The organism is Paenibacillus taichungensis (assembly GCF_003287275.1).
GTDB classification, from domain to species: domain Bacteria; phylum Bacillota; class Bacilli; order Paenibacillales; family Paenibacillaceae; genus Paenibacillus; species Paenibacillus taichungensis_A.
This window is the reverse complement of sequence record NZ_QEVW01000019.1, coordinates 115,344-173,014: the sequence shown is the minus strand read 5'-3', so window position 1 is coordinate 173,014 and position 57,671 is coordinate 115,344. Positions and strand designations below refer to the sequence as shown.

At 45.8% G+C, this 57,671-nt stretch carries 55 protein-coding genes (1 of these 55 only partly in view); 16 read left to right on the top strand and 39 right to left on the bottom strand.

All coding sequences use genetic code 11. The annotated features are described in order from the left end of the window. The 4 genes from DC345_RS25995 to DC345_RS25980 all read left to right on the top strand — a co-directional run. Nucleotides 1-313 carry the 3' portion of a glycosyltransferase gene (locus DC345_RS25995; protein WP_113055678.1) on the top strand. It extends 1,967 nt beyond the left edge of the window, so 313 of the gene's 2,280 nt are visible here — the last part of the coding sequence; its start codon lies off the left edge, out of view; the stop codon is at nt 311-313. Between the two features lie 17 nt (nt 314-330). Further along, the gene (locus DC345_RS25990; protein WP_113055677.1) at nt 331-1,482 is read left to right on the top strand and encodes a hypothetical protein; all 1,152 of its coding nucleotides are present in this window, start codon (nt 331-333) and stop codon (nt 1,480-1,482) included. 117 nt (nt 1,483-1,599) lie between these two features. Next, nucleotides 1,600-3,021, top strand: a complete 1,422-nt coding sequence (locus DC345_RS25985) for an MBOAT family O-acyltransferase (protein ID WP_113055676.1) — start codon at nt 1,600-1,602, stop codon at nt 3,019-3,021. 14 nt (nt 3,022-3,035) lie between these two features. Continuing rightward, nucleotides 3,036-4,247: an alginate O-acetyltransferase AlgX-related protein gene (locus DC345_RS25980; RefSeq protein WP_113055675.1), complete on the top strand. Its 1,212-nt coding sequence runs from the start codon at nt 3,036-3,038 to the stop codon at nt 4,245-4,247. Nucleotides 4,248-4,575: 328 nt separating this feature from the next. On the opposite strand, the gene DC345_RS25975 is transcribed toward DC345_RS25980, so the two are convergent. The 3 genes from DC345_RS25975 to DC345_RS25965 form a co-directional block, all read right to left on the bottom strand. Further along, entirely contained in the window at nt 4,576-5,022 is a 447-nt protein-coding gene (locus DC345_RS25975) for a hypothetical protein (RefSeq protein WP_113055674.1), read from the bottom strand. Then, on the bottom strand, nt 5,019-5,468 hold the full coding sequence (locus DC345_RS25970) for an SMI1/KNR4 family protein (RefSeq protein ID WP_113055673.1): 450 nt from the start codon (nt 5,466-5,468) through the stop codon (nt 5,019-5,021). Before DC345_RS25970 ends, DC345_RS25975 begins: the two co-directional genes overlap by 4 nt. Nucleotides 5,469-5,604: 136 nt before the next feature. Next, nucleotides 5,605-6,084, bottom strand: a complete 480-nt coding sequence (locus DC345_RS25965; protein ID WP_113055672.1) for a GyrI-like domain-containing protein — start codon at nt 6,082-6,084, stop codon at nt 5,605-5,607. 293 nt (nt 6,085-6,377) lie between these two features. Between DC345_RS25965 and DC345_RS25960 the strand changes: the two genes are divergently transcribed. Both DC345_RS25960 and DC345_RS25955 read left to right on the top strand, forming a co-directional pair. Beyond that, nucleotides 6,378-6,947, top strand: a complete 570-nt coding sequence (locus DC345_RS25960; protein WP_146752164.1) for a hypothetical protein — start codon at nt 6,378-6,380, stop codon at nt 6,945-6,947. A gap of 122 nt (nt 6,948-7,069) precedes the next feature. Then, the gene (locus DC345_RS25955) at nt 7,070-7,282 is read left to right on the top strand and encodes a DUF6366 family protein (protein ID WP_113055670.1); all 213 of its coding nucleotides are present in this window, start codon (nt 7,070-7,072) and stop codon (nt 7,280-7,282) included. Nucleotides 7,283-7,386: 104 nt separating this feature from the next. On the opposite strand, the gene DC345_RS25950 is transcribed toward DC345_RS25955, so the two are convergent. The 14 genes from DC345_RS25950 to DC345_RS25885 all read right to left on the bottom strand — a co-directional run bounded on the left by DC345_RS25950 (nt 7,387) and on the right by DC345_RS25885 (nt 25,461). Further along, entirely contained in the window at nt 7,387-7,890 is a 504-nt protein-coding gene (locus tag DC345_RS25950; RefSeq protein WP_113055669.1) for an MgtC/SapB family protein, read from the bottom strand. A gap of 33 nt (nt 7,891-7,923) precedes the next feature. Next, on the bottom strand, nt 7,924-8,955 hold the full coding sequence (locus tag DC345_RS25945) for a LacI family DNA-binding transcriptional regulator (protein WP_113055668.1): 1,032 nt from the start codon (nt 8,953-8,955) through the stop codon (nt 7,924-7,926). Between the two features lie 87 nt (nt 8,956-9,042). After that, entirely contained in the window at nt 9,043-10,089 is a 1,047-nt protein-coding gene (locus tag DC345_RS25940) for an ABC transporter ATP-binding protein (protein WP_113055667.1), read from the bottom strand. Further along, a complete protein-coding gene (locus DC345_RS25935; protein ID WP_113055666.1) occupies nt 10,089-11,129 on the bottom strand; it encodes an ABC transporter ATP-binding protein in 1,041 nt (346 codons plus the stop codon). The genes DC345_RS25940 and DC345_RS25935 overlap by 1 nt, the downstream gene beginning before the upstream one ends. 32 nt (nt 11,130-11,161) lie before the next feature. After that, nucleotides 11,162-12,310: an ABC transporter permease gene (locus DC345_RS25930; protein ID WP_240343068.1), complete on the bottom strand. Its 1,149-nt coding sequence runs from the start codon at nt 12,308-12,310 to the stop codon at nt 11,162-11,164. Beyond that, on the bottom strand, nt 12,310-13,308 hold the full coding sequence (locus DC345_RS25925) for an ABC transporter permease (RefSeq protein WP_113055665.1): 999 nt from the start codon (nt 13,306-13,308) through the stop codon (nt 12,310-12,312). The genes DC345_RS25930 and DC345_RS25925 overlap by 1 nt, the downstream gene beginning before the upstream one ends. A gap of 95 nt (nt 13,309-13,403) precedes the next feature. Then, nucleotides 13,404-15,350 carry an ABC transporter substrate-binding protein gene (locus tag DC345_RS25920; RefSeq protein WP_258530809.1) on the bottom strand — a complete coding sequence of 649 codons (1,947 nt, stop codon included), beginning with the start codon at nt 15,348-15,350 and terminating at the stop codon, nt 13,404-13,406. A gap of 416 nt (nt 15,351-15,766) precedes the next feature. Continuing rightward, a complete protein-coding gene (locus DC345_RS25915; protein ID WP_113055663.1) occupies nt 15,767-17,881 on the bottom strand; it encodes a DUF5054 domain-containing protein in 2,115 nt (704 codons plus the stop codon). A gap of 107 nt (nt 17,882-17,988) precedes the next feature. Further along, nucleotides 17,989-19,476, bottom strand: a complete 1,488-nt coding sequence (locus DC345_RS25910) for a Vps62-related protein (protein ID WP_113055662.1) — start codon at nt 19,474-19,476, stop codon at nt 17,989-17,991. 398 nt (nt 19,477-19,874) lie between these two features. Continuing rightward, complete coding sequence (locus DC345_RS25905) at nt 19,875-21,014, bottom strand: GntR family transcriptional regulator (protein ID WP_113055694.1); 1,140 nt, start codon at nt 21,012-21,014, stop codon at nt 19,875-19,877. A 136-nt stretch (nt 21,015-21,150) separates the two neighbouring features. Beyond that, the gene (locus DC345_RS25900) at nt 21,151-21,681 is read right to left on the bottom strand and encodes an HAD family hydrolase (RefSeq protein ID WP_113055661.1); all 531 of its coding nucleotides are present in this window, start codon (nt 21,679-21,681) and stop codon (nt 21,151-21,153) included. Between the two features lie 212 nt (nt 21,682-21,893). Continuing rightward, entirely contained in the window at nt 21,894-22,898 is a 1,005-nt protein-coding gene (locus tag DC345_RS25895) for a phosphotransferase enzyme family protein (protein WP_113055660.1), read from the bottom strand. 386 nt (nt 22,899-23,284) lie between these two features. Then, nucleotides 23,285-23,872 carry a hypothetical protein gene (locus DC345_RS25890; RefSeq protein WP_113055659.1) on the bottom strand — a complete coding sequence of 196 codons (588 nt, stop codon included), beginning with the start codon at nt 23,870-23,872 and terminating at the stop codon, nt 23,285-23,287. 5 nt (nt 23,873-23,877) lie between these two features. Next, nucleotides 23,878-25,461 (bottom strand): ArnT family glycosyltransferase, encoded by a 1,584-nt coding sequence (locus DC345_RS25885; protein ID WP_113055658.1) that lies wholly within the window; start codon nt 25,459-25,461, stop codon nt 23,878-23,880. Nucleotides 25,462-25,644: 183 nt separating this feature from the next. Between DC345_RS25885 and DC345_RS25880 the strand changes: the two genes are divergently transcribed. Both DC345_RS25880 and DC345_RS32490 read left to right on the top strand, forming a co-directional pair. Next, a complete protein-coding gene (locus DC345_RS25880) occupies nt 25,645-26,220 on the top strand; it encodes a dihydrofolate reductase family protein (protein WP_113055657.1) in 576 nt (191 codons plus the stop codon). A gap of 263 nt (nt 26,221-26,483) precedes the next feature. After that, on the top strand, nt 26,484-26,750 hold the full coding sequence (locus DC345_RS32490; RefSeq protein ID WP_220095256.1) for a putative holin-like toxin: 267 nt from the start codon (nt 26,484-26,486) through the stop codon (nt 26,748-26,750). Nucleotides 26,751-26,797: 47 nt separating this feature from the next. On the opposite strand, the gene DC345_RS25875 is transcribed toward DC345_RS32490, so the two are convergent. Then, nucleotides 26,798-27,184, bottom strand: a complete 387-nt coding sequence (locus DC345_RS25875) for an iron chaperone (protein ID WP_113055656.1) — start codon at nt 27,182-27,184, stop codon at nt 26,798-26,800. A 42-nt stretch (nt 27,185-27,226) separates the two neighbouring features. Continuing rightward, a complete protein-coding gene (locus tag DC345_RS25870; protein ID WP_113055655.1) occupies nt 27,227-27,889 on the bottom strand; it encodes a M48 family metallopeptidase in 663 nt (220 codons plus the stop codon). A gap of 172 nt (nt 27,890-28,061) precedes the next feature. On the opposite strand from DC345_RS25870, the gene DC345_RS25865 reads away from it, so the two are divergent. After that, nucleotides 28,062-28,820: a GNAT family N-acetyltransferase gene (locus tag DC345_RS25865; protein ID WP_113055654.1), complete on the top strand. Its 759-nt coding sequence runs from the start codon at nt 28,062-28,064 to the stop codon at nt 28,818-28,820. Between the two features lie 39 nt (nt 28,821-28,859). Here DC345_RS25865 and DC345_RS25860 read toward each other — a convergent pair whose 3' ends face one another. Both DC345_RS25860 and DC345_RS25855 read right to left on the bottom strand, forming a co-directional pair. Continuing rightward, nucleotides 28,860-29,300: a hypothetical protein gene (locus tag DC345_RS25860; RefSeq protein ID WP_113055653.1), complete on the bottom strand. Its 441-nt coding sequence runs from the start codon at nt 29,298-29,300 to the stop codon at nt 28,860-28,862. 69 nt (nt 29,301-29,369) lie between these two features. Beyond that, nucleotides 29,370-29,789, bottom strand: coding sequence for an ester cyclase (locus tag DC345_RS25855; RefSeq protein ID WP_063567144.1), 420 nt, complete (start codon nt 29,787-29,789; stop codon nt 29,370-29,372). 318 nt (nt 29,790-30,107) lie between these two features. Here DC345_RS25855 and DC345_RS25850 point away from each other — a divergent pair, with 318 nt between their 5' ends. Next, entirely contained in the window at nt 30,108-32,627 is a 2,520-nt protein-coding gene (locus tag DC345_RS25850; protein WP_113055652.1) for a transglutaminase domain-containing protein, read from the top strand. A 124-nt stretch (nt 32,628-32,751) separates the two neighbouring features. On the opposite strand, the gene DC345_RS25845 is transcribed toward DC345_RS25850, so the two are convergent. Beyond that, complete coding sequence (locus DC345_RS25845; protein ID WP_113055651.1) at nt 32,752-33,654, bottom strand: SDR family oxidoreductase; 903 nt, start codon at nt 33,652-33,654, stop codon at nt 32,752-32,754. 177 nt (nt 33,655-33,831) lie between these two features. Between DC345_RS25845 and DC345_RS25840 the strand changes: the two genes are divergently transcribed. Further along, nucleotides 33,832-34,815, top strand: a complete 984-nt coding sequence (locus DC345_RS25840) for a MerR family transcriptional regulator (protein ID WP_146752163.1) — start codon at nt 33,832-33,834, stop codon at nt 34,813-34,815. A 26-nt stretch (nt 34,816-34,841) separates the two neighbouring features. Here the strand turns inward: DC345_RS25840 and DC345_RS25835 are convergent, their stop codons facing one another. From DC345_RS25835 to DC345_RS32275, 14 genes are all read right to left on the bottom strand, one after another. Then, on the bottom strand, nt 34,842-36,302 hold the full coding sequence (locus DC345_RS25835) for an alpha/beta hydrolase family protein (RefSeq protein WP_113055649.1): 1,461 nt from the start codon (nt 36,300-36,302) through the stop codon (nt 34,842-34,844). A gap of 226 nt (nt 36,303-36,528) precedes the next feature. Next, nucleotides 36,529-37,908 (bottom strand): amino acid permease, encoded by a 1,380-nt coding sequence (locus tag DC345_RS25830; protein ID WP_113055648.1) that lies wholly within the window; start codon nt 37,906-37,908, stop codon nt 36,529-36,531. A gap of 228 nt (nt 37,909-38,136) precedes the next feature. After that, the gene (locus DC345_RS25825; protein ID WP_181586737.1) at nt 38,137-38,631 is read right to left on the bottom strand and encodes a GNAT family N-acetyltransferase; all 495 of its coding nucleotides are present in this window, start codon (nt 38,629-38,631) and stop codon (nt 38,137-38,139) included. A 23-nt stretch (nt 38,632-38,654) separates the two neighbouring features. Further along, complete coding sequence (locus DC345_RS25820; protein WP_113055646.1) at nt 38,655-39,863, bottom strand: Gfo/Idh/MocA family oxidoreductase; 1,209 nt, start codon at nt 39,861-39,863, stop codon at nt 38,655-38,657. After that, complete coding sequence (locus DC345_RS25815) at nt 39,860-40,714, bottom strand: metallophosphoesterase family protein (protein ID WP_181586736.1); 855 nt, start codon at nt 40,712-40,714, stop codon at nt 39,860-39,862. The genes DC345_RS25820 and DC345_RS25815 overlap by 4 nt, the downstream gene beginning before the upstream one ends. Before the next feature lie 14 nt (nt 40,715-40,728). Further along, on the bottom strand, nt 40,729-41,637 hold the full coding sequence (locus DC345_RS25810; RefSeq protein ID WP_113055644.1) for a carbohydrate ABC transporter permease: 909 nt from the start codon (nt 41,635-41,637) through the stop codon (nt 40,729-40,731). A 22-nt stretch (nt 41,638-41,659) separates the two neighbouring features. Beyond that, a complete protein-coding gene (locus DC345_RS25805; RefSeq protein ID WP_113055643.1) occupies nt 41,660-42,550 on the bottom strand; it encodes a carbohydrate ABC transporter permease in 891 nt (296 codons plus the stop codon). Nucleotides 42,551-42,679: 129 nt separating this feature from the next. Then, nucleotides 42,680-44,047: an ABC transporter substrate-binding protein gene (locus tag DC345_RS25800; protein ID WP_181586735.1), complete on the bottom strand. Its 1,368-nt coding sequence runs from the start codon at nt 44,045-44,047 to the stop codon at nt 42,680-42,682. Between the two features lie 41 nt (nt 44,048-44,088). Further along, the gene (locus DC345_RS25795; RefSeq protein WP_113055642.1) at nt 44,089-44,955 is read right to left on the bottom strand and encodes a DUF6923 family protein; all 867 of its coding nucleotides are present in this window, start codon (nt 44,953-44,955) and stop codon (nt 44,089-44,091) included. A 173-nt stretch (nt 44,956-45,128) separates the two neighbouring features. Next, nucleotides 45,129-45,980 carry a helix-turn-helix domain-containing protein gene (locus DC345_RS25790; RefSeq protein ID WP_113055641.1) on the bottom strand — a complete coding sequence of 284 codons (852 nt, stop codon included), beginning with the start codon at nt 45,978-45,980 and terminating at the stop codon, nt 45,129-45,131. A 173-nt stretch (nt 45,981-46,153) separates the two neighbouring features. Then, nucleotides 46,154-47,506 carry a sensor histidine kinase gene (locus DC345_RS25785; protein ID WP_113055640.1) on the bottom strand — a complete coding sequence of 451 codons (1,353 nt, stop codon included), beginning with the start codon at nt 47,504-47,506 and terminating at the stop codon, nt 46,154-46,156. Further along, entirely contained in the window at nt 47,503-48,177 is a 675-nt protein-coding gene (locus DC345_RS25780) for a response regulator transcription factor (protein WP_113055639.1), read from the bottom strand. Before DC345_RS25780 ends, DC345_RS25785 begins: the two co-directional genes overlap by 4 nt. Nucleotides 48,178-48,231: 54 nt before the next feature. Further along, on the bottom strand, nt 48,232-49,023 hold the full coding sequence (locus DC345_RS32280) for a hypothetical protein (protein ID WP_258530808.1): 792 nt from the start codon (nt 49,021-49,023) through the stop codon (nt 48,232-48,234). Continuing rightward, nucleotides 48,981-50,168, bottom strand: coding sequence for a serine hydrolase domain-containing protein (locus tag DC345_RS32275; RefSeq protein WP_258530807.1), 1,188 nt, complete (start codon nt 50,166-50,168; stop codon nt 48,981-48,983). Before DC345_RS32275 ends, DC345_RS32280 begins: the two co-directional genes overlap by 43 nt. 200 nt (nt 50,169-50,368) lie before the next feature. Here DC345_RS32275 and DC345_RS32370 point away from each other — a divergent pair, with 200 nt between their 5' ends. The 3 genes from DC345_RS32370 to DC345_RS25760 all read left to right on the top strand — a co-directional run bounded on the left by DC345_RS32370 (nt 50,369) and on the right by DC345_RS25760 (nt 52,575). Continuing rightward, nucleotides 50,369-50,740 (top strand): DUF6713 family protein, encoded by a 372-nt coding sequence (locus DC345_RS32370; RefSeq protein WP_309304352.1) that lies wholly within the window; start codon nt 50,369-50,371, stop codon nt 50,738-50,740. Between the two features lie 238 nt (nt 50,741-50,978). Continuing rightward, nucleotides 50,979-51,374 carry a hypothetical protein gene (locus DC345_RS25765; RefSeq protein WP_072735676.1) on the top strand — a complete coding sequence of 132 codons (396 nt, stop codon included), beginning with the start codon at nt 50,979-50,981 and terminating at the stop codon, nt 51,372-51,374. A 211-nt stretch (nt 51,375-51,585) separates the two neighbouring features. Beyond that, nucleotides 51,586-52,575, top strand: a complete 990-nt coding sequence (locus DC345_RS25760; protein ID WP_113055638.1) for a DUF4003 family protein — start codon at nt 51,586-51,588, stop codon at nt 52,573-52,575. A 99-nt stretch (nt 52,576-52,674) separates the two neighbouring features. On the opposite strand, the gene DC345_RS25755 is transcribed toward DC345_RS25760, so the two are convergent. Continuing rightward, nucleotides 52,675-53,667 carry a phosphotransferase gene (locus DC345_RS25755; RefSeq protein WP_113055637.1) on the bottom strand — a complete coding sequence of 331 codons (993 nt, stop codon included), beginning with the start codon at nt 53,665-53,667 and terminating at the stop codon, nt 52,675-52,677. 313 nt (nt 53,668-53,980) lie between these two features. Between DC345_RS25755 and DC345_RS25750 the strand changes: the two genes are divergently transcribed. Next, complete coding sequence (locus DC345_RS25750) at nt 53,981-54,304, top strand: hypothetical protein (RefSeq protein ID WP_113055636.1); 324 nt, start codon at nt 53,981-53,983, stop codon at nt 54,302-54,304. Nucleotides 54,305-54,436: 132 nt separating this feature from the next. Here the strand turns inward: DC345_RS25750 and DC345_RS25745 are convergent, their stop codons facing one another. Further along, nucleotides 54,437-54,652, bottom strand: coding sequence for a hypothetical protein (locus tag DC345_RS25745; protein WP_063567124.1), 216 nt, complete (start codon nt 54,650-54,652; stop codon nt 54,437-54,439). A 390-nt stretch (nt 54,653-55,042) separates the two neighbouring features. On the opposite strand from DC345_RS25745, the gene DC345_RS25740 reads away from it, so the two are divergent. After that, nucleotides 55,043-56,383 carry a lytic polysaccharide monooxygenase gene (locus DC345_RS25740; protein ID WP_113055635.1) on the top strand — a complete coding sequence of 447 codons (1,341 nt, stop codon included), beginning with the start codon at nt 55,043-55,045 and terminating at the stop codon, nt 56,381-56,383. A gap of 295 nt (nt 56,384-56,678) precedes the next feature. On the opposite strand, the gene DC345_RS25735 is transcribed toward DC345_RS25740, so the two are convergent. After that, nucleotides 56,679-57,353, bottom strand: coding sequence for a hypothetical protein (locus DC345_RS25735; RefSeq protein ID WP_113055634.1), 675 nt, complete (start codon nt 57,351-57,353; stop codon nt 56,679-56,681). Nucleotides 57,354-57,671: the final 318 nt, after the last annotated feature.

Here is a 57,671-nt window from a genome sequence, read left to right as displayed (position 1 = left end):
ATTGCTGGATTTCAACTATGAATTCGTCTTGGTGGAGGTGGAGCCTCATGATTTGGCCAATGAGATCCAACTTCCGCTTGGCGAAGACATCTCACTGGAATGCATGTGGGTGCAGTCCCTGCGTAACAAACGAGGCAATCTGTACCGTGTGACCAATATTCGTGATGTTGCTCGCAACCATCAGATGCCAACCTTGGAAGCTCTGCTAAAACAGTGGAATAAGGAACATGTCCAGTTGGGTAAAACAGGCCCTGTATCCCAGGGCAAGAACAACATCTCTTCAGACGAACTGAACGAGATGGCTTATCTATAGAGGGGAGGCAAAAAATCATGATCAAGAAGTGGAAACAACTTACACTTGTCGCCAGTCTTGTTGTGTTGTGGAACGTGTATCCCATTCAGGCTGTTCAGGCAGAGCAGCTTAAGGTGAATGGGAGTACACTCCATGAATGGAACAATGGAGCCAAAGTAGACGCCAGCGTTGATAACCAAGGCAGTATCCAAATTAAGACCTCCACTCAGGGGCTCAAAAAAGGATACTATTCGGCCTACGTCTATGAGCTGCAGAATCGAGACTGGTCAGGCTATGGGGCTTTGACCTTCTCCATCCGCAATGAATCGGACCGAAAGTTGCCTCTTAATATCGTACTGACCCGAGCGGATAAAACCTCCCTTACTGTGTCTGATGACCGAAACGTCATCGTAGTCGAGAAATCAACCGGACAGGCTGAACTGGTCCGCCCGATATCCGGCCTGATTGCATTGGAACCGGGATTTGTCGGACAGATCCGCATCCCCTTTTCCAGCCTGATGGTCCAGGACAAGGCCAGCACGGCAGGTCAGGTGAACTTGGGTAAAGTCATTGGCTGGGGCATTACAACCACAACTCCCGAAAACACCAAACTGAGCTTCCGCATCGGCAACATCAAGCCGTTGTCCAAAAAGCAAGCTGTGGTGGAGAACGGGCTCACCACCATACAAATGACTGGTGACGAACGTGTGGTAAAACCTGTAGCCGGAGAATCCATTGCCCAATACAGTGTTGAATTCTCCTCAGAAGAAAAACCCGAAGTAACATTCCAGCTCGACACCCCCGTGCAGGGAGTATCCATTACACCGTATGGACTGCTGACACTTCATACCGATGTCGCTGCTGAGCAGACCACCATACATGCACTTGTGAATAATAAATGGAATCTGACAAAGACCATCATGCTGGATCGCTCTTCGGCCATGAATGTTCAGGAGAACGACGGGACGCCACGTTCTATTCCTGACCCATCCGAAGTTACCAAGGTGCTCAACCCTGCGGACCCACTGATAAAAACATCGGTGGGATGGTTTATTCGACTCTTGTTAACAGCTGCCGGAATCCATGGACTCGTCCTCTACTGGATGTGGAGAAGACAACGGAATACTCAGGGTACCAGAAAGCGACGGTCCCGGAATGATCGACAAGCACGGCGTCCTTTTCGCATGTGAACGACCCTTGCAGACCAACTCGCATCTTGAGATGCGGGTGTCTGTCTGTTTTACTTGAGCCTGTTGCATCAATAGATACAACGTGCTCTCTTATATGATCCTCAAGGAGGAAAGGCAGTGCTCTTTTCCAGTGTAATCTTTCTATTTTATTTTCTGCCGCTTGTGCTGGGGCTGTATTACATACTGAGATTCTCGGTTACGGCCAAAAACATGCTGCTGCTGGTTGCCAGTCTATTCTTCTATGCATGGGGTGAACCGTGGTTTGTCCTCATCATGCTGGCCTCCATCTGTTTCAACTATATCTTCGCCCTGCTTGTGAACAAGTTCAGAGAACGACGGAATGCCGCTTACACCATCATTACGTTGATGCTTATCGTCAATCTGGGTATGCTGTTTGTCTTCAAATACATGGCTTTTGCACTTCGTATTGTGAATGAGAATACAAGCTTTGGATTAAATATTCCGAATATCGCGTTACCGCTAGGAATCTCGTTCTTCACCTTCCACGGAATTTCCTATGTCATCGATGTGTATCGCGGACATGGTGCCGTGCAGAAAAACCTCTTCTATGTGGCGTTGTATATCTCCTTCTTCCCTCAACTCATTGCCGGACCGATTCTGCGCTATAACACAATTGCAGACCAGATGGTCAACCGTAAGGAAAGTTGGGACAAGTTCGCACTCGGCTGCTGCCGCTTCATTGTGGGTCTGGGTAAAAAGGTGCTGTTATCCAACAGCATGGCGATTGTCGCAGATCACATCTTTAGCATGGGTGGCACCTCGGATATTCCGGCAAGTCTGGCATGGCTTGGAGCCATCGCCTATACGTTGCAGATTTATTTTGATTTCTCAGGATACTCCGATATGGCCATTGGTCTAGCCCTCATGTTCGGGTTCAAGTTCGAAGAGAACTTCAGATATCCGTATATCTCTCGCTCCATCACTGAATTTTGGCGTCGCTGGCATATCTCGCTCGGCACCTGGTTCAAAGAATATGTCTATTTCCCACTCGGGGGATCACGTGTCACCAACAAGGATAAAATGATTCGCAATCTGCTCATCGTCTGGGGACTGACTGGCGTGTGGCATGGCGCGGAGTGGACATTTGTCGTCTGGGGATTAATTAACTTCGCATTCATTGCATTGGAGAAAATCTCTAACTTTGATAAAGGTACCCGCTTCAACCCGCTGCGGCATCTCTATGCGATGTTTATTGTGGTCATCGGGTGGGTGATCTTCCGTTCACCGGATCTGCTTCAAGCTGGCAACTATCTGGGCAATATGTTCGGACTGTACGGCAATGGATTCTGGAGTGATACAACCTGGATGTTCCTGAGAGAGTACGCACTCTTCTTCATCCTCGGTATTGTGTTCTGCATGCCAATTGCCACACGAATGAACAAACTGATGGTGGACGGCGCACGTTTCAGCAAACCATTGGAACTGGTGTACCCGGTCACAATCATCGTTTTATTTCTGGTCTGTGTATCGTATCTGGTCAAAGGTACATACAATCCGTTTATTTATTTCAATTTCTGAGAGAAGGCACAAGCATGCACAACTTTTTTGCCAAAAAGAGAATCACGGCTTTCCTCTTCATTCTCGTGCTCGTGACATTCTCTGTTCTGAACATTATTCAATCCTTCGGGCCGATCCAAAAGACGCTGGCCTCAGCGGACTATCATTATTCTGAAGCCAAAGAACTGATTCACGAACTGGATGACGACATTAATGAACATGTCTTCGATAAGTTCGGCTTCGTGGAAGCGTACGGATATATGCAGTCACTCATGTGGAAGAACGAGGAGAACAACTTCGAGGTCGTAAAAGACATGGAGGGAAAACTGCACTATACCTACTTCGCGACAGGGCCGACAGATACGAAAGATCTGTCCGATCGGGTTGCTGCACTGGGAGCTCATTTGGCCCCAAAAACGAAGCTAACCTATGTAATGACACCCGACAAATACGTACGTGGTTATACTCAGTTCCCGGAAGGCATTCCTTACAATTATAACAACGAAACAGCCGATGGCTTTCTCGCCAATCTCAAGCAGGATGGTATCGATACGGTGGATCTGCGCGAAGGTCTGTTGAAAAGTGGTATTCCGGCAAAGGATCTCTTTTTCACCACGGATCACCACTGGAAAATCAAGACCGCGTTCTGGGCCTTTGGCCAGCTCGTGAATCATCTGGACGGCATGTACGATAAGCCGCTGGACCCGGATCATTATTTCACCGACTTAAATAACTATAATGTGGTTCCGTATCAGGATATTTTCATTGGATCACAGGGGCGAAAAGCCGGGAAATACTTTGCGGGTGACGATGACTTTGACCTGATTTATCCGAAGTTCAAAACGGACTATTCCTTCTACTTCAAGACCGGCGAGACGGAAGCTACATTGAACGGTCGCTTTGAGGACGCTCTGCTCACGACCTATCCCCTGAATGTGCAAGGAGCTACCTATGATCTAACCGCTGACAAGTACTTTACGTACCTCTACGGAAATCAGGGAATCGTTCATGTGGTGAACAAAGACAAGCCCAACGGACTCAAGGTGCTGTTCATCAAGGACTCTCTCGCCGTGCCGATGATCTCCTTCCTGTCGACCGTTGTGTCTGAGATTTACCTGATTGATCCACGGTATTATACAGAAGACATCGTGGATTTCGCGAGCAAAACCGACCTGGATCACGTCTTTGTATCGATATCACCGCAGGATCTCGTGGATGAATTTTTCCCTTATGGATCGAAAGATTAACCATATAAGGAACTAAAGATTATTTACACAAGCACTCCGATGACAGAACAACCTTTCAATCGCTGTTATCCCCAGATTTTTTTTATCCCTTTTCTCAAAGGGAAAATCCGGTGATAGCGTATGCTTCCGATGTTGCTTTCTTTCAGAAAGCTTTTAGGCGAACGCTTCGCTTTTTCAGGTTTCTTCTGTCCTCTCCGTTTCTGTGTAAATGTTTAGTTCAACCAATATAGATGAAGGATCATGCATCTATGTAAAGTCATCAGAAAGGGTACCCCACAGCCAATGATCTGGCAGACAGGGTACCCTTTCTTTTTGTAATCCAATAGAATCAGTTTCGTTCACGCTTCGCCTTCTGTTCCTTATAATATTGCAAAACGTCACGCGGGCTTCCTTGAAACGCTCTCTCCTTGCCATATACATACGCCAGGTCCAAATTTGCAAAAGCTTCATCATGCTGCTCTAGCCTCATGCAGACTATACCCAGCTCAATCCACGGCCCGGTATTAATATCCGAGCTTCGCGTTTGCAGTGCGATTTCAGCCCATGGCTTCGCCAGCGCGTATTGCTCCATGTCCATATGTGCATTCACGTGACAGGAAGCGATCCAGCTTGCCATTTCCCAGTCCGTCTTTGGCTCAGGCAGCATCCCCCAAGCCTGATCATAATAGATCAGGGCTTGCTCATGCTGCTGCGTTTCATCCAGAACATTGCCTGCTTCTACCGTTTCAATAATTCGTCTCTCCAGTTCGGGATGCTCCGGCGTCAAATCTTTCACTCCGCAACCTCCTCCTCCAGTTCGAAATACCATTCCAAAAAGGTATTGAAGTTCGCCCACTGCGGTGTACTTTCACCACTCAGGAAACGTTCAATCGATTCACCAAGCTCGACCAGAGCCACATCTCCCGTTTGGCGGTTATAAAAGAATCCACCCTCGCCCTCAAAGCTGTCCAGCGGGATGTAGGCTTCTGGCAATCCTAACGTGAGTTGAGCCACCGTCATGTCCTCCAAATATACGGTGTTTTCCATCACCCAGCAGATCTGATAGATCTCCTGATGTCTGCTGTAAAAGGTCGGACCATCATCAGCATGCAAATAAAAATGTGCAAAATCAGATTCAAGATCAATACCCAGTTTACGTAAGGCTTTTTCGTACTCTGCCGGCACATCTTCATGCCACCAGCCCTGATTTTGACAATAATCAATTACTTTATTGGATAACATATTAAGCCTCCTAATGAATAGAACATGATGCAGCCATGGTGAGTAAACCCTCTAGTACTATATAATTGAACTAAAGGTTATTTACACTTGCCACTCCAATGACAGAACTACCTTCCGATCGATGTTATCCGTTAAATCACGATAACGGTTTAACAGGGATCCATACTTGAGGAGGAAGACCCTGACCAGGGTATACCTCAAGTTCCGGAATTCCTGCGTGCTTGTAAGGGGTGGCTCCGAACCATTCGCTCATAATATACTTCCACAACTGCTGTATCGCTTCTGGCGCCAACTCATCGGCTTCAAACACCATCCAGTGGGACGCGGGAATCTCTATTGAGAACAAACCCTCAGGTACTTCCCCGGAGTGTGAGGTTGCGATCCAGTATTCCATTTGATCGCTGTGTAATTCCCTTTGATCTATACAAATGCCGACCAAACCGGAGACGGCCCCGTTATTAAACTCGTTTAAACGATCTTCTATTCCGTCCGCCAAAGCTTCCTGCCACATCTTTGGAATCTCTCTCAAATTCTCGCCATCCACACAAGAGAATGTTCTTTTAATGCCTACGAAAGTTAGGGACTGCTGTTCAATCAAGTTATCTTTCACATTCATGGAATGGGCTCCTTTCAAAATAAACGAATTATTATTATCTGATCGAAACGTGCCTCCGCGCACGCATTGTGCATCAGTTCTTGAAGTGATTGTTCGATATACAATATATCCTCACGGGTTTTACTATGAATACTGTATCAAAAGAGCAAGGCGATTGGAAATAGGTTCATTCATACCCAGCCTCAATTTCCTTATTCTGGAGCAACTTTACCTTCATTCTTTCGTCTAATGATTAACTAACAACGAAGGGGATGACTATGCGAATAAGTTGCAGTCCCGGTTTCCCCGGGAGCATGATTGGGTCAATTGACCTTCAGCCTACCAAGTTTAATACGGGTATTTCCAGCAACAGCGAGATTACTCATCACATTAACGCTGAACTCATTGCCATTCCCTATGTAGAAGATCCCGAATTCGGATCATATTTTAATGCGATGAAGATGATGAAGGGAACGTACAAGGAAGAGTTTCATGTAAGCTATGACGTAGAATTTACGATTGATGTGGATAAAAAGGGGTATATCACTCAGTTCGAGCATACCTTTTCACTGGAGCGTTACCTCAATCTTGTGCGGACGCAGTCCTATAAAGTGATTAAGACGAATTGGAAAGCACGTTCCTTCCATGTCATGACCTACAGTTATATGGAGGAAGTATGTAATCCGAACAACGTAATCTTCAAATGTAACCACGCAGAGGACGTTTTCGTCGTAGCTGAACTTGTCCCCTATTCTATCGGTGATGTTGTGGTGCAACCCCATAATCGTTACCTGCACCTTCGTGCATTAATATCGGCGAGAGATGATCTCTACCCGATCGACTATATGTGTGAGCCCAATTTCGATCTTAGAATCGAACCATAACCCCTACAACATTTGAATACAACAAGAGCACAAAGCGTTCCTGACTTACTTCGGATCACCTGTGCTCTATTTGATTATAGGTTCTGTTTACTAAAAAAAATCAAATCTCAGGGAGTGGTTACATGGATTTTCGAGAAGAAACACCTGAAGAAAAAAGAGAACGTTTGAGACAAGAAGAATTAAAGGGAAACGCCATGGGTACGTTTGGTGATGGGATAAATCGTGCTCAATTTGGAAGCTTCGCAGATTTAGTTGGCGGTTTGGGATGGAAAGGAACTGGAATCCTCATTACATTATTGGTAATAGGGTATGTAATTTATAAATTAGTGTTTTAAATAAGGATAGGGATAACTATGCATTCTTCACTACTTGAATAAATAAGCGTATTCAAAGCTTTCCATCGAATACGCTTATTCGTTTGCAGAAAATACTCAAACATTCAAGCACTCAAGTCCTTCTTTTCTTCCTTTGCCACCAGCTTCTTGTGCTCCCACTTCTCAATCCAACCCCCAACCCGGATGAAAAAGAAAGCCACCGCCATCGAAAAGGTCACAATTCCGTAGAAACCAGCGCCCGTACCAATACCGACTCCACCTGCAAATAGGATCATTGCTGCCGATGTCAAACCTTTCACTTCAAATCCGGCCTTCATAATGAGTCCTGCTCCGAGAAAACCAAGGCCCGAAACAATCTGAGCCGCCAGACGCATCGGGTCCATCATCGTTCGGTTGTGCAGTTGTCCGTACACTTCAACACTCTCAATGGATACGATTGTAATGAGTGCAGAAGCGACCGTGACAAATGTATACGTCTTTACGCCTGCCGGTTTGTTCTTATGGGTCCGATCAAATCCGATTAACAGCCCGAGCACAGCACTGATTAGAATTCGAACATAATACTCAAAAGGTACAGAGTTGCCCACCCAGGATGTAAACGTTATCATATTTAACCTCACGACATCCGAAACTCATTCTTGCTAATTCTTGATCGAGGCACAAGAGTTTCTTTCTATTATTTTGCTAAGCACGATCCTGTTATTCTCGTACGATCCCTCCAGAATACCGAGCTTATGCATAAGCAGCCTTACCGACTGAACACCCAGCTCAGATGGTTGCAGATCCATTCCCGTCAAAGAAGGCCTTACCTGATGCATCATGGACTGATCACCACAGATTACAAATAATGAGATATCTTCCGGCACACGAAGACCTGCGTCGTTAATGGCATTAAGGGCGCTAAATGCAGTACGGTCGTCGTCTGCAATAATAGCCGTAACCCTTCCCATGGGATTCTTCACATTGTGAAGTGTCTCGTCATAGCCATATTTAATATACTTGTCTGAATGAATACCCGGTTTATAATGAATCATTCCAGGCTGGATCATCACACCATGCTCCTGCAGCACACGGACGAACTCTTCCGACCGTTCAATGGAAACAGTCATCTGCTCCCCGGCGTTCAGGAACATGATGTTCCGATGACCCAGTCCAAGCAAATAATCGCAAATATCGCGCATGACCTGTTTATTATCATTGTTGACGGTAGATACACCCTGAAGTCCCTTGTTAATGATTTTACCAATCGTGACAAACGGAATGTCATGCTGATACAACAGATTGATCCGGTCATCCTCTTCTGTAGGTCCCAGCACAATGGCACCGTCAATAGGATAGCTCGCAAGTGAAGGTGTCTTCACCTCTTCGGCAGCAATCATGTCCAGAAGCACCCGATATCCGTAGTTGGAAGCTTCCAGAATAACACCATTGATAAACTGATTATGGAACACGCTGAAAAAGAATTTTCCGTGCGGAATCGTAAGCCCGATCGCCATTGTTTTCTTGGTGACCAAGCTTCTAGCAATATGATTCGGCACGTAATTCAATTCCTTCGAAATTTGCAGCACTTTCTCGGTTACCTTTTTGCTCGTCGGCCTTTTCTGGCTGAATACGTTAGATACCGTTCCCTTGGATACACCCGCCAGACGGGCTACATCATCAATCTTTGCCATTAGGAACAACCTCTCCTCAACACTAGTTCGATTTCGTCCTCGCGAGTTCAAAGATGACTGATGGTATCGTCAGGTTCATGTCGCTGGTTAGGATGTCCTGGACTGCACTTCATCCTCAGTCTCGATCGGAACGCCGCGAAGCTGAAGCTGCTCTGCATAATGACAGGCAGCAAAATGATTATATCCTACTTCACGGAGTTCAGGAACGTGCTGGATGCATTTATCCGTCTTATACGAGCATCTGGGATGAAAATGACAGCCACTTGGCGGATTGGCCGGATTCGGTACTTCCCCCTCCAGTATAATTCGTTGTTTTTTAAAATCCGGATTCGGTTGGGGCACAGCTGACATTAGCGCCTCCGTATAGGGATGCTGAGGATTCGAGAACAATGATTCCGTTGTCGCCAGTTCCACAATTCTGCCCAGATGCATAACCGCCACTCGGTCGGAAATGTTCTGTACGATGGAAAGATCATGCGAGATGAAGATATATGTGATCTTGAATTGCTCCTGCAAATCTTTGAGCAGATTGATAATCTGAGCCTGAATCGATACATCCAGCGCGGAGACCGCTTCATCACAGACAATCAGTCTGGGTTGTGTAATCAGCGCACGCGCAATGGCTATCCGCTGCCGCTGTCCTCCCGAAAATGCATGTGGGTAACGTTTCAGATAACTCACATTCAGACCTGTTTTCTCGGCAATTTCCATCACCTTCGTCTCCACTTCAGTCCTGCTCAGCTTAAAGTTCGCAATCAGCGGTTCGGCGATAATATCGAATACGCTCATCCGGGGGCTGAGTGAGGAATACGGGTCCTGAAAAATCATCTGGATATCCTTGCGATATGCTTTGATCTCTTTGCCCTTCAAGTTTAGGTAATTCACTTCTTTTCCATCTTCCGCATGATAGACTACACTGCCTGAAGAAGCATCCACACCTCTAACGATACAGCGTCCGAGCGTCGTTTTTCCACAGCCGGATTCCCCGACAATACTGAGCGTCTCCCCTTCAAGGAGTTCAAATGAAATTTCGTTTAGAATATGAATGGGTTTTGGCTTTTTGAACAGGGCTTTTTTGGATTTGACTTGAAAGCTTTTGTTTAGTTTGAGGACTTCAAGAATGGGTTTGGTCATTATGCTTCTCCTTCTCTCTGGTCCGCGTACAAGAAACATCTGACCATATGCTGGTCGGAAATCGCGGTTTTCGGTACAGCTTGTTGATTACATACACCTTTAATCCTGTCCTTGCAGCGATCATAGAATCCGCACATCGGAGGCATGTTGACCGGCATCGGAACAGAACCTTCGATGGAATCCAGCCGTTTACTTTTATTCCCTCCCAGCCTGGGCATCGATTTAAGTAACCCTTTCGTGTAGGGATGTTTCGGATTGTTGAAGATTTCCCTCATCGGTGCCTGCTCAACAATTCTTCCAAGGTACATCACCGCAACCTCATCACACATCTCGGCAATAATACCCAGATCATGGGTCACCAGCAGAATGGCCATGCCAAACTCCGCCTGCAGGCTTTTCATAAGTTCCAATACCTGAGCCTGAATGGTCACATCGAGCGCTGTCGTAGGCTCATCCGCAATCAGAATTTCGGGGTTACAGGACAATGCCATGGAGATCATCGCCCGCTGACGCATACCTCCCGAGAATTCATGCGGATATTGATCGAAACGCTTGGCCTGATCGGAAATCCCGACTTTGCTTAGCATCTCTAACGCGATTTTTTTGGCCTCTTTCTTATTCCTCGTCTGATGAATTCGGATCGCTTCCATGATTTGATTCCCGATGGTATACATCGGTGAGAAGGCCGTCATCGGCTCCTGAAAGATCATCGAGATTTTGCGGCCACGGATAGAGCGGATCTGCTTGCCTGTCGGCTTAAGAGACAAAAGATTCAGACCGTGGAGATTCGATTCCGAGTCGGAATTGTAAGTGATTGTTCCACTCGTTTCACATTCCTTGGGATTGATGCTGATAATCGACCGACTTGTCAGGCTTTTGCCGCAGCCCGATTCCCCCACAAGCCCAAGGGTTTTGCCTTTGTATATATTGAAGTCGACTCCATCCACGGCATTCATGACGCCATTTTCCATCTGAATCCGAATCTTCAGGTCTTGAACGGACAGTAAAGGTTGCTCCTTATCAACAGCTTGAATTGCCATGCTATCCCCCCGCTTGCCTAGTATTTGGACAATTATTTTTTGTACGGATCAGCCGCGTCGCGCAAGCCATCGCCGATGAAGTTATAGGTCAATACAGTCAGAATGACAAAAGCGAGCGGAATGAGCTTCCATGGATAAAGGGCCACATTTTCAATTTTTTGCGCCTCCTGAAGCAGCACACCCCAACTGGTTGCCGGCGAACGTACGCCAAGACCGAGAAAGCTCATAGCCGTCTCACCCAGAATCATGCTTGGAATCGCCAGGGTTGTCGCTACGACCAAATAACTCATGAAGCCTGGCAGTAGATGTTTGACAATAATCTTTGCGTCCCCTACACCAGCGATCTTTGCAGCGATTACATAATCTTCATTCTTCAACGAAATGAACTTGCCTCTGACCACACGTGCCAGATCGGTCCAGCCAATAAAAGCGAAGATGATCACGATGTATAAATACATGGTCACGACCGGAATACGTGGCGGAATTGCAGCAGACAGTGCCATCCACAATGGCAGCGTCGGAAAGGAACGGATGATTTCGATGATGCGCTGTATCATGGAATCAATCCAGCCGCCAAAATAACCGGAGATGCCTCCAATAATCAAACCCAGAATAAAGCTAATGCCTACGCCGACCAGCGGGATGCTTAGTGAGATTTGACTGCCCAGCACGATCCGGGAGAACAGGTCACGCCCCATACCGTCCGTACCCAGCAGGAATATCCGCCCTGGCTCATCTACAGCGAACAAATGCGTCGACATGGGGATCAGACCAAGAAACTTATATTCTTCTCCCTTCACAAAGAACTTGAAGAAATGCTTTTTTTCGGTATCCGGGACAAACATTTTACGCAATGTTTCGGGGTCACGCTCGCTCTTCAATTCATATACAAACGGCTTGATGTGAAACTTGCCGTCCGCATCGACAAATCGCAGTCCCATTGGCGGAGCATTCACGTATTTGCTGTCATAGCTTTGCAGCCCATACGGAGCGATAAACTGTGCGAACAGTGCGATGATGTAAAATGCGCCCAGAATGTACATGCTGATCCGGGCCAACTTATGTTTCTTGAATTTCTGATATATCAGCCGCCACTGCGAGCTGTATACAGTATCTTTGGGTGCTGCTGTAACAGGGACTGCCGGCCTTTGACCTTTAAATAACGGTAGTGGTCTCATCATTAGGATCCTCTGAACTCTGTACGTATTTTGGGATCAAGCCAAGCCAGCAAAATATCGGAAATCAGTGTTCCGAGAACCGTCAGCAAAGCCATGATCAATAAAAAGGTTCCAGCAAGATACATGTCTTGACCGAGCAATGCATTATGCATAACTGGCCCTTGAATCGGCAGGTTCAATACGATTGCTGTAATGGTAGCGCCGGTAAAGATGGAGGACAGTGACCAGCCAAAGGTACTCACAATAGGATTCAAGGCTGCACGTGTCGGATACTTGAACAGGATTTGCATCTCTGATAAGCCTTTGGCACGGGCTGTAATGACATTCGGTTTGTTCAACTCGTCGAGCATTTGTCCGCGCATGATCCGAATCAGATCTGCAGTTCCCGAAAGCCCGATAACAATAACCGGAATCACCATATGCTGCATTAAGTCTTTTACCTTGTCCATGGACCACGGCGCATTCACGTATTCGTTGGAGAATAAGCCGAGCAATGGATTACCGAACCACTTATAGGAAAAGAACATGAGAATAATGGCTAACAAAAAGTTGGGCGTTGCCATTCCGATAAAGCTCAGGCCGGAAAAGAAATAATCGCCCGCAGAATACTGCTTTACCGCCGTGTAGATCCCAACCGGAATCGCGATTATATAATGGAAGGCCATTGTCACCAGCGAGACGACCAGAGTCAGTCCCATATACTGCTGGATCACCGCCATCACCGGTTTGTTGTAGTTGAACGAGAAACCAAAGTCGCCATGCAAAATGATTTTCTTTACCCAAACGAAATATTGTTCATAGATTGGCCGATCAAGCCCCAGATTCGCCCGCATATCATCCATCTCAGCCTGGGTCATGATATCGCCGGAAGCGGACATCTTGGCCGAGTAGGAGGATACGTAATCGCCAGGTGGCAATTGAATAATGTAGAAGACGATAAAGGAGATCACAACAACAACAGGAATGGCCAACAGGATTCGTTTTAAAATGTATTCAAGCATCTATTCCTCTCCTCTGCACCGCGTGAATGATACAAAAGGAAACAATAGCAAGGATAAGCCCCTCCTCACTATTGTTTACCTGAATGCTTCACCAGCTATTGCTTGATGAAAAATTGTGCCGGATGGCCTTGACCCAGCGAGCGATACTCATCGGACCAGATAAGATCCGTAGGGATGTTATGAATTTTATTCGAGGCTGTAATCAGAACCGGAGTTGGTCCCGCATATCCGATTACCCACTGATTCTTCTGGTGCAGTTTCACGATCTCATTGCTATACTGATTGATTTCATCCAGTGTCTTGCTTGCTTTCACTTTTTCCCAATACTCAAGGATTTTAGCGACATCCCCTTCAGGCTTGACACCTTCCTTGCCGCCAGATTGGCTGTATAGGCCGTAATGGCCGAACCATGGTGTTATAACACGGAGCGGAACCATTGTATCCGGTCGGAAAGCTACGTTGACGACAGAAATATTCTCGGTAGTCATCGGAATTTTGTTGGCATATTTCATATCAAAATGTGTGCCTCCGTCAACCACTTTCAGGTTCGTTCGCAGCCCCATATCCTCGTAGTATTTCTTAAGCAATTCAAGGAATGGTGCTGTATCGGTCGTGCTCTCAATCACCGTGAGCGTCAACTCGGAACCATCAGGGTTCAGACGGAAGTTGTCTTTATCCCGCTTGTTCAAGCCTAACTCGTCAAGAATTTGGTTTGCGCGTTCAGGATCGTATTCCGCCCACTGCTGGGCCCACCCTTCCTGAAAGCCCATTACGCCTTCGGGTACGGAAGCTTGAATCGGTTCTCCCAGTCCACTGGTGACAATCTCAGACACCTGGTTACGATCTACCCCAATGGAAAGTGCTTCCCTGAACTTAATGTCCTGGAAAAGTTTGCGGAGATTCGGATCTTCCGTAGTCTGGTTTAACTGTACTCCCGCGCTGGACCAAGCTGGTTGTGTCCAAGGGATAATCCGGTAGTCACCTTTTTTCTCATTCTCTTTCAGTACCGTGAAGTCTTTGGAATCAAAGATCACCAGGTTGTAATCACCGGCAAGCGTTCCAAGTACCTTTTGGCTCGGATCTTGAATCTTTGTCGCTACAATCCGGTCAATATACGGGAGCTGTTTGCCTTCTTTATCTGTTTTCCAGTAGTACGGGTTGCGCTCCATGACAAACTGATCGCCATTAGGATCATTGGTTGGCACCCATGCTCGGAGTGTAGGAATCTGGTAATGCAGCCAATCCGTATACCCGGTTTCCATCAAGAATACTTTGGGATCTTCATAGCCCCACTGCTTCGTAATCTCCAATGTTTTGGCATCCCCTACGAACTCAGGAAGGATGGTTTTGTGAAAGTGTGCAGGAGCGAAGAACCACTTGTTATCAATGGCCACACGTTCCAGGAAGAGCACACTTGGATACTTGTGAGTTACGGTAAACGTGTAGTCATCCACCTTCTTCACTTCAGCCAACGCTCTATCCCCGGTAACAGGGTCAACGGAGTAATAAGCATCATAGATCTTTTTGCCAAAGGTCTCTTTGGTCAACATATGCTCCCAATAAAAGAGAACATCATCCGCTGTGAAAGGAACACCGTCGGACCATTTCATGCCTTCTCGCAAATGGATGGTGAACACGGTGGAATCATCATTCACTTCATAGCTCTTGGCTACGTTTGGTTCAACTTTGTTTCCTTCCTTGTTGAAACGAAACAGCGCTTCCTCTGTCGGTTGGCCTATTCCCCACTTATCAGGAACACCAGTCCAAGGCATGTTCCAATCTCCACCATATTGCCCGATTTCCTCGACGACCTCTTCAACCATAATGTCTTTGGAAGCTGGCAGCCGCTCAGCCAGGGCAGGCAATTTACCTTCATCGACAAGCTTTGTCAGCATCGGGGCTTCTTTGGCACTGTTGTCCGTAACAGCAGGTTCTTTCACTGTCGATTCCTCATTTTCGTTGTTAGACGAAGATGCAGAGCATCCCCCCAGTATTGTCGTGATTAGGACAAGAACAATTAACAAGTTGCTTTTCCTTTTCAAGCTAAACCCCTCCACGTTTGGATTTGCCATTAACTTGCCTGAATATGCTCTGGTTGGCGCTCACCTCCCTAACGAAATAAACCCTTTATGTACATATGTAGATACAATTAAACCGGTTTAATTTTTATGCAACAGAGGTGTTCAATCGGGAAAACATCTCGTAGAATTAAACCGGTTTAATTGACATATAAGAAAATGTAAACGCTTTATTTGTATATAATACATGGATGACTACGTTCAAGCAATAGGGATTTTACAAAAAAATTCTGTTTTTTCAAATTCATTTCAGGAACAATTCCGAACAATTCAAGTCTGCTCAAACAGCACCCTCACTCACAAATCCAAGTATAGGTTCCAATTGTACTAGGATTATTATCCGATCATCAATTTTTGGTAAAATTCTACATCAACTTCTCTTATTTGCGGTTTGCAGCTGTATTTAGTCGAAAGCGGAATTTGGCATCCTCCCCGTACCACATTGGGAAATTGGTACCCCAGATATTGTTATGCAGATTAAACTGCCATCCGGATTCAAGCGAGACAAACGAGTTGTCGAATTGCAGCAGTCTTCTCTGTCCAGGTGCGACCAAAGTGGAATCCAATGCTTCAATAGAGGCCTGGCCATCTGTGCCATCATAGAATACTCCCTTGTCTACAGCATGCAGATTGCGGTTGCCGTCTTTTACAACATTCAACGGAGAGATTCGTCCTCCAAGCTTGTCCATCATCCACAGATTGGGGTTATCCACCTTAAGTCCGCATCCAAACCAACTGGCCTCTGGAAGACGATTCGCTTCTTTGCCAAACCATTGCAAGGTAACCTCTATCACTCCTGCCTGTGAAAACGTATATACCAGTTCCAGTTCCTTGGGTGCTCCGTACAATTCATAACTTTCTGCTGGCATGGACAACCGGAACCAATACGTATCGCCACTAGCATTGCCTGACTTGTGCATATCGGTCACGATTGGCAAGTACACCTGATGGCTTGGTAGCGGACGCACAAATTCAAAGCCTGGTTTGCTAAAATCGGCATCAGCCCAAGGATGGGTCACAGGCAGGTTCTGCATATAAGTACGGAAATACCTGTCGTAATCCTCCGTCCCGAAGGTTTCGTAGGCATAGACTCCGAACGGTTGCTTCGCGTCAACCCAATTCTTTTCATTCTCATCTGTCAGCTGAATCAGTGCACCATTGTTATTGAAGGCCAACTGGTATCCGCCACTGCTATAAACTTGATGACTTGCCGCAGATACAGTACCGGAAGATACACTTTTAACTGGATTTAGTTGTTCAAAAGCTTGACGCGCTTCCTTCTGCTTGTCTTCACTCAGGCACGACACAGCCGTGTCCAAATATCTCCGCTGTTCCGCCCAAGAGCTCTCTATCATCGAATAAGTACGACGGCTCGTCTCCGAAGAGAATAGTCCGCTGGAGTGACTGTCGAACTCATCCATGGCGAAGGCACCGATATATTGAAATTTGGCAGGAATATCCTCGACGTCCACGTCATTCATTTCCCGCGCCCGGTTGAAGTCAGGCTTGGCATAATTCCGGAAATCCGGAAGCCATTTCTTCACATCAAGTCCCCACGTATGCTCCACAACCAGCAGCATGGCATCACTCATACCTTTATATTCAGCGCTTGCCGGATCGATTCGGCCTTCCGTCAACCACTTGTCTCTTAACCGCTGCAACTGGCGGAATCGGGCTATTTTAAGCGGGTCGGTACCACCTCCGTGAATCCAGGTATCCCCGAGCTCTTCACGTACAACAGGTAATTGGTCCCGAACCTGATCTAGGTGCACCGCAAATGCATCAAGAGACGAAGCCATAATCTCTGCATCGGGGTATCGTTCCTGGATATGCTGGAATTGTTCACGAATCTCTTCTGCGCTTGGCGGTCCGCAATTGTCGCCCGTATGGGCAAACAACAAGATATCATCGATACCTTCAATTTCGACTGCCTCACCGTAGGTGTCCGCATAATTGACAATGATCTCACTGCCATCCGCTGCCTGCCATCTGAACAGTTTAGGCACATCCGGGCGCATGGAAGCTGGATTAACCCCAAGATGCATATACCGGATACCCGCTTCATTCATCAGAGGCACCATAGAAAGGGTATGCCCGGGTACATCCGTCATTTTTGCTGCTATGGTCGTTTTGCCAAATTGTTTATCAAGCTCCAGTCCGATGGACAATCCGTAGCGAAATAATGAGGGGTCCATCATCTCGGTGTGCGTCGTGAACGGTAATCCATGCCATACGATATGACCTTTGCGGATCGCCTGTTCCATAGCCTGTTTGCCCTCTTCGGTCGCATGATTCAGATAATGACGGATCAGCCAGGAACCCGTGGTCCATATGAATTGCTCTCGTCCTCCCTCTGCTTCCAACTGTGCGGACAGTGCGATAGCTTTGGGCACATACTCTTCCATGTACTGCTTTACGACGTTTTCCGCCAAGTGTGTAAATCCGATATCCAGGTGAGTTTTAAAAACAACATGTACTTTTTTACGGTTAGTCATGGTTGTCTGAGCCTCCGTTGTTAGATTCACAGTTAATACTGTTTATTTGAACAATAAGCATGGAGACCCGCTTCATTGTGAAAGCGAGTCCCCTCGTTAATCATCGTCTAATCTAAAATAACATCATTCGTTAATGCGCCTTTTTCCTGCGGTCCTGTTGGTCCTCCCGCAAGCAGAGGCTGACCAAAGAAGGAGCCTTGGGACGGATTTCCGAATCTATAGACAGACAAGCTGTTCGGATTGCTGTAATCCCTGTCCAGCCATGAAGGCCAAGCATTTCCCAGACCATTGCCTGTTCGGGTATTCGGATAATACTGAAAGGCCTGGATATTGTTCCAGGTATCCCATGCCGTTCCCTGATTGGTCACATCAATCAACTGGGTCACGACGAGTTCCTGATAGACATGATTGCCAGGATCTTTCCACATCCCATGGGAACCAAACGCGGAATAAGCGACAGGATGTGTATTGTTTACTTTGTCCACTTCACCCCAGGAGTAGGTTGTACCGAAAGAATGCGCGCCATAGTAAACTTGAACCGGCTTCACATAGTTACTGTTCTGATCGATGAACTTGGCCAATCTGACCGTAACCCGCTCCCAGTCTCCGACATGATCTCCCACTTCCGTGCCAAACACCGTTTTCCCAAGATCATAGGGACTGAACTGGAAATATACCAGATCGACATTGTTATACTCCTTCTCCACCCAAAACGCGTAGATCGGCGCATTAGCCAGATCGCCCGTAAAATACGGCAGTTTCAGAGTATATGGATTTAATTCCGTTTTGGTCTTGAATTCATATAAACCTGAACCTGGATTCACATACCGATCCACATGCGGCAGGGTATGTTCTACCGAGGACGGAAAATAAACTTCGCCTTGGGCAAACCAGATCTTGGGTGCAAAGGTTTGCAATATTTCACGCTTGGCTGTGTCACTGTAATCGTTACCCGGAACGGCAAGCGATGTGGCATCGAGCGGCGAGATGGCTTCAACCTTCAGGCTCGATACCGAATCATTGATATCTCCGCCAACATAGATCGCATCTGCGGTCAGAACCTTGGAGTATCCAGCGAAATTGTAGTCTTTGTACAATGTGACCTTATACCCTGGGGCTACCCGAAGTGCAGAAATGGCATCATTGCCTACGCCAGCCTTCAGTTCATCCACATTATAGCTGCCAATATCAAACTGCTGCTCAAAACCTCCATAAGGTGAATTGGAGTATGCGATAACTGGTTTATTGGGGCCTCCGATCTTCTCTACTTTCAGACTGGAGGTCGCGTCATTAAAATCATCAAGCCATCCCGCATCGCTGGTCAGTATTTTGGTATCACCGGAAAAATCCTTGTCACGATACAGGGTCAATCGATATCCCGGAGCTACCTTTACCGAAGATATTTTGTCGTTGCCAACCACGTTAAGCTGATTCACATTGAACAGGCCAATCCCAAATGGTTGGGAGCTGCCTCCAAAATCTCCATCTTGGTAAACCGTTACGGCATTGTCCTCTGCCGCCTGCGCAGGCTGCGCCAGTGGAAAGAAAAGAGATACTGCCAAGAACGAAGCTGCAAGCAAGGATTTGATTGTCATATTCGGGCTCCTCTTCGAATAATGATTTCGATTATTGCCAACGTTCGTACGTTACATTTCTTTTGGCTCTGCAGGTCATTTCCCAGGATGTGTGGTAGCGCTTTCCGGAAGATCCTCCCTTCATCCTTAAAAGATAAGTGGCATATCTTCACACTAATATATGTCATTGACATATACAATGATATAAATGTAAATTTTCCTCCAAATAAACTTCATATAACTACTATTATTTACAATATTTTGCATAAAAAGGTGAGATACATAACAAATCACGTATTATTGAGTTTGAATATGATAACAACCATCTTATGTCACTGACATACAAAAAAACCTCCCTTATCATCAAAACGAGATAAGGAAGGTTTAAATTGGCTTGAATAACGGAACCGCATCAACACTCATTGATTAAGATTACGTACGGAGCTTCGTTCGATGATGGTTGTGTTCACCTTGATGGATAAAGCACCTTCTCGGGAATTCTCCATACGTTTGCACAGCAAATTCACTGCTGCCTGTCCAAGCTTCTCTGTCGTTTGTCTTGCCGTAGTCAGTGGCACGGGCAGCAGACTCGCCAACTGGATGTCGGAAAAACCAATGATGGACAGTTCCTCAGGTACCTGCTTGTGGATGGATAAGGCCGTGTACAGACAAGAAGTCGCGATATAATCATCCGCACAGACAACGGCTGTCATTGCGGGATTACTTTGAATGAAATCCTTGAGTTGGAGATTCGGCCCATTCAGGTTGAGCATGTAATCCTCTGCACAATCCAGGCAAATATTGCGACCGTTAACAGGCAGTGCGTAGTCCAGCATGGCCTGCACATAACCTTTATAGCGGTCCTCCCGGCTCGTCACTCCATCAAACGGCATAGAGATATACCCAATTTCCCGATGTCCTCTATCAATCAAATATTCCGTCAAGTTGTAGGCTCCCTGATAATGGTCATGGTACACACAATCAATATTGACCTCACGAAAGATCCGATCGATGATTACCAAAGGATAATTCAGCAGATTAAGCTCCAGCACCTTTTCACTGCAGCGTGTTCGCCCCCTTGGAAACAGAATAATTCCATCGATTCCTTCCTCGTACAACTCTTGTAGGCAGATGCTCTCATCCTCTTTATCCGTAGTAATCCGAATGAGCAACTGGCAACCTGATTTACGTGCTTCCTGCTCGACGGATGCAATAATTCTGGCTACGTAATCATCCATATTGGGGAACAGCAGAGCAATTTTTCGCTTTATAAGTTTCTTGTCTGTAGTTACATTCCCCGATAATGACTCCTTACCCGGCCCGCCCAAATAATCACCCGACACAAATGTCCCCCGCCGCGCCAACCGATAGACAATACCTTGTTTCTCCAAAATCTGCAGCGCAAGCTTGGCCGTCATACGGCTGACAGAATACAGTTTGGAGAGCTCCCCCTCTGATGGTACGGGATCATGTGGCTGCAATTTCCGGTTACGGATTTCTTCCATCACCAAATCGGCAGTTTGCAAGTATAACAACGGCTTCCGATGTGGTTCCTCCATGTGAACACCTGCCTCAGTTCCGGATTTTACGATCATTCTATCATTTTCTCATGTAAAAAAGTAAAAATAGCCCGTGAGCAGAAGGTTGAATGTCATTCCATCCTTCTGCTCACGGGCATGGCAAGCAAACACTTATTTATTTAACTTCGGCATTTAGCCGTTCAATAAGTTCAAGCAGCTCCATCGGTTCACCGACTGTGTGAGTCGGACGTTCTGTCTCATCCACCGGCTCATGGGGATAACGCGGTGTCCAGCTCTGAAAGATGCTGGTGATGCCAAGCGCGTTGGCTCCCTTCATATCACGACTCAGGTTATTGCCAATCATCACTGTTCTTGAAAAATCCCCTTCTGACAAATCAAGGGCACCAATTGCTGCCTTAAACATCCGCGGGCTTGGCTTGCTGGCTTTAATATTCTCCGAAATAATCATTGCGCTAAAATAATCATGAAGTCCATGCTGCTTAAATACGTTCTTGAAGGATTGTGCATCGCCGTCAGCAACCAGGGCCAGCGTGTACCCTCTTTCATGAAGCTTCTGAATCGTGATATCCGCACCCGGAATCAGATCCGCACTCAGAACAATTCCTTCTTCGTCCCGAATCTCGGTCGATTCATCAACAATGGTATCGCCGCTGTCAAAAAAGATAATTAACTTTTTGTCGTCCATGTTCGTTATGACCGTCCTCTTCATTCAATTGGTGAAACGACTTGCCGGTTTCCACTTGACCATGTAATCCAACATTGATGTTCTAACAATAAAGGTATAGCGCTTAATCCAATGTTACAATGGAGATGAATAAAAAATCAATCATTATTTCGTTGCGCTTATGCAGATGCCTGATTTAACCTTAATTATCTTTGCTGGAAAAGTAATGAGGATCATTTGGCCGGTAGATGGTGGGGCTGCTGCTGACCAAACCGCTTTGCTTTTACTGCCATCGCTTTATCCAGCCTTGCTCTTAATCCACTCATCCACTCTGGCTCATGCGCCCATTGTTCTGCCCCAGATCGAAGCACACGTACATAACCGTACAGATTGGCAAAACGACGACATGCCGGAAACATCGACTCCATATCATAGGCGTCTCCTGCTTCCTTCCAGTACCCTTGCAAGAATAGTCGCTTCTTCTGCTCCCATTCATCCGGCTGAATTTCATCCCGTAAACTATCCAGAGTCTGCTCCACATCCATTGCGTACCAGTGGTACATCGCGTCATCGAAGTCAATGGCGTAACAGGAATGACTTTCCTCGTCATAGAAGACATTATCCAGTTCAAAATCGTAATGAATTAACCCGAAGTTCTGCAGAGTAACGGGCCAATTTGCAAAATAACTCCGGAGAACTTCTACCTCATTGAGCGCCGCATTCTCGCCAGGGAACTCCCCCAGAACGCCCTTCATCCAATCCAATACATCGGTATACATCCAGCGTTTTGCCTGTTTGGGTGTGTATTCACGGGATAAACGATGCAGCTTACCCAATGCCTTACCCAAGCTGTGTACGATCTGGTCATTTAAATCGATACTGCCCATCTGGTTACCAGCAACTCGTTTGAATACGGAGGCATAATACATTCCCCAAGGCGTATGTGCCTCAACCAGCTCTTTCCCTGCATGGGAAGGTACAGCTTCCATGGCACCATATTGGTTTAGTTTAAGATAGGTCAGGAATTCTAGCTCTGCTGCAAGATTGGTTTGATTTTTCTCCTCTGCAGGGGCAAAACGAAGCAAGTGAACCTTTCCCTGATCCCTGAACGGATACACAGCATTGGAGGAAATACGATAATACTTGAACATGTCCAGTGACTCCGGATCATAACTCCAGTTTTTCAAAATCATCTCGGCGAGATCGTTATTATGGAACAAATATTTAAGTTTTAACATGGGCATATCTCCTTAGTGGTCGTTTAATGTAGAACGCATTTAGCGTTCCGATTCCTATTTTTGCGCGCAAAAAGCCGCAGGCTATGCCTGCGGCTTTAAAAATCTGGACACACGGGTTTACTTGCATAAGCAAATAAACCTCGTGCAACCCAGGAAAAATGAGCAGTAATATCCCTATATGTCGGCAGACCTCAGATCGTCACATCAGCAAACTCCAAATGCTTCGCCATGTGTCGTTGCTCTGCCGGATCTATTCAGTTCGTAATCACCTTAATTGTTGTTGTAACGCTTTGCATCATCTTAGCCCGTCGTTTCATGACGCTCACTCCTTCCGAAAAACAAGTTATTTCCATAATACTCCATCAAGTGAAGGTAGGCAATGAATATCAAGACTGTGTAACAACCATTCGTTCTACGGTTTCGGTGTTCTCCTTATACCAAACCATAACGACATCTCCCTCTTTCAGATCAGACACCTGAATGGATGAATTAGCATTTTGGTTGTTGCCTGGGGTACCCACGCCCATGCCTTCCGTGATATCCACATCCTCACTGATGTTCAATTTCATTTCGATGCCCGTATCTTTCATATCCATGCTTCCACCTCTGGAGGCGCCTGATCGTCTTCCATTTCCATTATTGGAATCTGTGGATAAGTTATCCTCCACCTCAAGCAACGAAATCGTGACGGTACTCCCTGTAGCAGAGATCACTCTGCCTGTAAGATCGGCATTCATCATCCCCCGCATATCGTCCTGACCGCCTGTTCTGCCATTCATCCCTTGTCCTCCGCCCCTCTGCGTTCCTCCATTCATGCCCGGGCCACCACCATTCATCATTCCGCCACCGTTCATGCCTTGTGCAGAACCGGTATTCGTAATGTTCTGGGCAGTGATAGCATCGCAGGCAGATAGCAAAACTGAGCAGGTCAGCAGCAAGAGCATAGCCGATATGAGATAACCATTTTTTCGCATACGGATCACCCTTTTCTCAGGGAAGAACGTTCCCAGCCGAGTTTTCTATGAGACATGAAGTTATAAGCATCTTTGAATCCCATGTACGACAATACAATCAGCAGCGGATATACGGGGTAGATATACCTCGATTTAATCTCCCACAGAATATAGAATCCGATAAATCCGAGAATAACCAGAATCAAAGAGACTTCGTCATACCGCTTTCCACGAATCCCACCGACCAAGCGAATGAAAATAAAACAGTACATCATGAAATTCATCACATAAACGATCCAAAGCACCCCCGTCCGATAGACGGAATCTCCCTTGAATAATTCTGTGACCGCATTGGTATAACTGTAGGAGCCGGCAATTCCGCCACCTCTTCCTCCTCCCATACCCGAAGAATTTTCATTGCCAATGCCATATCGATCCATTTGGTAGGTGCCTTCGGTCCAGGTCCAAATAATCTTTTTGTAATACATCTGGGCCAAGTCACTTAAGCTGGCTTCCGACAGTTTGCGTTCAATCTCCTGCTTGTACAGTTCTGTACTTTCAGCTTTATTATAGTTGGCTTCTCTTTGATAGATCTGGTAGCTCTCCATATTGTCCCAGAAGCCGAACCGTTCCAGATTAATACCCATGTTCAACCACATATAGACCGGTGCCGAATTTTCTCCAACAGGCTCACTTACAGCACCTGATGATTTCAAGACCGCATTCTGAGTCCACCCTGGGACGTTAAACAAAATAGCCAGCACAAAGATGGAGACAATCCCTTTCTTGAATCCAATACTTCGCATATTGAGCAGGATAGTTAATATAGCAGCAATCAGCACTATCACACCAATGCTTCGGAAGTAGTTGCCAATCGCGAGCAAAATGGCCGCAATGACAATCGTCTGCCAAGACTTTTCACGTATAAACCGAATCAAAAAGTATAAACAAGATGTTAGAAACGCTGTAGCAATTACATCGTTATAGATCAGGTTGTTCAGAAACAGGGATGGCAGATACGTCGCTGCAAAGATCAGAACCCCGTAATCACGTTCTTCGGACTTATAATTTAACTGTTTATAAATGAGATAAATCATTAATGTCGTTACCGTTGCAAACAAAATATTGAACAGCTTGATCACCAGATAATTATCCGGGAACAAGTACAGCAATGTCTTTAGATACAAGACGGTAGAAAAGTTGAACGGGAACATGTGCAGATATCCACCTGTTTCAAACGAGGAATAATCCTGATCGTAGAGCATGTTCATCGCGAGTGAAAGCACAGTCTGTGAATCATCCGTAGGCACTCGTGGAAACACGAAAATAATTATAATTTGAATGGCCAGAGAACATAGCAGCACCACAGGAATGACAACTTTGGGACTGTATTTGTTCAGCTTCAGACCAAGCCGATATAACACGACGCCCGATACCAGAAGCAAGACAATCACTGGGATAAAAATACTCCACTGCTGCCTACCCAGAATCGGATTATCCCCGTACAAGGTGTAGTTGTACTGTGCCCGGACAAATAGGGATGAAACGATAAACACGCCGACAAAAACAAGCAGAATGAGATAAAGCGACTTATGGATCACCTTAGACATGCCAAAACTCCTTTTCCAGTACAGGATTCGGGAATAGTATAATGGCTCTACCTGAAAAAAGGCTGAATTCAGTTTTGTGCTTAAAAATGCTCATGGAGACAACAAGGAATATGAGGATACCTCATCGAATAAGAAAAATATGTTCATAGTTAGATATCCCTCATGCGCAAAGGAGAATTGAAAATGAGAAAACTCATTCTATTTCTGCACGCATCGCTTGACGGTTTTGTAGAAGGGCCGAATGGTGAAATGGACATTGGCTGGGTTTCCTACGATGCTGATTTGGAGAAACACGCAAAAGAAATTCTGAGTACTGCCGACACGGTCCTTTGGGGGCGTGGGACTTATCAGATGATGCACAGTTACTGGCCATCTGTGCCTTCGAACCCATCAGCTTCGCAACATGAACTTGATCATGCTGATTGGATCGAAAAGACAGCCAAAGTCGTTTTTTCCACGACGCTGGAGAAAGTCGAATGGAATAATTCAAGACTCGTGAAAGAAGATATCGAGGAAGAGATCAATAACCTCAAACAGCAGCCAGGCAAGGATATGGTCATCCTCGGCAGTCCTAGGTTCGCACACCACCTTATGCAGCTTGATTTAATTGATGAGTATAAAATTACAGTTTCTCCCGTCCTGGTCGGTAAGGGATTGCCATTATTCCAAGGCATCAAGGAGAAGATCAATCTTAATCTAATTGAAAACAAGACCTTTGATTCTGGAGCCATAGGTCTCGTTTATCAGACGTTAAGATGACCTTGTTATTTAAGGTGATTACGCAACGGTAGACAAATCGCTAAATAACCGCCTTTTCACAAAGGCGGTTTTCTTATGGTCACAAATCAACATTAGAATGTAACATAGCTATTTTTTTCAGGATGCCCTGCAACTAATGAGCGAATTACATATACACAGATTCTGAAGCCATAAATTCTTACAAAATATGCTATAATCAACAAAGCAATAGAATAGGCTTAAAGGGTCGGTCGGTTACCTCGCCATGAAGGGAGGGATGCCCTGTGACAGTGTTTGAAGCAATCATGTTGATGCTTACCTTTGGTACGCTCATCGTTGCCATTCTGTGTCCGATAAACGCAAATAGACCGCCCCCCTCGCAAAGGATGCGGTCTATTTATGATCAGCTTTCTAAGCGAAGCCCACCGCCCTTAAAAGCGGCTATTGCTCAGAGAGTCGTGTTACCAGCACAGCTCTCTTTGCATTTTACGTATAATCTGCCCTTATTATACCATACTCAAATCTTTGAAGTTACATATAAACCGTGTTAATCCTCATACATTTCCTTTTACTCGCGCATATCTTACGGTACCATCCACTACTTCTTTCGTTTCTTTTCCCGAGCCTTCTCCACATTGGCCTGCACCCGAAATTCCACGATCCGGCGGATCAATTCTTCTGGCAATGGTTGATCCAATGGAAATTGCACCGATCCTTTGGCTCCTTTATACCGTGAGAGTTCTTCCTTAAACGCTTCAATCCCACTGGCACCCGGGTAAAATCCGATATGCTTGGAGTACGCTGCAAAATGAACCAAGTTCCCGTGCTCTGCATACGTTGGCATCTTGTAGCTGATCTTCTCCACGGCATTGGGAGCGGAATCGCGAATGATCTGTCTTAATGATTGTAATTTGACCTGTACATCCGAAGGAAATTGCGAGATATATTCATCTACCAGCACATCATAAGAGGTACTATCTGACATCTTGAACTCCTTCCACCACGTCCATTCGTGGTACGCATATTTTTACAACGTCATGGCTCGGCCATATCGCATCAAATAATCCTCCTTGGCTTTGTAGTCGGGCATAACACTGCCCACACGGCGCCAGAACGAACGATCATGATTCATATGATGGATATGGCATAACTCATGGATGATCACGTAATCAATCACCTCTAGTGGAGCCATCGCCAGGCGGTAGTTAAACGTCAGCTTTTTATCCCAACTGCAGCTTCCCCACTTGGTCGCCGATTCCACGATGTCCACAGACTTCGGCTTCACCTTCAACTCCTGCTGGTAACGGCCGATGCGCTCACCGATCATTCTTTTACACTCCGCAAAATAAAACTTCTTCAGATTCGCACGCAAATCCTCTTCCGAACATCCCTCTACGTGAATTAACTCATGCAGCGCATGTTCTTTGCCAAAGAGCAGAAACTTCCCTTTACCTTCCTCTTCATATTCTTTCGCTTGAGGACCGTCCAACGCCTGCTGCATCAGAGCTGATTTTGTCAAAATCACTTCCCCATGCTGCGTAACAAGCTGCCGGATCATGTCTTCGCTGGTACCATTGGGAGCCTTGATTGTGACCATATAGGGTAAATCCATCGTAATGGAAGCTTTCTTCCGTTTTCCATATTCGATATGACAGTTAATGATGTGATTGTTTATTTCAATAGTTAGCATAACCTGCTCCACTTCTTCAGATATTTCAATTTCAAAATTTGGATTTATTCATTCAGATTGTAACCCATTCAGTAACTCTATGCATTATGTTTCGTGACACATTATATATTTCGCATTAAATTTTTATTCATTAATATGTATTATTATAAAATTATAAGATAGGAGGATAGATATGACCCCTACATCGAATCCGGATTACAAAACCATTGAGGAACTATCACTCAACCATTGGCCGCCCTTATCCACCTTGCTTTTTGACGGATGGACAATGCGTTTTGCACAGGGATATACGAAGCGCGCCAACTCCATTCAACCTCTTCACTACTCGACCATGGATGTGCATGAAAAGATCGAGCAATGCGAGCAAATTTACGCTTCCAATCAGTTAAGTACCATATTCAAGATTACGCCGTTTATCCAGCCGGATCATCTCGACCAGCTTTTGCATGAAAAGGGGTATGATATTGTGGATCTCAGCCGGGTTCAGACTCGGAGCCTGGAAACCATTAAGGAGCCCGAGCACTCTGATGTAAAAATGGACGAACAGTTAACCGGAGAGTGGCTGAATCACTTTTGCAGACTGAATCAGGTAAGTGATCTGCATCGGGGAACGATGGAACTAATGTTGAATAACATCCGTACGCGTACAGGTTTCATCTCGCTGTTCATCGACGGACAAGTCGTTGCTTGTGGATTTGGTGTGGTGGAACGAGGCTATATTGGATTATATGACATCATAACGGACGCTAACTTCCGGAATCGGGGATTGGCCGAGCAGATGATCCTTCATCTGTTGCATTGGGGAAAAGAGAATGGTGCTACCTCCAGTTACCTGCAAGTAGTTGCCAATAATGCTCCCGCATTAAAACTGTATGCCAAACTTGGATACACGGAAATCTATACATACTGGTATAGGGTCAAGAAAGTCTAGGCTTTTCTACAATCACTTATCAGCATGAGTCGATGGCTTTTACAAGCTTTTCAGTTTATTGGGGTCAGTACCCAGCAACACACTCAATTTGCCGGACATCCCTTGCGCAGAAGACATGCTCACATAAAACAAACCCGTTGACCAAGCCTGGTCATTCCAATAAGTATGCTCTATACCATCTGCTGGGACAGTATAAGACATTTTTGCGGTTCCAGCAGTAGATTCTTGGTTAATCGTAAACGTGAACGCTTTCGAACCGGTATTTTTAAAGTTCACTTTCACATATTCAAATCCTTCCGGGATATTAAACTGTTTCGTAGTCGCAGTACCTGCAAAATCCTCATTATTAATTACTGATAATGTGGATGTGGTAGAAGTAGCGACAACGGATTTATTATTCATTGAAGCAGTTGTTATTACTGTAGTAATGATAGCGGTGGCGGCTAGGACAGCCAGTGCTATTTTTGTAATGTGTTTCATAATGTCACCTCCACCTGTTATATCTGTATTATATAATTTGAGAAATCTCTTCTGTGATAAAGCTGGTTCTCAGCTCTGATTGCGCTCCAATTGTTTTTCGATTCCCAGCCTGTCGATCTGAATCCAGTACTCTGCAATTCTCTCATTCTCCACTCGATATACCGCACTCGCCATTTCAATCACGGGCAGGTTGGTCGGCGCATATCCATCCACTTCTCCTACATGAGTACCCACTTGTCTCCAGCGTACATATACTTTATCTCCCTGTGCAAGCAACTCCTGAATCTGCAGCGAAAAATCTCCGTACGCCTCAATCATTTCCCTCACATGATCCGCATAGACGGAAGGCGTTCTTGTGACCGTCACTTCCTCTTCCGAGATCACCTGGTGAGCCAGTACCTGCTCGGCCATCAGTGTATTGGCATAATCAAGATTGCGACCCGAGCGCACTTCTTCAAAAAAAGTTCTGACAATCTGTTCTGGCGTCATCCGATCCACTCCATTTTTCGTTTTATCATGCATTGTACCAGAAGTCTCGACAATTCTCACTCTCTCGCAAAGATCAATTTAACTAGCTCTTTTACTGGATTCTTGCTCTATTGTATATAGTCATAATATACCATTACATATCTTGACAATAAGTCTATATGACCATAGACTAGCAAAAGACATTAGGAAATTAATAGGAGGTTTTGCTGATAAGAGGTTCGTAAATGGGTTTTAACCAGAAATGATAATCTTCGGTGTTTTAATTTTTTTAGAAATTAGACTTTGCAACAACTGAGAAAAACGAGAAAGCGGTGTACCATGAAACGTTTATTTTTGATTATGTTTATGCTTACCCTGTTACTGGCTGGATGTCAGAGCAATGACAAGGAGAGCAGCCCGTCCGAGAATAACCCCACAGAAATAGTAGAAGGTTCTAGCGTATTAAGTTTGAAGCAGAAGTACGGATCCGAATCGATTAAAGCGATTATGCCGATGTATAACGTAGCTCAGGATGAGGAATTCACGTTTAGGTTTAAAGCAGATTTACGTAAAAATAGCCTGTCAGCTAGTGACATTATTAGTGTACATACCGATATCAAGGCCCTTGAATCCAGCAAAGTTTACGCCATACCAGAAATCAATGACAACAATGTTTCTATCGAGCCTCTTGGATCGGGTGTACTAAGCTCCGATTCATTAAATAACACACATCAAAGTTCTTGGGGCGGTGCCCCTATCTATTACATTCGTCTGAACTATGATCCGGATGCGGAGAAGCTAACACTGCTCAATCAACCCATCATTATTCCGTTTACAGTGAAATCGGAGTTACCTGTGCCCAACCTAAGATACGAGATTGATAAAGACAGACGGTTAAAGTTGGTCTGGGACAAGGTTGAAGGTGCAACCGAATATAAAATTTATGAGCGTTCTGACCTAACTTACTTTGATACAAACAAGCCTGTGACCGGTGCAGAGGATGCTTTTAATAATAGTCTGCCTTTAGATCTTGCGGTAACGACAGAGACGTCTTTCAATGATTTTTTGAGAGACGGAAAAGGCGGGCTCGGCACTTATAATGAACTGATAACTACTCATCAGAACCATGGTATACGAGGAGAGTATTACGTCACTGCACTAGGTGGAGGAAAAGAATCCAATTTTAGCAGAGGTGTCCCTACAGCTCCGCTTGCTTCCCAGTTACCAACAGCTTTGAAAGAACAATTGTATAGGGAGAAATTAAAGAATATAGATGTACTCCCCCAAAAAACGACAGTTGAGTACAATGATGGTTCCTTAGCCCGTGAGACGATTGTCTATGACACCGCTGGTGTAGAGATTTCAGAGTTTAATGAAACGAATATTCCTTTTCACGTTAAAGGAACAGCTCTGAAAAGTTACGTACGAGTGGAGAATGTGACCCAAGATGACCTGAATAGACTTGCCCAGCAAACCGTGGCTGATTCCAGTAACGGACTGGTAGAACCGAAAAATAACACACCATATGTCCCTGCACCTGATGTGCCAACCATTATCAACAATCATGATTCTCCTGCATCGGAGACTGCAACGGAAACAGAAACAGGACCGACGGTTGAAGAAGCTCCATCTACAGAGTCCACAACCGATACTGGGACGTCAGAAGCCGATACTGATTCTGCATCCACCGAGATTGGCGATGAAACTCCCGATAAAGCTTCTGATGAAATTACGAGTGAATCTCCGGATCCAGCTTCCGAAATTGAAGAGGACAATCTGGTAGATGAGCAGAAATCCAATACCCAGCAGAATGTAGAACAAGGTAATCAGGAAACGGTTCCTGAGCCGGCTACAGGCGATGCAATGATCAATGCAGATTCTGCATTGGAAGAAGTTTTGGCTAAAAACATGGTTGCTGCCCAAGACAAGATCTCATTAAAAGCTTTTCCAGAGGCCCAAAATTTCACAACGCTCTCGGATGTTGTCCTGAAAGTAATGTACCAGAATCCATTGATTCTTGGTGTGGAAGGTTTTGAATACAATTACGGTACACTTACCCTTTCGATCCATTACAATGAGTCGGCAGATGTCATCCAGAAGAAGCAGAGCGAGATTATTGCCAAAGCAAACGAAGTTGTTGCTTCCATCATCAAGGATGGCATGAAGGATGATGAGAAACGGAAAGCCATCTACGATTATCTGAACGATAACGCGAAGTATGATGATGCAGCATTGGAAAATGCAGAACAGAACAATTTTAAAAATGTCGATGCACAGTTCAACGATTCGTTTACCACTTACGGTATCCTTGTCAAAGGCGTTGGCGTATGTGCCAGCTATGCTTCCGTCTACAAACTGCTCTCCGATCTGTCTGGACTGGAAAGCATCGTCGTAACGGGAGCATCTAGCGGTGTTCCTCATGCGTGGAATAAGGTCAAAATCGGAAATGAATGGTTCCATGTAGATGCTACCAACAATCTGACCAATTCCGGTATTCCTTACTTCCTGTACAATGCAAATGATGAGACGGCTGAAAGTCAGAAAACGATAGCCGATAAGGATTACTGGCTTGATGCCGAACTCGCCCTGTTTAATGGCGAAAGTGATGCGAACGATTATTATGTACAGAATGATCTCGAAGTCGCTTCGATTAGTGAATACAAAACGAAGGCTGAGAGTGAACTGAAAAATGGAGAAAATCGGGTAATTCTCCGTTTTGCCTCACCTGTGGACTCTGATGAGCTGATGACAGCTGCAGGCGAAGCCCTCGCTGCGGTAGATGAAGCCCTGCTGAATACAGCTCAATTGGCCACGCTCGGCAGCTACGCCATTTTGGAGCCTAACCCGGATCAGAAGTAATGCAATAATCAGGAAAAAGTCCATAACAACAAAGAACTCCATTCACCTTTATCGGGATTGGAGTTCTTTGCTTTACTTGCCTATGATCACTGACCTATAATTTGTAGGCTTTTTATATCCAAAATTACGGACTAACTGTACCGCCATTGGCGTTCAGTGTCTCACCGCTCACATAGCTCGATTCCTGGCTCGCCAGGAACACAAACGCCGGCGCCATTTCAGCAGGCTGTCCTGCACGGCCAAGCGGAGTATTCGATCCAAAATCAGCAAGCTTCTCTACGGGCTGTCCACCAACGACCTGAAGCGGTGTCCATACTGGGCCTGGTGCGACAACGTTCACACGGATACCTTTGCTGCCGACTTGCTGCGCCAGTGCTTTGCTGAAGGTGTTGATTGCAGCCTTTGTTGTCGCATAATCCAGCAGGATTGGAGACGGCTTATATGCCTGAATAGAAGACGTGTTAATGATGGAGCTGCCTGGTTTCATGTGTTTCACAGCTGCTTTACAGAGCCAGAACATTGAATAGACATTGGTTTTGAATGTTGCATCAAATTGTTCTGTAGTCAGATCGGCGATCTGCTCAACAAACTGCTGTTTACCTGCTACGTTGGCGAGAATATCGATCCCGCCGAGCTCTTTCACAGCAGATTCAATGAGTTCTTCGCAGTATTTCTCATCCTTGAGGTCACCTGGAATCGCAACAGCCTTGCGGCCAGCTTCTTCAATCAGCTTGACCACTTCCTTCGCATCGGCTTCTTCCTCAGGAAGATAAGCCAGGACGACATCCGCGCCTTCACGGGCAAAAGCGATAGCTGCCGCCCGACCAATACCGCTGTCGGCTCCGGTTACAACAGCTTTACGTCCGGTCAGACGTCCGCTGCCTTTATAGCTTTTTTCACCTGTATCAGGTACAGGAGTCATTTCACGCTGAAGCCCCGGCTCCTCCTGCTGCTGCTTCCAATCTGATGTCGCCTTCGGATATTGTGTCGTCGGATCTTGCATGGTGTGCTGGTCTTGATTAGCCATGTACAATTCCTCCTCGGATTTATTTTATTTTGGAAGTTGTTTTCATAAACGTTGCACTCTTTCCTTTGTAACCGAGATGGGTAAAATTTAAACTGGCTCTGAATATTTCCATGGCAACCTTCCGACTTAGAATCTCCAGTAACAGGAGGTTGTATAATAGATCCTGAGGTGATTTTATTGAACCCAAGCAGAGATACATATTCGATCGGTGAAGCTGCCAAAATGATCGGCTCGACCGTCAAAACGATTCGTTATTACGATGAAATCGAGTTGCTCCGGCCCTCTTTTCATACGGAAGGTGGTCACCGTCTTTATACACCGCAAGACGTTTGGCGGCTGGAACTCATCACAACGCTTCGCTATTTGAATTTTGGCATATCGGATATTCGCAAGCTGATGTCCGGTGAACTTGGCGTGTCACAGGCGCTGGATCTACAGATTGAAGCCCTGGAAACTCAGATTGGGACAATGAATTCCATGCTCTCCATTCTGCAACAAGCCAGACAACGGGAAGCGGAAGATACACTCCATTCCGGACAGTCCCTTACCTATGTCTCAAGCCTGGTGGATTCGCTGACCGTCAATGCTCAAAAAAGGAAAAAATTCGTTTCCGCCAAAATGGAAGAATCTCACCTGCTGGACGGAATCCCGCACGAATGGAGAGTTTCGTTTCTGCATTTTTTCGACAAATACATGATGAAAGATACAAAGCTGTCAGCCCAACAAACACTGGCATGGAAAGAAATTCAGGAAATCATCAACGATCCGGCCTACATCGCCGATCTGGCCCGTCTCGAACTTCCCTTCTTCACCATGGCGAATCATCCACAGCTTGAAGCAGAAGCCTGGGTAAAAAAAATGGAAACCCTCCGCATTCGTGCCACCGAAGCTCTGGACCAATGTTGGCCGTTAGATAGCCCCGCAGTGCAGAGCATGGTGTGGGATTTTGTGATGATGTACGCCAGTAATGAACATGCTGGAGATCCGGAAGTATTTTTTCGCAAACAGGCTCGATATATGCTCAACTCCGTAACTGAGCGCATCCTTCGTTTTAACAAGCTCTGCAAGATCGTGAATCCTGAATGGAGCCAGATCGTAGACGGCATTAATCTGTTGCAGGAAGGCATGCGACTGCGATTAAAACAAATGGAAGAAGACTGAATTTCAGTCCTCTTCCATTGTTACATTCACCCTTTTTTCAATGAATAGGATGCGTGTTCTCCCACTTCACTGTCCAACTGGAGCGGTTGCCCTTTCAGATAGTGATTAAAGAAGTCGATTGTTGTGTCATTTACGATTTGGTGAGCTCCCTTTGCATCTACCCCCTGTGACCATTCAAGAATCGGAGATATCAGATAGAGATCCGAGAAACTCAGATGTTTGGTATTACTCAGCTCCATCCAGTAGTTCCCTCCCGCGGTCACCGGTTCATAACGTGCATACACTTCTTCGTAGTATTTCTCGGCTTCCGGACGAGTCGTGCCCATTGCTTCAATCTCGTGGTCACTCATGACACTTGTACCTGCAACGGTTGTGTCCGCGCTCATCATGAGAAACGGTTTGCCCACTCCTTCAGCAGGAATGCGCTTCTCCCCAAACAAAACGCCATCCATGTTCATACCTGCTTTGACACGAGGATCATCCATCAGCATCTGTACGGTTGTTGCCCCGCCAAATGAATGTCCAAACATGCCGATGTTGTCCAGATCCATATATCCGTTAAAACGTCCGTTTGAATCATTGGCAGCCAAATTCTCCACTTGATCCAGCACAAATTGCGCATCCTTCACCCATGTCTCGTTGAGCTTGTCCATATAACTGAATTGCAGTTGATCGAAGCCTTCCTTGCTCTCCGATTCAAATTGTGCCACTCGCCCATTCGGGAACACAGAGACCAGACTACTGTACGTATGATTAATACCCACAACAATATAACCTTGGCTCACCAGTTGCTCCACCTGGAACGTATTTTGATTTTCATAACCATGCAGGCCATGTGAGAAAAGAATAACCGGATACTTGGCTTCCGCATTAGACAATGATGCCTCCTGAATGGCATGGGTTTTGACTTGACTCAGGCTTGAAAATAGAAGCTTTGGCAGCTTCAGCACATCATTAAAGGCTGTTGCATACACTTTCGGATCATTGACGTAAGGAGCCGTTGTTCCCTTGGTGTCTTTATCCGTTGGATACCAGATCTGCACCATCAGTTCCCGTTTGTCTCCGGCTGTACTCGTCAGCAATTCCTCCCGGCTCTCATCCGTCCAATCGTAGGATAGCGTACCGATTCCGTAAGGTCCTGTTGGTTTATCAAATGAAAATACCGGAAACAGAAGTGGTAGCCCCATCGTCACGGCAGCGTATACCAATACCAATAGCGATGTTCCAATGATTCGAACACGTCCGAATTTCCGCACGCCAGCTGATTTTGACCTCTTAGCGATTAACACAAACAGTGGAACCAGTGTGAGAAGATACACCGGAATCATGGGCCAACGAAATCCCTCACTCACCCCATGCACCAGCAATAATATAACCGATATGACCCATCCTCCCCACACCATTTTCCGAGGTTTGTTCCAGCCCCCAATCAACCACACCAGCATCACTACATTGAAAATAAGATAAATCCATTCTAGAGTTCTCATTATTCCTTGCCCCCTTCTCTGCCACAATTGAACTAAAATATATCGTGCAGCAGCTCTTCTATTTCCAATCATAAAACCTCCAGTTACAGGAGATTCAAGAGTAAATTTTGAAAACAAAAAAATGCACTCCCTGCATGACACTGGATCTCCCGAAGGTTCTCCCATGTATTCAAGGAATGCACGTATGATATTACGATATTAACATCAATGATTCTATAATAAGAGGTTAGTGATCTTTGCCTTCATCTACCCGCTGTCTTTTTCCTATGCCAAATACGAAATATCCGCTCACAACGATCGCCATAAATGTAGCCCCGACAATCAGGGGTAACCGGGTATCCGGGTTAAATGCCATACCAATAATGACAAGCGTCAGATATACGATGATGATATAGTTGCTGATGGGGAACCATTTGGATTTAAAATTGTGGTCTCCCATCTCATTGCCCCAACGCTTTCTGAATCGGAACTGGCTGAAGGCCAACGCGAACCACGGAACCATCCCCGGAAGAACACTTGCGCTATAGATGTACAGGAAAAGTTTGGAGTCCGGCATCAGATAGTTGAGTACCACACCCACCAGCAGCAAGGAAATCGTGATGATAATACTGTTGCGGGGAACCCCGCCTTTGGACAGCTTTTTGAAAAAGGCCGGTGCCTGTCCATTCTCCGCAAGTGTGTAAAGCATACGTCCTGCACTATAGATCCCACTGTTACATCCCGACATCGCAGCGGTAAGCACGACAAAGTTAATAATTCCCGCAGCAGCGACAATCCCGACTTTGGCAAATGTCAGTACAAACGGACTTCCCGTCTCTCCAACTTCATTCCAAGGGTACAATGTCACGATGACAAAGATGGCCCCAACGTAAAAAATGAGAATACGCCACACGATATTTTTGATCGCTTTACGCAGCGTGATCTTCGGATTTTCCGCTTCACCTGCCGTAATACCTACCATTTCAACGCCCTGGTAAGCAGCCGTTACGATACACAGGGCAAATAGGAAACCTTTGATCCCTCCTGGGAAAAATCCGCCATGGCTCACCAGATTTGATAGCCCAATGGGCTGTCCTCCGTTCCCCCAGCCGAAGAAGATGAGTCCGGTTCCGATCACGATCATGAAGATAATCGCCGTCACCTTGATCAGCGCAAACCAGAATTCGAATTCTCCATAGTACTTTACCGCTGCCAGATTCGCTGCTGCAATAATGAGCACGCCAGCCAAGGCAGGCAGCCATTGTGGTATATCCGGGAACCAGTAGCCTACATAAATCCCAATCGCGGTGACTTCAGCCATACCAACCGTTACCCAGAGGAACCAATAACTCCAGGCAGTCAGGAACCCGGCCAGCGGACTGATATACTTGTGAGCAAATGTGGCAAATGAACCGGTGACAGGCTCCTGAATCAGCATTTCCCCCATAATACGCATGACAAAAAAGATAATGATCCCGGCCAGCAAATAGGCCAGCAGTACCGAAGGACCTGCCCATTTGATCGTACTTGCCGATCCCATGAACAATCCGACCCCGATCGTACCTCCGAGTGCAATCAGCTCTACGTGGCGGGGCTTTAGCCCTCTAGATAGTTGCTTGGATTCCAAACGATTCTCCCCTTTTCTTGTGTGCAGCTTCTTGTTGTCAGATTAACTTATTATTTTCACATTAACGCAATGCAGAATTACTTCACCAAATTGTACGAGATGTGCCGCAGAAATACAACAAGGAATGTAAGGAAGCAGATTCAATACAAAAAATCCACCAGCAGCAAAGCACTGGCGGATATACCTACGGTGAACGGTTTAGCCGCATAAGGCTTGAACGAAGCCAAGTTAACTCATCAGTTCGTTAAATACCTTTTCCCAGCGGCCGCTGTGCCCATCCTCCATGAATAAAGGAATAAATCCCAATCGGAGATAGATTGCAATTGCAGGAAGCCTGAAGTCATCCGTCTCAAGCAGGGCCGCTTGCTTCCCCTCATCTCTCATTCGATGCAAGGCCGCCAGGGCAATGGTATACCCCAACCCTTTCCCGGAGTGCCCCGGCAGAGCGCCCACCATATGCAGATATCCACAATCGATATCCCTGTCCTCTTTCTCCCATGCTACAGCAGTGGCAACAGCAAGTCCCTGATAACAGAGAAACAGAATCTTCTCCGGCAAAAACGGAGGCTGAAATCCGATCTTGTCACCGAAGGCAATCTCCCTGGCAAAAGAAATTCGGATCACATGCTCCCACTCCGTTACATCACCGGATTGAAACGATCTTAAGCTGTAGCCTTCCGGTATGTTCAGCTGCGGCAGATCTGCCAAAGTATCCTTTTTCATGACCAACTTGGAACGTTCATTCCTCATCCTGTATAGCCTGCCTTTACTCTAAAGTCCGGAAAGGACACCGTGTTCCCGCCCTGCTTCACGGATTGCATGGAGAGGAAAAAGACCGCGCTCCAGGTCACGGCATCATACACATCAACCAGCGGGCTTCTTTTTTCCTGAATCGCCGAGATGAATTCTTCCAGCACCAGAAAATCACCCCCGCCATGCTTCGTGCCCGCCGCTAAGTGGCCCCACTGCTTCCATTTGGGATGATCATATTCAGGCTGATAACAGGACATGTTCTCCCATACTTCTGAGCCATCCTCTCCGTTTACCGGAGATCGGTTCTGCAGCCATACGAGATCTTCCTCATAGGGATGACGCGCGGACAAGTACGCTCCCTTGGTTCCCTGAAGCATATAATGAGTTTTATTATGTGGACGGACGGAGACCCAGTCGATACGCAGCGTAATCAGAACGCCATTCTCGGTCACCAGCGCGGCGACGGCTGAATCCCCTTGACTCCAGTAGCCTTCACGGGCAGCAGGATGGTCCTTGCCAAACTGCTCGCTGAAATAATTCTGCAAAGCCCTCGGTTTGGAGACTTGCGTCGAGATGCTTTTAAGCCGATCTCCTCCCGGTTTATTCAGCCCGATCCACTGCGCGGCAGGCCCAATCGAATGCGTCGGATAATTGACCCCGTTATAATTGTGGTGGAGTTGTCCTCGCCATGTAAGCGAGCCGTCCGGATGATGAATTAGATGACGTAAATCATGAATATAACCACCCTCTACATGGGTAATCTCCCCGAATAAACCTTGCTGCGCCATATAATTAACCATAAGATTGGACCTGGAGAAGCAATAATTTTCGGACATCATATATTTCAAACCTGTGCGCTCCACTGTCTCGACCAATTCCCAAGCCTCCTCAAGTGACTGCACTGCAATCACCTCACTTAACACATGCTTGCCTGCGTTCAGTGCATCAATGGAATGTCGAGCATGCATATGCATGGGGCTAATTACAAAGATTGCATCAATGGAAGCGTCCTGCAGCATTTCCGAATAGTCGCTATACGTTCTGATGCCCGGAAAAATCCCTTTCCACTGCTCCAGGACCAGTTCATTCAAATCACAAGTAGCCGTAAGATCAATTCGGTCAGCAAGAGAATGCAAGGCATTCAAAAAGCTTGCCCCCCGGTTGCCTCCAACTATAGCCAGCCTTACCCTCCTGCGGGTCATGGCGTCATCCCTTTCTTCTGAAAGGATAGTGATACTAGCAGTTCTGCGGAATGACCGTCGCCTTTGGCATCAGGATGGGGTTCATAATCATACATGCCTTTGACAAAAATGTTCGCCAGCTCCTGATACGGTGTCCCCTTCAGCAAAATAGTATTGATGCTCAACTGCTGCTCCTGAAGGTTCACGAGCAGAACCGCAGGGATATCCGGTACGGCTGCCAATTGTACGAAATGCCAATGATCACGTTGAAAGACAGACTGAACGTGGTTATGTCCGTTAAAGAAAATGCCCGGTCCTTGATGTTCATTCAGTATTGACCAGATATCGAGTGCAGCATCAATAGACATCATCGGCTCCGTGGATCTGGCCGTTGTAGCGTATACCGGATGATGGGCGAACACGAGCAGCGGCTTATGTCCGTACCTGTTCATTTGTTCGCGCAGCCAGTTCAGTTGTTCTTCATCGATCATGCCGCCCCAATGGTCGGGATCCTCACGTGCAGTGTCCAGTACCAGCAGCACTGCCTCCTCTTCTTCAATGGCCAGATAGCGATACTGTCCCGTCCTTGCCTGTAGATCGGCCTTGGAACAGGTATGCGTATCATGATTGCCCAGTGCATATAGAAATTCACCTTGCAGTAGCTCACTTTTAACCTTGCTCATAATAAAATCGAACTCCGAGAGTTCGCCGGCATGTGTCAGATCACCAATAGACAGGTGATAGTCAGCGGAGAATGCCAAAAACTCCGACAGATAATCGGTATAGAAATCCTCCCTGGCCTCAATCATCTGATCATCCGCCTCTATCAGCTCGCTAGAATAGTGCAAATCGCCCATTACCATCAGTCTCATTATCATCATCTCCCTTATCCTTTGATGCCCGAATGCATAAAGCTGCTGATAAACTGTCGCTGGAACAACAGAAAGCCAATCAGCATCGGGGCAGTTACAATCAGGGTTGCTGCGCTGACATCCGTCCACTGCGCACCTGCTTCGGTTGATTTGGCAAACATCGCCAGACCTACAGTCAGCAGACGATTTTCCGGGGAATTCGTCACAATAAGCGGCCAAAGAAAGTCGTTCCAGTGAAAGCTGATGGAAACAATCGCAAACGAAAGATAGACGGGCCTCGACAGCGGCATATAAATACGCAGCAGAATGCCTAGTGAAGAGCAGCCCTCTACACGCGCAGCCTCATCCAGTTCGTACGGAAGCTGCTTAAAGGCCTGCCTTAAGAGGAACACTCCAAACGCAGAAGCGAAATAAGGCAGCATAATACCGATCTTTGTATCCAGCAGTCCCAACTCGTTAATGATTTGGTAGTTAGAGAAGATGAGTACATCCGATGGGACCATAATCTGGACGAGAAAGAGCATAAATACAATATTCCGCCCAACAAAAGAAACACGGGCAAACGCATATGCTGCCAGGGTTAATGTAACAATCTGAACTGCAAATATTCCTGAGGTTACCAGTAGCGTATTCCACATGTATTGTCCGAACGGTGCCCCTTGCCAAACCCGACTGAAATTATCCAGCGTAAAATCCCAGGACCAACCTGCGCCAATGGACGCATCCTTTGGTAGAAAGGCATTGCGCAGCATCCACATTAGCGGAATCAGCCAAGCCGCAGCAAACAACAGCATAATTGCATGCCACAACGCTTGTCCGGCTATCCGACGGCGCCTTGCGAATCTAAACTTCCGATTCAGCGACTGCTTGGCCTTTTCAGGCCGCAATTTAGCGGACAAGGACAGCTCGGCAGCATTTTTCATGATTCCTATCCCCTTCCACCTTCTACTGATAATGAATTTTGCGTTCCCATCCCGCAAATTGGAAGCAGGATATGACAAGAAGCAGAACAATCATCACCACGGTCATAGCTGCCGCCATCCCCTGGTCATTGAAACTGAAAGTCGTCTCATAGATATAATATAGAAGCAAGCTGCTGGCATGATCAGGCCCTCCCTTGGTCATCATCCACAGATGATCCACCCATTTGAAGGCATTCGTAATCGCGACGACGGTGACAAACAGCGTTGTGGGCATCGTCAATGGAATGGTGATCCGCAGCTGCTGCGTCAACACGCCGATCCCGTCTACCGAAGCCGACTCGTAAAGATCTTTCGGAATCTGCTGCAGGCCAGCCAGATAAAAGATCATGAAATATCCGGCCTCCTTCCAGACAGTCATCACAATCAGCGAGCCAAGCACCGTATCCGGATTGCCAAGCAGATTAACCTCGCTTCCTGTGAACCAGGAAGCAAACCGGGCAAACAAACCAAACTGAGGCATATAAAGAAACAGCCAAATGCTCGCAGCGGCGATCATTGGAATCATATTCGGGTAGAAAAAAGCAATACGGACCAGACCTTTGCCCCGGATCGCTTTATCTGCAAACAACGCCATTACAAAGGCCAGCGCCATCGAGACGGGAACCGTACCGACCGCAAACCAGATGTTATTTCGGAACACTTCAACAAAAACAGGATCATGCAGCAATGCCTTATAGTTGTCCATTCCTACAAATACAGGCGTGCGAACGGCCAAATTCTGCTCAAACAGACTGAGCCATGCCGATTTTAGCATCGGATAATAGGTGAACATGCCAAGAAACAGAAGGGATGGTAACACAAGTGCCCACCCAAACCCGTTCCGCCTAAGCTTTTCGTTCCAACGGGTATTCATGCCCGATTCTCCTCCTTGTACAATCTGAGCCTTACTTCCCTGCAACTCCTTGGTAAGAAATATCGGCGGGAAGCACTGTAGTGGCTTCCCGCCAGGATCATAACTAAGGAAGGTTCTAATTCAGCAGCTTTATTTGTTAAAAGGAGCGAGCACACGATCCGCTTCTTCTTGTGCGGCCTTCAATGCACCAGCCGCATCGATTTTGCCAGCCAGCGCGGATTGAATCTGGTTGGTTAGTGCGGAGGACACCTTGCCGTGATTATGCGTGGATAATTCCCGGAACGCATACTGTAACTGGTCACGGGCCACGAGTGCCTGCGGGAATCCATCTGTGTACACCTTCATGGCTTCCGTATCGTAGGCAGATTTGCGAACCCCGACATAACCGGATGAAGAACTGAACAGTGCAGCTTGTTCCGGAGCAGACATATACTTGGCAAATTCCCAAGCTGCTGCCTGTTTCTCTGGTGTGGTATCTTTGAAAATGTACAGGTTCCCCCCGCCCGTAGGCGATCCGTATTGCTTATTGGCTGGTGCGAAGGCTACACCAAAGTCGAATTTGGCGTTGGTTTTCACGTTCGTCAAGTTGCCACTAGTGTGCATCATCATAGCCGTTTTGCCTTCAATAAAATCGGTTGGCGTGGCAGCCCAATCTATAACTCCTTTTGGCATTACCTTGTACTTATGGGACAAGTCAAGCCAGAATTGCAGAGCTTCGACGTTCTCCGGCGTATTGAAATTGGCTTTCCTGCCGTCATCCCCCATAATGCTCTGCTTGGGATCGCTCGCATTTTGGCGGGCAAGCATCTGGAACATCCAGTAGGAATCGTCATTCCCCGGAATCTCCAGCCCTGTATGTCCATCACGATTCAGCTTCCCGGCATATTCCACCAGCTCATCCCAGTTTGTCGGTGGCTTGTTCGGGTCCAGACCAGCAGCTTTGAACATGTCTTTGTTGTAATACAGAATAATAGTACTTCGCTGGAACGGTACACTGTACGTATGTCCATCCGCTTGGGTATCCTCCACGAAGGCCGGATAGAAATCATTCTTGTTATAGTCCTCATCCTTGGCGATAAAATCATCCAGAGGAATAATCGCGTCCGTGTCCATCATGCTGTACAGCTCAGTCGACATCATAACAGCCACATCCGGCGGCTGCTTGGCCTGTACACCTGCCTGAATTTTGATCGTATTATCTCCGTAGTTTCCGGTATAGACCGGTTTAACCTTAATATCCGGGAATTTTTCCATAAAAGATGTGCTCATCCCGTCAATAACCTTTGTAAGTGGCCCGCCAACATTAACCGGGTAATAGAACGAAATTTCAATCGGCTCCTTGGGAGTCTGATCCAAAGCCGCGTTTGCATCAGCTGTCGAAGCCGTTGTAGCCGTGCCGACCTTGGTATCCGCTGCATTACCCCCTCCCTGACCGCACCCGACTAGCATTAACGTTAATCCCAGCGCAATTAGCGCCATTTTCCCCTGCTTCAGCATTTGTTTTCTCCCCTCATATGTGCAGAGCATGTTAGCTCTGTTTAAAATCCATAATGTCTGAAATTCATGCTTACACGGTTGGAGTCTACATCAAGGATATGCAGGACAGCACCTTCGGCTGTTGGAAGAACAGTGATGCCTTGCGCTTCATTACTGCTTCCGAGGTTCCGGTCAAAGGCCAGCGTGACAGCTCCGGTATCTGGATCAATCCGGTAGACGGATTTCTTGGAGTTATTGTCGGAGGAGGCATACAGCGCACCATTATACATCTCTGCGCCTTGAATGCGATCAATCGTTTGACTAAGCGGTACGGTTTTGATGAGGGACATGTCACTGAGTCGAAACACATTCAACACAGGGGCATTGTTCCACTGGGCCGTATAGACCTGACCGCGATCGGCATCCACGGCTACCCAAGGCACACCACCGGGATGAAGGTTCAACGGAAGCGCATAGGAGGTTCCAGTATATTGAAGTGTGGAGGCATTATAGACGGCGATGTAGGGATGTTCGTATTTCTTACTGTCTTCAATAGGAGCATAAATCAACCCGTTGTAATAGGAAATGTCCCCAATGTGGTCACCGCCCTGCACTGCTATCTCAGCCGGGATTGCTACCGCATTTCGTTTCTGAACCGTTTTTCCGTCCAGTGCCGTCTTTAATAAACCAAGCTGTGAATTAAAAATCCATGAGTTTCCATCTGTTGTGACGCCTTGTCCGCGCTCAAAGGCATCCGTCAGCCAAAAGGTTTGCTTGGACACCTCATGCCAGGATTCGGCGGCCTGTGCAGCATATACCGCATTTTCCGCAGCTTCGGCCGATGCGTGCACCGCCCATGTTCCTGATGTAAGAGAACCTGCAATTAACACTCCCGCACAGACCCAGCCTGACACTTTTCTCAGTTTCATGATATTAACGCCTCCTGAATTGTAGGTCTGCTCCAATAATGGTTCGTCCATTATGGAAGCAGTGACCCCCGTTTTAGCCAGCGGGATTCACTTCCCGATCGGCTTAAACTAATTGTAGCTTTCAGGCCAAGGACGTCTGTTGGACAAAATGCGGTTTTTATTGAACAAAACAATCATTTTAGAATGATTCGGTTCGAAGAAACCTCGTTCATATACTGTTTGGGCGTCGTTCCAGCGATCCGCTTGAACATTCTTGTGAAGTGACCCTGATCGGAGAAACCGGCACGGTCGGCAATCTCCTTCAGCCCGTACTCTCCCTTGCTGATCAGCAGCTTGGAATGTTCGATCCGCAGGCGAATCAGATAATGATGTGGTGTATGCCCCGTCTGCTGTTTGAACAGCCGAATATAATGGGACAGACTCAGGGCAGCCTTGTCAGCCAGCTCCTGAATGGAGAGCTCCGCCTCCAAATTTTCTTTCATATATTCTATGGACTGATAAATTTCCTGATTGGCCGTCATTCTGGAGGGAGTGCTGTTCGTGCATACCTGAGAATAATGGTTCAGGAGATGCAGGATGAGCATATTGGAGAGTGAATCACTATATATCTTTCCTTGTCTGCCGCCATTCTGCAGCTCTTCGAGCAACCAGAGTCCTAATTGCAACAGCTTGGGGTCCTTGACATAATACTTGAGTTCCAACTGAATATACCCTTCCTTCAGCAGTCCCGATTCACGTGCGATGTGCTCTAGATAGGAAGGCGGGATTTCGATCTGCAGGAAATACAGGGAAGCCTTTCCCCAGGAACAGAGAACGGGTTCTCCAGCAGGCAGGATATGAATGGTGTAATAGTTCTCATAGTAAGCCGAACAATGTATGGCAATCTGATGCTTCGTTCCGGTAAGCCCCCCGGCAGCATGCTGAGGACTCGGCCACCGGGACACCTGCAGATAGTCCCATCCAAGGGTATGGCTCGTGAGTACAGGCTGGTTGTCAGCAGGATATGCTCTTTCGGTTGTTCTCATCCTTATCACCCCTTTTCATCACGTTAGCAATCTACTATGCGGGATGTATAAACTGTGGGTAAAGAGTTTGTCTTTTTCGAATGTGGAGCCTGCTGACTGCTTTGTTGTTTGATCTAAATATTCAGCGAAAATAAAAAAACACGCCAACCGTGGCGTGTTTGATTTTGATGCAATTATCCTAAAGGCAGATGAACCAGCACCGTCGTACCCTCACCTTCCCGGCTTCTCATTTCGACGGTTCCGTGGTGAAGCATCACGATTTTCTTGACGATCGCAAGGCCCAGACCGTTACCGCTAATGCTGCGGTTTCGCGACAGGTCTGTTTTATAAAACCGATCAAACACATACTCCAGCTGCTCTTGCGCTATTCCAATACCCGTATCCGTTATCGTAATGAGAATTTCATTCTCTACCTGGTGCGTTCGTATACAAATATGCCCACCTGCTGGCGTAAACTTGATGCTATTCCCCAGCAGATTCATCCAGACCTGATTGAGCTGATCCCGATCTGCTGTAACTTGAATCGTATCGGCCAACTCCAGATGAACCTGAATATTTTTGGTGGACCACTGCGGCTCGCAGGTAACGATAATTTGCCGAATTTGCTCATCAAGATTATAAGTAGCCGCCTCGAACGGATGATGATCGGAGTCCAAAGATGCAAGCTCCAGCAGATTATCGCTAAGTCTGGATAGCCGTCCACTCTCCGTAATAATGATATCCAGGTAATAGTTACGATCAGGTTCGGCAACCAGGCTGTTATTTTTCATTGCCATGGCAAAACCGGAAATAGAGGTCAGCGGGGTTTGAATCTCATGAGATACATTGGAAACAAAATCCTGTCTCATCTGTTCCAACTGTTTGAGCTCACTCGCCATCTCATTAAAACTGTGCGTCAAAGCTCCCATTTCATCCACACGTTTCGTTTGGATTTCCACCTCAAAATCACCCTTCGCCAGCCGCTTGGTTGCACGAGTCAATACCTGAATCGGTTTCACCAAGTACCTTGCAGCAATAAGAATACAGAGGCTTCCAATAAACAGTGCGAGTAATAATATCAGGAAGACCATTCGATTAATGATATTTTCGTTCTGCGGAGAAAATTGCATAAACACGGCTTGCGGCTCCCCTTGGAATGGGAAAGGAAGACCGATAAAGGTCTGATCCACCTCAGCCGGCGAGCGATAGACCTGGCCCTGCAATACCATTTGAACCACCTCTGGCGCAATTTGAACGGTATCCGTATTGTCCAGATCATAAAATGTTACGTTGCCGGAAACGTCATATAGATGAATGGGATAGGTAGATATCTTCACCATACTTTTAATGAATGCATCCCGGTTCTCCGGGTGTGTTTGTTCATAGAGACGTATCATTTCCTCACCTGTTGCAATCATGTCATTCTGACCGAGGTGGTTCACTTCTTTTTTGAACAGAAAGAGCCCTACGAGGAAAGACGACAGCAAGCTGAAGATAATGACAACCAAAAATGTGAGAATGATGCGAACGTATAAGGTCTTGATCATGTGATCACTAACCGGTAACCCAGACTTCGGGCCGTTTCAATCTGAAAGTGATGTGCATCGCCAGCGAATTTTCCCCTTAATCGCTTAATGTGAACGTCAACCGTCCGGTCATCCCCTTCATAGTCGCTGCCCCAAATTTTCGTAATTAACTGTTCCCGGGTAAATATCTGCCCAGGCTGGTTCGCCAGCATGAACAGCAACTCGAACTCCTTTAAAGGCAGATTGAGCGTCTGCTCTCCTCGAATCACTTGAAAACTGCGGCGATTCAGTGTAATGCCCCCCAATTGAATCGTTTGGGAAGAGACAATCAGATACCGTTTCAGCAATGCTTTCACTCTCATCACAAGCTCCAGCGGATCGAAGGGCTTTGTCAAATAATCATCTGTTCCAAGCTGGAATCCCTTCACTTTCTGAGCCGATTCCCCTTTTACCGTAACCATCAAGAGCGGCATATTCAGATCCATGCGCCGGATCTCCCGGCATAGTTCCCAACCATCCAATTTGGGCATCATAATATCGAGGATAACCAGGTCAATTTGCGATTTCTCAACAATATCCAATGCTTCTGCACCGTCTTTAGCCACCACGATCTCAAATCCCTCATTCCGCAAAAACAAAGTAATCAGCTCACGAATGTGCACATCGTCGTCCACGACAAGGATTTGGGTCATATAAAATGCATGCCTCCAATAGATTTCTTATCCTCTTCCACCTGGGTGGAGGGTTCAACCAAAATGCCATCCCAACAGATTCCAATGATAGAAAAATAAACATAAGGTTACTGCTGCTAAAGTTACGAACGTATAATACACACGCTTAGGTAACGTCCAATATTTGTTTTTCCATGCCAGAACGTTCATCGTTACGATGGCCACACTCCATCCCACAAGAATCAGAGGCATGAACAGATAAAGACGTAGAGATAGTGAAATATGACTGAGTCGATCGATCAGATCCATGTTCACCACCAGAAGTGTAGCTCCCAAGGTCACCAATGACCACACGGACGTAACTACCAACAGCAGGACTGCCCATTTCTGCGCCCTTGGCATCGCTTTGATTTTGCGTCTGCGATAAATAGCTCCCAGTAGTACAGTAATGAACAGAACGGCCGAGATACCGAGCAGCGGAAGCCAAAACTTCGATTGATTGATTAACAGCGTAGGCTCCAGTGGCATGGGGTTGAGTATATCCAGAAACAGATACGTGACCTTGCCCTCTGTATCCGTACGGAATCCCATCTGATGCTTCCCGCCGACTTCCTGGAATAGATTCACTCCAATCGGAGTGTATACTTGCTGATCTGCACCACTTCCAATCGACAACCGATTATCCGAAACCTTAATATTGATCTGAGTCAGAAAACTGAAAAACTTATCGATCTTCGTGTGATTACGACGTGTAAATTGATAGGAACCTGCATATTTCTCCAGAGGCTCCCCTAGTTCAATAGAGGTTGCAGCAGGCTGATTAGTCATATGGGCAGGATAGTAACGATCAAAGAAGGCTTGCGCCAATCCTCTGCTGCCGTTCCACCGTCCCCTCCACTATAGGAAACAAATATGCCGACGTGTTGGTCCGGTACAAGATAAAGTGCTGTATTAAACAACTCGTCGGCACCTGCATGGGAGATCACACGCAGGCCATTCATATTCAACTCATAAAAGCCCAAGTCCATGGCGGGTAAACGTTTGTCGAACCGGAATGCCGGGGAATGCATGAGCTTGGCGGTTTCCGGCTTGAGAATTTGCTTATCCTCATATCGCCCGTCCTGTAGATGGGCAATCATGAAATGAGCCATATCATTCGCCGAGACACTGCCTGATCCTGCTGGTCGAAAGCCACCTTCAAACGTAGGACGCTTGGTTATATACTCGCCATTGGCTCGGGCATATCCAAGTACAGCATAGGGCTTCAACGATGCCGAAACAGGCTCCTCCACCGTAGCATACTTCATGCTCAGCGGATCAAATATATTTTTCTGTATATAGTCATTATAAGCAATGCCACTAACTTCTTCGACGATAAGTCCTGCGAGTGAGGCACCATAGTTGGAATAGGCCAGCATCTCGCCTGGCCGCATGACCCTAGCTGGCATATGGTTTGCCATTGTTTCTGCAATGGAAACGGGCAGCTTCTCTGGATCGGTAGTAATCTGATATCCAACACCGCCCTCCTCAAAGCCTGCCGTATGGGTCATGAGATGACGCAACGTAATCGGTTCCGCATAGGTTGGTGGTATTTTCACCGTTTTCAGATAGGTGTTAACGTCAGTGTCCAGATCAAGCTTTCCTTCCTCTACCAGCTGCATCACTGCGGTCCATGTGAACAGCTTTGTGGTCGACGCAATCCGAAACAGGCTGGTTTCGGGATCAACAGTTTTATTTTCTTCGATGTTCGAATGTCCGTACCCTTTGGAGAGCAGAATCTTCCCATCCTTCACAATTGAAATGACTGCACCTGGAATCTGTAAAGAATCCATTTGTACATCCATAATCCCATCAATGAATGCTGCTAGCTGTTCTTTGTTATCCAGGTTAACCGCGTTTCTCTTCTCTTGTGTACCAGAACTCAATCCGGAAGAGTAAGTCTCTGCTGATGCGGGAGCCTGAATCCCTAACCAAGTTGCCCCAAGCGTAGTCCCCAAAAATACCAGTAACATCATTTTGCAAACCAATTTCCTTATCGACGATGACATCACAAACCTCCACCACTCCGTATATTTTGTTTTAACCACTGTTTCTCGGCTTTCTTTCGAGAGCATATCAAGAACGTATGAACGGAGCGTGAACCTTTTAGTCATATTTTGCCAAAAATAATTGACACTAGTAAGATAGGGGGAGGTTGAATAGGAGAGGGAGAATGGGTATGCCTGACTTTTTACTAGTCTTATTTTTGTTTAATTTATCTTTATTTCTACTGCACGAAATGGACGCCATTAGACGATCTGAGTGGAAATTGTTTATCGTGCTGAAAAATATGGAAGATGAAAAAGCCTATAAATGCTTCACATTCGTTCACCTACCACTCTACACCGTCATACTCGCACTGCTTTTCAGCTCATATCAAACGGTTACGTTCTGGGTGCTCGATATATTTTTCATCATTCATGCGGTACTGCACCTATTTTTCGAAAAGCACCCTCGTAATGAATTTAAGAATTCATTTTCCAGATCATTTATTTACCCCATGGGGATTATTGGGGCCATCCATCTGTTAGCGTTATTATTGTAAATTCATTAGATCGTACACTGAGAAATAAGAAACGCTATGACCGCTTAAAGCGGTCCTTTTTTGTATACTCTTTTCCGCTATTTACAACTGTATTTTATTGGTATATATTATAGCCGTCAGGAATGTTAACGCTAACATAAACTGAAAAAAGGAGGATGTCTCCATCCATTTTCGAAAAGGTTTTCGTTTTGGTGAGGTTACACTTTAAAACATTTCATTTTGAAAGGATGAGGTATCGATGAAAAAACTAAGCAGCACATTATTTGTATTTTTTATGGGCATATCCCTTATGTTCGGTCTGACCGCTTCAGCTAATCCCGCCATCGTAAGTTATGGAGGTAGCTATTCCAATACGCTCACTGCTGGCCAAGGATACGCCTACATTCTCCCTAATGCCAAAACCACAGGTACAAGCGTAAAAATTACGGCTTCCGCAGCCAATGCACTTCAACTGCACTACTACTGGAGCTACAATAATACGACAATCGACCTGGGGACAGCCATCGTAAACAACAACAATTACACCGGAGGTTCAGCCTACTACAATCCTGGCACTCTGGTCACTGTGGTAGAACGCGTACCAGCGTCTACAACGTTGTATCCTTCCGTATCCTACACGATTTCTTTTAATTAACAATACAACAACCACATAGTATCCATTCTTATACACAGATTCAAATACATGAACTCTTTCAGTTTTAATCAAGAATGCACCTCTTGGAAGTACAAATTGGAGCCTGCCAAGGATTCCATAAACTTCTGATGGGGTGCTTTTTTTCTGTGAACGGCAAGGCCTCATTTATAGTAAACTGGAGAAAAGATCCAATCATTCGGGAGGTCTGCTTATGCAAGAGCAACATGCTGCACGAGTCGAATTATTCGTCTCCAACACTCAGATCATCAAAAAATCATTCAAGTGGCAAAATGTGATGATGCACCGTCTGGCAGCCCTTTTATATGCAGCAGAAAATAAACAAGCCGATGGCGAGGCCATTCGCCAAAGTCATGAATTGATTAAACAAAACACCAATCTCTTCTCGGCCTTCAGGGGAAATTCGGCGATCAGCATCGCCACCTTACTCTCGCTTACGACAGATCAGGAAAAGAAACTTGAAGACACCCTCCTTATCTATGATCTGATGAAAAAAATCAAATTTCGTACGTCCGATTTTCTGGTTATCGCCGCCTATCAGATTGCAGCTCACGCGATGCCTGAGCAATTCGAGCATAAGGTCGAACGAGCCAAATCATTTTATGATCACATGAAAGCCCAACACCGCTTTCTTACCGGACAGGACGACTATATTTTTGCAGCTATGCTGGCCCTTTCCGATCTCGACGTGGAATCTGGTGTGACCCGTATGGAGCAGCTCTATGCAGAATTAAAACCTGAGTTCTCGCCTGGCAATAGCGTGCAGGCATTAACACAGGTGCTGATCCTAGGCGATGATAATCCGGAGGCGAGCACTCATGTGATAGCATTAAATGAGACATTCCGCCGCCGGGGAATACGATTAGACAAAATATACACCCTGCCGGCTCTGGGTATCCTCTCCCTACTGCCCGCTGACAGAGATACGCTGGTAGAGCAAGTTGAGGAAACGTATGAGTGGTTGCGTACACAGAAGGGCTTTGGTGCCTGGTCCATCAACAAACAGGAATTGCTGCTGCTCTCGTCCTCGCTGGTGGCAGTGCAGTATGTGGAGGATCTTCGAAACGGCGTCCTGACCACGACAGTCTCCACTAGCATCACCAACATTATCATTGCCCAACAGGCCGCCATGGCCGCTGCTGCAACATCGGCTGCCGTCGTAGCTTCGACTTCATCGAACTAAGTAAGTAATGGTCATGAAATGCATTTCACAAAATAAAAGAGGCCTTCTGGAACCACCCAGAAGGCCCACTTCATTTGAATCCATCGTTGTTGTTAATCATCACTGCTGCACAATCCCCGTATCCCGGAACTCTCCCACGAAACTATCCAGCCAATCCGAACCATAATCCAGCGCGCCCATATCACTTTCGATAAAAGCAACATCCAGACCCATAACCCAGAATCGGCGAGCAATAATAAAGAGATCAACAGCCTGTTCATCTTCCGTAGAGAAGCTTCTAACCGAACGATATCCCGCCATGAGCGCACTCCATAACACTTCTTTTTGCTCACCAGACTGTCTCTTGCGAGCCTTCACCTGCGCCAGATCGTAGGCACGCCAGCCTTTAGCCGCCCACTCAAAGTCATAATGGCTGAACTGATTTCCCTGCTGAAAAGCGTTATTGTTTCCATGCATATCGCCATGGCACAGCCCCTTGTCCAAACCTAGTTTGGATGCGACGCCAATTCGTTCTTTTAACTCTCTAGCAAACGTATGTAGGAATGATGATGCTTCATTTTTTTCACCGATATAGTTGATGATTCGCTCAAGAGGCTCGTCAATGAGAAACTTCGTATCCAACTCATATCGCGGCTGCTCCAATACCACTTGATTCATCGCTTTATGCAGCTCAGCCGCAGACTGACCAAAAGTGTAACATGACTGTTCATCTTCAAGGTTGTTCTCCGTACCCTCAATATACCGAAACATCACAGCAACCCGCTTGCCTTCCGCGGCCTCCAACACTGTATATCCAGTATGATCTTTCTTCTCGATGTATTCTCCAATATCAGTATGTGCTGATGAACCTAGTATGCCCTTTAATTGAGATAACAGGGAGAGTTCGTACTGAACATCAGCCTCCGTAATTTCAGTACGGTAGACACGAAGAATATACATTCCAGAGGAAGTACGTATGCGGTAGGTATCATTTAATCCTCTCAGCCAGAATAAACATTCTTCCCACGATCCGATGTCATATTGATCACTCAATACAAACTCCAGATACTTAGGGTTGAGCACTGAACGAAAAGCAGTCGGTTGATTGAACATATGTATGCTCCTTCAGTTTGATATGATCTTTACTATAGTTAGAGATAAATCATCCCTTCATCTATCAACCTATAACATAGTATATTTTTAATTTATTTTCCAGAATATATATTTAATCGGGTAAATGCTTAGCTGAAATTGAACAGTTACTTCTTCTGCTCGGAATCGCCACAATGCAGCCCATGGGCCAACTCTTGTATATTCTCTGCATGATTCCATCCCAAAAAATCCTATAATCTACTTGTAAATTGTATTATTCCGGGTATAATACTCGGTATATAGAAAAGCGAAGCTGACTGGAGTGAATAACGCCATGAGTTCTTGGACACAAGCTTGGGTTAACGATTATTTGGATTTATATAATTATGCCCGTACCATAGGAGACTCGGAATGGGCTGAAGATATTCTCGAAAAGCTTCAAGAGCAGAAGGATGAATTGCTACAGAAAGAACGAAAGGTTATTATGCTGCGTGAATTGCTTGCCAACTATGACCGGATTAACAACCAGCTGTTGGAAATCTTCAACAAACTGCGGGTCGCTTCCGAAGGTTCTCAGACCGATTCCCTGCAGGAGCAATGGTTTAAATTAAAGCTTATGCGTATCGATGTGTCGAGGAAGATTCTTCAATATAAATAAGAAAAAGCCGGTCTGCAGTTCGTCTGCTTAACCCGCCTTGATTAAAGGCTTACTATTCTTTTGATGCGTACAGTCAACTGTTCCGCACATATGTAAAGCCCGCCAGCTTTACATGAAATGAATGAACGATAATTACATGGATGCTTTCTTCATGTTGCTCATCATGCCCATCATTGTGGTCATCATTTCGTCGCATTCTTGCATACAGGACATCATTTTATTCATGTCCATGCCTTCCATCATGCTTTTGTCTTCCATACATTCCATCATCATCTTCATGGATTTCATCTTGCACATCATTTCTTCCATACACATGTTCATCATCATGTTCATACACATATTTTCCATTTCAACTTCCTCCTTTCAAATATAGTAAACTTCCTTTTTTTAGCATAAACGATCCCCCACTCAAAAGCAATCTTTTTCCTCTTGCCTTTTATTTAAAATCGATGTATAATACGCACTTCACTTATCAATCCAGTCGGAAATAAAGGCTTTTGTGGAGAGATGTTCTCTCCGCAAAGGCCTTTTTGTATACCTACCTAAGTCTTGAATAACTGGATGATCTATCAAATTTATCCTTGTTCAGCAAATCTAGGTCCTTTACAATAACTTTAGAAATTCCCGTATATGGATTTCTTTATCAAACGATATCCATATATGGTATAGCACTTCCTTAATTACGATATAAGCTCTTACTTGAGTTTATATAAAAAAAATGATATAGGAGGCTATCGAATGTTCAGATTTATTTTACCGTCTTCCAAGCTAGTATTGATTTGCTGTCTGCTGGTGCTTACAACGGTAAGCATGCTGTTCAACAGTCCAAAGGCGTTGTCACATGGTTACGTAGAAGGGCCGGCGAGCCGAGCTGCACTGTGTGCTTCGGGAGTCAATCAGGATTGCGGCAGTATCGTGTATGAACCCCAAAGTCTGGAAGCACCTAAGGGCTTCCCTGCTGCAGGACCTACGGACGGCCATATTGCAAGCGCTAACGGCGTCTTTCCTAAACTCGATGAGCAATCCGCTACACGTTGGTCGAAAGTGAATATGTCTAGTGGCACTAATACGTTTACTTGGAAGCTGACAGCTAACCATTCAACGGCAAGCTGGAAATATTATATTACGAAACCAAACTGGAACCCGAATGCACCTCTATCCCGTGATTCGTTTGACCTGACACCGTTCTGTTCAGTTCCTTATAATGGCAGCCAACCTCCATTTAGCTACACCAATTCATGCAACGTACCCGAACGCAGCGGTTATCATGTCATTCTAGCAGTCTGGGAGGTTGCGGATACTCCCAACGCCTTCTATAATGTCATCGACGTAAACTTTTCCGGGACGAACCCGGTTGATAATGTGGCACCAACACCTCCAACTTCACTTGTTGCAACTGCAACTGCTGCGACCAGTATATCCTTATCGTGGAAGGCTTCATCAGATAATGTAGGCGTAACGGGGTATAAAATTTACAACGGGACTACCTTGATAGGCAATGTATCCGGCACAACTACAAGCTATACCGTAACAGGGCTGACAGCAAGCACGGCTTACACCTTTACTGTCAAAGCAGTCGACGCAGCAGGCAACGAATCTGCAGCCAGCAATAGTGTAAGCGTTACCACAACTGCACCTCCTGCAAACGACACTACTGCACCCACATCTCCAGGCGGGCTGCATGTGATGGGGACACCGACCGCCTCCAGCATTCAGCTGATGTGGACGGCATCCACGGATAATGTAGGCGTGACAGGGTACAAAATTTACAACGGCTCTACTTTGGTTACGACGACATCCGGGACGGCAACGTCTTATACGGTAACTAATCTTGCAGCGAACACGACCTACAACTTCTCGGTTTATGCTGTTGATGCAGCAGGCAACCAATCAGCTGCAAGCACAATCAGCGGTAAAACGGCCGCTGCTTCAACTGCACCTGCCTGGGCAGCCAATACGCAATACACAGTGGGCACAATCGTGAGCTACAATAACCTCACGTACAAATGCCTTCTTACACACACGTCTCAAGTGGATTGGATCCCTTCCGCAACACCAACCCTCTGGCAGCTGCAATAACGGGATTGACTGCAGGATTAGTTAAAAAGAAGTCCTTTTAGATTCTGTTTAGAACCATAGCCGGTCCGTATTCAGGGGATCGGCTGTGTATTACACCATGCAAAATAAGACGCTTAAGGAACTAGTCCCCAACGTCTTATTGCTTGCTTTTTACGTTTCTATACCGATTTTTTATATAAAATGCAATGACTCGGTTTTGATTGATAATCATATACAAAAGTGAATCAAGAGTTTTTTTAGAAAAAATATTATTTATTTGGATATATCCCCCCCCCCTTATAATGATAGACTAAACTCACAAAAAGCCGTTTAATCCACCAAATATATGCCCTAAAACATTAAAATATATCATAATGAAAGAGAGAACTATAGAAATTGGTAGAACAATCAGAACTCTTAACGGACTTTTAGGAACAATAAAAAGTAAAACAATGACCATAATCAGATATATTCCCATAAGTATAGGGATCAAATAGTAGTGAGTGTGCTCAGGTAAGTAAGCGTATCGTAGTTGAAATCCTTCTGACAGTAAAGCTGTAATTGGAAGGGATAAGATTAAGCTAGATACAATTCCATAACCACGTGCATACCACACTACATAAGCACATACCGGCGATATCAACGCGCATATCCCCCAAAATACAATTTCTCTCTTTGGGAAAAAATGCAGAAAGAGCACGCTGTACACATAGTAAACAGTTAGAAGCGATACGAAAAAGGAGAATATCTTTACAGCTGCTAATTTGGGAGAATAACTAAAAACCGATAAGAGTGTTGCAAAAAAAATCCATATACCTAAACGTCCACCGATAGCGTCAAATATGGGGTTAATTCCCTGAGTATCTACAAGCTTTGCTGCTAAACCTAAAATTACCCCGATCACTATCGCACTTACAATTGAAAAAAATTTTTGTTCAGTTGTTGAATTGTTTCTAACTCTAATTTGATTCAACTCATTATGAATCCCCATATAAATCCTCCAATTTCCATAATCATCATATAATTTAACATGATTTATTTGATATTTTAATATATTTTGAGAAATAGCCTTTTTTATAAATTACAAAATTTTTACATAAGTTGGTGTTTTCCAATGTTGTTAGACGAACCTTTCTACATAAAAACTCATCCCAACTGAATAAAGATTACCCTCCCTAGTAATATAGACGAAGTGGAAAATGTCCATGGTTAATTCATAGAGCAGGTTTGCATTTATGGTTTACATTATAAAATATTTATGAGTAAAAATTCTTCTTAGCCCAAATAGACCGCTCCCTGGTCAGGAAAC

What these genes read in the sequence shown, in the direction of transcription:
- DC345_RS25895 (WP_113055660.1), bottom strand. Translation starts at nt 22,898, where the DNA reads ATGTTAAAACTTAAATATTTGTTCCATAATAACGATCTCGCCGAGATG.
- DC345_RS25905 (WP_113055694.1), bottom strand. Translation starts at nt 21,014, where the DNA reads ATGGAGGAACCACATCGGAAGCCGTTGTTATACTTGCAAACTGCCGAT.
- DC345_RS25965 (WP_113055672.1), bottom strand. Translation starts at nt 6,084, where the DNA reads ATGAATGTGAAAGATAACTTGATTGAACAGCAGTCCCTAACTTTCGTA.
- DC345_RS25880 (WP_113055657.1), top strand. Translation starts at nt 25,645, where the DNA reads ATGAGAAAACTCATTCTATTTCTGCACGCATCGCTTGACGGTTTTGTA.
- DC345_RS25900 (WP_113055661.1), bottom strand. Translation starts at nt 21,681, where the DNA reads ATGGACGACAAAAAGTTAATTATCTTTTTTGACAGCGGCGATACCATT.
- DC345_RS25785 (WP_113055640.1), bottom strand. Translation starts at nt 47,506, where the DNA reads ATGATCAAGACCTTATACGTTCGCATCATTCTCACATTTTTGGTTGTC.
- DC345_RS25890 (WP_113055659.1), bottom strand. Translation starts at nt 23,872, where the DNA reads ATGCGAAAAAATGGTTATCTCATATCGGCTATGCTCTTGCTGCTGACC.
- DC345_RS25865 (WP_113055654.1), top strand. Translation starts at nt 28,062, where the DNA reads ATGACCCCTACATCGAATCCGGATTACAAAACCATTGAGGAACTATCA.
- DC345_RS25765 (WP_072735676.1), top strand. Translation starts at nt 50,979, where the DNA reads ATGAAAAAACTAAGCAGCACATTATTTGTATTTTTTATGGGCATATCC.
- DC345_RS25915 (WP_113055663.1), bottom strand. Translation starts at nt 17,881, where the DNA reads ATGACTAACCGTAAAAAAGTACATGTTGTTTTTAAAACTCACCTGGAT.
- DC345_RS25805 (WP_113055643.1), bottom strand. Translation starts at nt 42,550, where the DNA reads ATGAATACCCGTTGGAACGAAAAGCTTAGGCGGAACGGGTTTGGGTGG.
- DC345_RS25950 (WP_113055669.1), bottom strand. Translation starts at nt 7,890, where the DNA reads ATGATAACGTTTACATCCTGGGTGGGCAACTCTGTACCTTTTGAGTAT.
- DC345_RS25955 (WP_113055670.1), top strand. Translation starts at nt 7,070, where the DNA reads ATGGATTTTCGAGAAGAAACACCTGAAGAAAAAAGAGAACGTTTGAGA.
- DC345_RS25870 (WP_113055655.1), bottom strand. Translation starts at nt 27,889, where the DNA reads ATGCTAACTATTGAAATAAACAATCACATCATTAACTGTCATATCGAA.
- DC345_RS25980 (WP_113055675.1), top strand. Translation starts at nt 3,036, where the DNA reads ATGCACAACTTTTTTGCCAAAAAGAGAATCACGGCTTTCCTCTTCATT.
- DC345_RS25990 (WP_113055677.1), top strand. Translation starts at nt 331, where the DNA reads ATGATCAAGAAGTGGAAACAACTTACACTTGTCGCCAGTCTTGTTGTG.
- DC345_RS25860 (WP_113055653.1), bottom strand. Translation starts at nt 29,300, where the DNA reads ATGAAACACATTACAAAAATAGCACTGGCTGTCCTAGCCGCCACCGCT.
- DC345_RS25910 (WP_113055662.1), bottom strand. Translation starts at nt 19,476, where the DNA reads ATGACAATCAAATCCTTGCTTGCAGCTTCGTTCTTGGCAGTATCTCTT.
- DC345_RS25875 (WP_113055656.1), bottom strand. Translation starts at nt 27,184, where the DNA reads ATGTCAGATAGTACCTCTTATGATGTGCTGGTAGATGAATATATCTCG.
- DC345_RS25885 (WP_113055658.1), bottom strand. Translation starts at nt 25,461, where the DNA reads ATGTCTAAGGTGATCCATAAGTCGCTTTATCTCATTCTGCTTGTTTTT.
- DC345_RS25815 (WP_181586736.1), bottom strand. Translation starts at nt 40,714, where the DNA reads ATGAGACTGATGGTAATGGGCGATTTGCACTATTCTAGCGAGCTGATA.
- DC345_RS25780 (WP_113055639.1), bottom strand. Translation starts at nt 48,177, where the DNA reads ATGACCCAAATCCTTGTCGTGGACGACGATGTGCACATTCGTGAGCTG.
- DC345_RS25790 (WP_113055641.1), bottom strand. Translation starts at nt 45,980, where the DNA reads ATGAGAACAACCGAAAGAGCATATCCTGCTGACAACCAGCCTGTACTC.
- DC345_RS25760 (WP_113055638.1), top strand. Translation starts at nt 51,586, where the DNA reads ATGCAAGAGCAACATGCTGCACGAGTCGAATTATTCGTCTCCAACACT.
- DC345_RS25845 (WP_113055651.1), bottom strand. Translation starts at nt 33,654, where the DNA reads ATGGCTAATCAAGACCAGCACACCATGCAAGATCCGACGACACAATAT.
- DC345_RS32370 (WP_309304352.1), top strand. Translation starts at nt 50,369, where the DNA reads ATGGGTATGCCTGACTTTTTACTAGTCTTATTTTTGTTTAATTTATCT.
- DC345_RS25940 (WP_113055667.1), bottom strand. Translation starts at nt 10,089, where the DNA reads ATGACCAAACCCATTCTTGAAGTCCTCAAACTAAACAAAAGCTTTCAA.
- DC345_RS25740 (WP_113055635.1), top strand. Translation starts at nt 55,043, where the DNA reads ATGTTCAGATTTATTTTACCGTCTTCCAAGCTAGTATTGATTTGCTGT.
- DC345_RS25970 (WP_113055673.1), bottom strand. Translation starts at nt 5,468, where the DNA reads ATGTTATCCAATAAAGTAATTGATTATTGTCAAAATCAGGGCTGGTGG.
- DC345_RS25960 (WP_146752164.1), top strand. Translation starts at nt 6,378, where the DNA reads ATGATTGGGTCAATTGACCTTCAGCCTACCAAGTTTAATACGGGTATT.
- DC345_RS25820 (WP_113055646.1), bottom strand. Translation starts at nt 39,863, where the DNA reads ATGACCCGCAGGAGGGTAAGGCTGGCTATAGTTGGAGGCAACCGGGGG.
- DC345_RS25850 (WP_113055652.1), top strand. Translation starts at nt 30,108, where the DNA reads ATGAAACGTTTATTTTTGATTATGTTTATGCTTACCCTGTTACTGGCT.
- DC345_RS25855 (WP_063567144.1), bottom strand. Translation starts at nt 29,789, where the DNA reads ATGACGCCAGAACAGATTGTCAGAACTTTTTTTGAAGAAGTGCGCTCG.
- DC345_RS25800 (WP_181586735.1), bottom strand. Translation starts at nt 44,047, where the DNA reads ATGCTGAAGCAGGGGAAAATGGCGCTAATTGCGCTGGGATTAACGTTA.
- DC345_RS25825 (WP_181586737.1), bottom strand. Translation starts at nt 38,631, where the DNA reads ATGAAAAAGGATACTTTGGCAGATCTGCCGCAGCTGAACATACCGGAA.
- DC345_RS25835 (WP_113055649.1), bottom strand. Translation starts at nt 36,302, where the DNA reads ATGAGAACTCTAGAATGGATTTATCTTATTTTCAATGTAGTGATGCTG.
- DC345_RS25925 (WP_113055665.1), bottom strand. Translation starts at nt 13,308, where the DNA reads ATGCTTGAATACATTTTAAAACGAATCCTGTTGGCCATTCCTGTTGTT.
- DC345_RS32275 (WP_258530807.1), bottom strand. Translation starts at nt 50,168, where the DNA reads ATGTTACTGGTATTTTTGGGGACTACGCTTGGGGCAACTTGGTTAGGG.
- DC345_RS25810 (WP_113055644.1), bottom strand. Translation starts at nt 41,637, where the DNA reads ATGAAAAATGCTGCCGAGCTGTCCTTGTCCGCTAAATTGCGGCCTGAA.
- DC345_RS25930 (WP_240343068.1), bottom strand. Translation starts at nt 12,310, where the DNA reads ATGATGAGACCACTACCGTTATTTAAAGGTCAAAGGCCGGCAGTCCCT.
- DC345_RS25755 (WP_113055637.1), bottom strand. Translation starts at nt 53,667, where the DNA reads ATGTTCAATCAACCGACTGCTTTTCGTTCAGTGCTCAACCCTAAGTAT.
- DC345_RS25795 (WP_113055642.1), bottom strand. Translation starts at nt 44,955, where the DNA reads ATGAAACTGAGAAAAGTGTCAGGCTGGGTCTGTGCGGGAGTGTTAATT.
- DC345_RS25745 (WP_063567124.1), bottom strand. Translation starts at nt 54,652, where the DNA reads ATGGAAAATATGTGTATGAACATGATGATGAACATGTGTATGGAAGAA.
- DC345_RS25935 (WP_113055666.1), bottom strand. Translation starts at nt 11,129, where the DNA reads ATGGCAATTCAAGCTGTTGATAAGGAGCAACCTTTACTGTCCGTTCAA.
- DC345_RS25945 (WP_113055668.1), bottom strand. Translation starts at nt 8,955, where the DNA reads ATGGCAAAGATTGATGATGTAGCCCGTCTGGCGGGTGTATCCAAGGGA.
- DC345_RS25750 (WP_113055636.1), top strand. Translation starts at nt 53,981, where the DNA reads ATGAGTTCTTGGACACAAGCTTGGGTTAACGATTATTTGGATTTATAT.
- DC345_RS25735 (WP_113055634.1), bottom strand. Translation starts at nt 57,353, where the DNA reads ATGGGGATTCATAATGAGTTGAATCAAATTAGAGTTAGAAACAATTCA.